The 56384-nt window shown below is 70.4% G+C and carries 55 protein-coding genes, 1 tRNA gene and 1 pseudogene (1 of these 57 running past the window's edge); 41 read left to right on the top strand and 16 right to left on the bottom strand.

What is annotated here, in order from left to right; genetic code table 11:
* On the top strand, window positions 1-167 hold the 3' portion of the coding sequence (locus SSP24_RS24930) for a hypothetical protein (protein ID WP_141311927.1). It extends 19 nt beyond the left edge of the window; 167 of the gene's 186 nt are visible here — the last part of the coding sequence; its start codon lies beyond the left edge, outside the window; the stop codon is at window positions 165-167.
* 4 nt (window positions 168-171) lie between these two features.
* Here SSP24_RS24930 and mscL read toward each other — a convergent pair whose 3' ends face one another.
* The 6 genes from mscL to SSP24_RS24900 all read right to left on the bottom strand — a co-directional run bounded on the left by mscL (window position 172) and on the right by SSP24_RS24900 (window position 5944).
* Window positions 172-630, bottom strand: coding sequence for a large conductance mechanosensitive channel protein MscL (gene mscL / locus SSP24_RS24925; protein WP_141311926.1), 459 nt, complete (start codon window positions 628-630; stop codon window positions 172-174).
* Window positions 631-759: 129 nt separating this feature from the next.
* Window positions 760-1326, bottom strand: a complete 567-nt coding sequence (locus tag SSP24_RS24920) for a hypothetical protein (RefSeq protein ID WP_141311925.1) — start codon at window positions 1324-1326, stop codon at window positions 760-762.
* A 174-nt stretch (window positions 1327-1500) separates the two neighbouring features.
* Window positions 1501-2334, bottom strand: a complete 834-nt coding sequence (locus SSP24_RS24915; RefSeq protein ID WP_141311924.1) for an S-methyl-5'-thioadenosine phosphorylase — start codon at window positions 2332-2334, stop codon at window positions 1501-1503.
* A 114-nt stretch (window positions 2335-2448) separates the two neighbouring features.
* Complete coding sequence (locus SSP24_RS24910; protein ID WP_141311923.1) at window positions 2449-2757, bottom strand: FmdB family zinc ribbon protein; 309 nt, start codon at window positions 2755-2757, stop codon at window positions 2449-2451.
* A gap of 67 nt (window positions 2758-2824) precedes the next feature.
* Entirely contained in the window at window positions 2825-4099 is a 1275-nt protein-coding gene (locus SSP24_RS24905) for an MFS transporter (protein WP_141311922.1), read from the bottom strand.
* Between the two features lie 303 nt (window positions 4100-4402).
* A complete protein-coding gene (locus SSP24_RS24900; protein ID WP_141311921.1) occupies window positions 4403-5944 on the bottom strand; it encodes a potassium/proton antiporter in 1542 nt (513 codons plus the stop codon).
* Between the two features lie 179 nt (window positions 5945-6123).
* Between SSP24_RS24900 and SSP24_RS24895 the strand changes: the two genes are divergently transcribed.
* The gene (locus SSP24_RS24895; protein ID WP_141311920.1) at window positions 6124-8925 is read left to right on the top strand and encodes a penicillin acylase family protein; all 2802 of its coding nucleotides are present in this window, start codon (window positions 6124-6126) and stop codon (window positions 8923-8925) included.
* Window positions 8926-8995: 70 nt separating this feature from the next.
* Here SSP24_RS24895 and SSP24_RS24890 read toward each other — a convergent pair whose 3' ends face one another.
* Window positions 8996-9622, bottom strand: a complete 627-nt coding sequence (locus SSP24_RS24890) for a 5-formyltetrahydrofolate cyclo-ligase (protein ID WP_141311919.1) — start codon at window positions 9620-9622, stop codon at window positions 8996-8998.
* 94 nt (window positions 9623-9716) lie between these two features.
* Between SSP24_RS24890 and galU the strand changes: the two genes are divergently transcribed.
* The 7 genes from galU to SSP24_RS24855 all read left to right on the top strand — a co-directional run bounded on the left by galU (window position 9717) and on the right by SSP24_RS24855 (window position 15291).
* Window positions 9717-10619: a UTP--glucose-1-phosphate uridylyltransferase GalU gene (gene galU, locus SSP24_RS24885; RefSeq protein WP_141311918.1), complete on the top strand. Its 903-nt coding sequence runs from the start codon at window positions 9717-9719 to the stop codon at window positions 10617-10619.
* A 4-nt stretch (window positions 10620-10623) separates the two neighbouring features.
* Entirely contained in the window at window positions 10624-11946 is a 1323-nt protein-coding gene (gene glp, locus SSP24_RS24880; protein WP_141311917.1) for a molybdotransferase-like divisome protein Glp, read from the top strand.
* Window positions 11947-12029: 83 nt separating this feature from the next.
* A complete protein-coding gene (gene moaC / locus SSP24_RS24875; protein ID WP_141311916.1) occupies window positions 12030-12542 on the top strand; it encodes a cyclic pyranopterin monophosphate synthase MoaC in 513 nt (170 codons plus the stop codon).
* Complete coding sequence (locus SSP24_RS24870) at window positions 12539-13075, top strand: MogA/MoaB family molybdenum cofactor biosynthesis protein (RefSeq protein WP_141311915.1); 537 nt, start codon at window positions 12539-12541, stop codon at window positions 13073-13075. The genes moaC and SSP24_RS24870 overlap by 4 nt, the downstream gene beginning before the upstream one ends.
* A 26-nt stretch (window positions 13076-13101) precedes the next feature.
* Complete coding sequence (locus SSP24_RS24865; RefSeq protein WP_229864929.1) at window positions 13102-13719, top strand: GNAT family N-acetyltransferase; 618 nt, start codon at window positions 13102-13104, stop codon at window positions 13717-13719.
* Window positions 13720-13902: 183 nt separating this feature from the next.
* The gene (gene sepX / locus SSP24_RS24860; RefSeq protein WP_141311913.1) at window positions 13903-15135 is read left to right on the top strand and encodes a divisome protein SepX/GlpR; all 1233 of its coding nucleotides are present in this window, start codon (window positions 13903-13905) and stop codon (window positions 15133-15135) included.
* An 82-nt stretch (window positions 15136-15217) separates the two neighbouring features.
* Window positions 15218-15291: transfer RNA gene (locus SSP24_RS24855), tRNA-Ala, on the top strand.
* Window positions 15292-15393: 102 nt separating this feature from the next.
* Here the strand turns inward: SSP24_RS24855 and SSP24_RS24850 are convergent.
* Window positions 15394-15870, bottom strand: coding sequence for a GNAT family N-acetyltransferase (locus tag SSP24_RS24850; protein ID WP_141311912.1), 477 nt, complete (start codon window positions 15868-15870; stop codon window positions 15394-15396).
* A 69-nt stretch (window positions 15871-15939) separates the two neighbouring features.
* On the opposite strand from SSP24_RS24850, the gene SSP24_RS24845 reads away from it, so the two are divergent.
* Complete coding sequence (locus SSP24_RS24845; RefSeq protein WP_141311911.1) at window positions 15940-16743, top strand: exodeoxyribonuclease III; 804 nt, start codon at window positions 15940-15942, stop codon at window positions 16741-16743.
* Between the two features lie 59 nt (window positions 16744-16802).
* Here SSP24_RS24845 and SSP24_RS24840 read toward each other — a convergent pair whose 3' ends face one another.
* Together SSP24_RS24840 and SSP24_RS24835 are read right to left on the bottom strand one after the other, a co-directional pair.
* The gene (locus SSP24_RS24840) at window positions 16803-18044 is read right to left on the bottom strand and encodes a recombinase family protein (RefSeq protein ID WP_167529691.1); all 1242 of its coding nucleotides are present in this window, start codon (window positions 18042-18044) and stop codon (window positions 16803-16805) included.
* Window positions 18045-18311: 267 nt separating this feature from the next.
* Window positions 18312-18956, bottom strand: coding sequence for a MerR family transcriptional regulator (locus SSP24_RS24835; protein ID WP_141311909.1), 645 nt, complete (start codon window positions 18954-18956; stop codon window positions 18312-18314).
* Between the two features lie 125 nt (window positions 18957-19081).
* On the opposite strand from SSP24_RS24835, the gene SSP24_RS24830 reads away from it, so the two are divergent.
* From SSP24_RS24830 to SSP24_RS24815, 4 genes are all read left to right on the top strand, one after another.
* On the top strand, window positions 19082-20608 hold the full coding sequence (locus SSP24_RS24830; protein WP_141311908.1) for a flavin-containing monooxygenase: 1527 nt from the start codon (window positions 19082-19084) through the stop codon (window positions 20606-20608).
* On the top strand, window positions 20605-21531 hold the full coding sequence (locus tag SSP24_RS24825; protein ID WP_141311907.1) for an alpha/beta fold hydrolase: 927 nt from the start codon (window positions 20605-20607) through the stop codon (window positions 21529-21531). The genes SSP24_RS24830 and SSP24_RS24825 overlap by 4 nt, the downstream gene beginning before the upstream one ends.
* A complete protein-coding gene (locus tag SSP24_RS24820; protein ID WP_141311906.1) occupies window positions 21528-22412 on the top strand; it encodes an SDR family oxidoreductase in 885 nt (294 codons plus the stop codon). The genes SSP24_RS24825 and SSP24_RS24820 overlap by 4 nt, the downstream gene beginning before the upstream one ends.
* Window positions 22413-22487: 75 nt before the next feature.
* Entirely contained in the window at window positions 22488-22667 is a 180-nt protein-coding gene (locus tag SSP24_RS24815; RefSeq protein ID WP_141311905.1) for a hypothetical protein, read from the top strand.
* Window positions 22668-22750: 83 nt separating this feature from the next.
* On the opposite strand, the gene SSP24_RS24810 is transcribed toward SSP24_RS24815, so the two are convergent.
* Complete coding sequence (locus SSP24_RS24810) at window positions 22751-25981, bottom strand: S41 family peptidase (protein ID WP_141311966.1); 3231 nt, start codon at window positions 25979-25981, stop codon at window positions 22751-22753.
* 206 nt (window positions 25982-26187) lie between these two features.
* Here SSP24_RS24810 and SSP24_RS24805 point away from each other — a divergent pair, with 206 nt between their 5' ends.
* Both SSP24_RS24805 and SSP24_RS24800 read left to right on the top strand, forming a co-directional pair.
* Window positions 26188-26787: a TetR/AcrR family transcriptional regulator gene (locus SSP24_RS24805; RefSeq protein ID WP_141311904.1), complete on the top strand. Its 600-nt coding sequence runs from the start codon at window positions 26188-26190 to the stop codon at window positions 26785-26787.
* Between the two features lie 102 nt (window positions 26788-26889).
* The gene (locus tag SSP24_RS24800; protein WP_141311903.1) at window positions 26890-29094 is read left to right on the top strand and encodes an MMPL family transporter; all 2205 of its coding nucleotides are present in this window, start codon (window positions 26890-26892) and stop codon (window positions 29092-29094) included.
* Between the two features lie 100 nt (window positions 29095-29194).
* On the opposite strand, the pseudogene SSP24_RS24795 reads toward SSP24_RS24800, so the two are convergent.
* Window positions 29195-29278: pseudogene (locus SSP24_RS24795) on the bottom strand (type II toxin-antitoxin system RelE family toxin); the annotation flags it as partial.
* 241 nt (window positions 29279-29519) lie between these two features.
* Here SSP24_RS24795 and SSP24_RS24790 point away from each other — a divergent pair.
* Genes SSP24_RS24790 through SSP24_RS24780 form a run of 3 tightly spaced genes read left to right on the top strand, consistent with a single transcriptional unit; the run spans window position 29520 to window position 33134 of the window.
* Window positions 29520-30935: a family 2B encapsulin nanocompartment shell protein gene (locus SSP24_RS24790; protein WP_141311902.1), complete on the top strand. Its 1416-nt coding sequence runs from the start codon at window positions 29520-29522 to the stop codon at window positions 30933-30935.
* A 5-nt stretch (window positions 30936-30940) separates the two neighbouring features.
* Window positions 30941-32227: a family 2 encapsulin nanocompartment cargo protein terpene cyclase gene (locus SSP24_RS24785; protein WP_141311901.1), complete on the top strand. Its 1287-nt coding sequence runs from the start codon at window positions 30941-30943 to the stop codon at window positions 32225-32227.
* 34 nt (window positions 32228-32261) lie between these two features.
* Window positions 32262-33134, top strand: coding sequence for a geranyl diphosphate 2-C-methyltransferase (locus tag SSP24_RS24780; RefSeq protein ID WP_229864931.1), 873 nt, complete (start codon window positions 32262-32264; stop codon window positions 33132-33134).
* Window positions 33135-33198: 64 nt separating this feature from the next.
* On the opposite strand, the gene SSP24_RS24775 is transcribed toward SSP24_RS24780, so the two are convergent.
* Complete coding sequence (locus SSP24_RS24775; RefSeq protein ID WP_141311900.1) at window positions 33199-33984, bottom strand: class I SAM-dependent methyltransferase; 786 nt, start codon at window positions 33982-33984, stop codon at window positions 33199-33201.
* Window positions 33985-34105: 121 nt separating this feature from the next.
* On the opposite strand from SSP24_RS24775, the gene SSP24_RS24770 reads away from it, so the two are divergent.
* Window positions 34106-34603 (top strand): YbaK/EbsC family protein, encoded by a 498-nt coding sequence (locus SSP24_RS24770; RefSeq protein ID WP_141311899.1) that lies wholly within the window; start codon window positions 34106-34108, stop codon window positions 34601-34603.
* Window positions 34600-35439, top strand: a complete 840-nt coding sequence (locus SSP24_RS24765; RefSeq protein ID WP_141311898.1) for an EamA family transporter — start codon at window positions 34600-34602, stop codon at window positions 35437-35439. Before SSP24_RS24770 ends, SSP24_RS24765 begins: the two co-directional genes overlap by 4 nt.
* 25 nt (window positions 35440-35464) lie before the next feature.
* On the opposite strand, the gene SSP24_RS24760 is transcribed toward SSP24_RS24765, so the two are convergent.
* Window positions 35465-36955 (bottom strand): purple acid phosphatase family protein, encoded by a 1491-nt coding sequence (locus tag SSP24_RS24760; protein WP_141311897.1) that lies wholly within the window; start codon window positions 36953-36955, stop codon window positions 35465-35467.
* Window positions 36956-37127: 172 nt separating this feature from the next.
* Here SSP24_RS24760 and SSP24_RS24755 point away from each other — a divergent pair, with 172 nt between their 5' ends.
* The 4 genes from SSP24_RS24755 (at window position 37128) to SSP24_RS24740 (ending at window position 40719) form a co-directional block, all read left to right on the top strand.
* On the top strand, window positions 37128-37403 hold the full coding sequence (locus SSP24_RS24755) for a DUF1876 domain-containing protein (protein ID WP_141311896.1): 276 nt from the start codon (window positions 37128-37130) through the stop codon (window positions 37401-37403).
* Window positions 37404-37695: 292 nt separating this feature from the next.
* A complete protein-coding gene (locus SSP24_RS24750) occupies window positions 37696-38850 on the top strand; it encodes an acyltransferase family protein (protein WP_229864932.1) in 1155 nt (384 codons plus the stop codon).
* 205 nt (window positions 38851-39055) lie between these two features.
* On the top strand, window positions 39056-39862 hold the full coding sequence (locus SSP24_RS24745; protein ID WP_141311895.1) for an SAM-dependent methyltransferase: 807 nt from the start codon (window positions 39056-39058) through the stop codon (window positions 39860-39862).
* 185 nt (window positions 39863-40047) lie between these two features.
* Window positions 40048-40719 carry a ScbR family autoregulator-binding transcription factor gene (locus SSP24_RS24740; protein ID WP_141311894.1) on the top strand — a complete coding sequence of 224 codons (672 nt, stop codon included), beginning with the start codon at window positions 40048-40050 and terminating at the stop codon, window positions 40717-40719.
* A gap of 90 nt (window positions 40720-40809) precedes the next feature.
* Here the strand turns inward: SSP24_RS24740 and SSP24_RS24735 are convergent, their stop codons facing one another.
* The gene (locus SSP24_RS24735) at window positions 40810-41490 is read right to left on the bottom strand and encodes a ScbR family autoregulator-binding transcription factor (RefSeq protein WP_167529689.1); all 681 of its coding nucleotides are present in this window, start codon (window positions 41488-41490) and stop codon (window positions 40810-40812) included.
* A 220-nt stretch (window positions 41491-41710) separates the two neighbouring features.
* Here SSP24_RS24735 and SSP24_RS24730 point away from each other — a divergent pair, with 220 nt between their 5' ends.
* Window positions 41711-42688: a ScbA/BarX family gamma-butyrolactone biosynthesis protein gene (locus SSP24_RS24730; RefSeq protein WP_141311892.1), complete on the top strand. Its 978-nt coding sequence runs from the start codon at window positions 41711-41713 to the stop codon at window positions 42686-42688.
* A 166-nt stretch (window positions 42689-42854) separates the two neighbouring features.
* Here the strand turns inward: SSP24_RS24730 and SSP24_RS24725 are convergent, their stop codons facing one another.
* Window positions 42855-43652 carry a response regulator transcription factor gene (locus SSP24_RS24725; protein ID WP_141311891.1) on the bottom strand — a complete coding sequence of 266 codons (798 nt, stop codon included), beginning with the start codon at window positions 43650-43652 and terminating at the stop codon, window positions 42855-42857.
* A gap of 355 nt (window positions 43653-44007) precedes the next feature.
* On the opposite strand from SSP24_RS24725, the gene SSP24_RS24720 reads away from it, so the two are divergent.
* The 15 genes from SSP24_RS24720 to SSP24_RS24645 all read left to right on the top strand — a co-directional run.
* Window positions 44008-44589 (top strand): hypothetical protein, encoded by a 582-nt coding sequence (locus SSP24_RS24720; RefSeq protein WP_229864933.1) that lies wholly within the window; start codon window positions 44008-44010, stop codon window positions 44587-44589.
* Window positions 44586-44777, top strand: coding sequence for a hypothetical protein (locus tag SSP24_RS24715; protein WP_141311890.1), 192 nt, complete (start codon window positions 44586-44588; stop codon window positions 44775-44777). The genes SSP24_RS24720 and SSP24_RS24715 overlap by 4 nt, the downstream gene beginning before the upstream one ends.
* A 376-nt stretch (window positions 44778-45153) precedes the next feature.
* Window positions 45154-45525 (top strand): dehydrogenase, encoded by a 372-nt coding sequence (locus SSP24_RS24705; protein WP_229864934.1) that lies wholly within the window; start codon window positions 45154-45156, stop codon window positions 45523-45525.
* Window positions 45522-46103, top strand: coding sequence for a nuclear transport factor 2 family protein (locus SSP24_RS24700; protein WP_141311888.1), 582 nt, complete (start codon window positions 45522-45524; stop codon window positions 46101-46103). Before SSP24_RS24705 ends, SSP24_RS24700 begins: the two co-directional genes overlap by 4 nt.
* A 3-nt stretch (window positions 46104-46106) precedes the next feature.
* The gene (locus SSP24_RS24695; protein WP_141311887.1) at window positions 46107-46598 is read left to right on the top strand and encodes an ester cyclase; all 492 of its coding nucleotides are present in this window, start codon (window positions 46107-46109) and stop codon (window positions 46596-46598) included.
* A gap of 99 nt (window positions 46599-46697) precedes the next feature.
* A complete protein-coding gene (locus SSP24_RS24690) occupies window positions 46698-47102 on the top strand; it encodes a nitroreductase family deazaflavin-dependent oxidoreductase (protein ID WP_141311886.1) in 405 nt (134 codons plus the stop codon).
* Window positions 47099-47689, top strand: a complete 591-nt coding sequence (locus SSP24_RS24685) for an NADPH-dependent FMN reductase (protein ID WP_141311885.1) — start codon at window positions 47099-47101, stop codon at window positions 47687-47689. Before SSP24_RS24690 ends, SSP24_RS24685 begins: the two co-directional genes overlap by 4 nt.
* A 66-nt stretch (window positions 47690-47755) precedes the next feature.
* Complete coding sequence (locus SSP24_RS24680; protein WP_141311884.1) at window positions 47756-49063, top strand: cation:proton antiporter; 1308 nt, start codon at window positions 47756-47758, stop codon at window positions 49061-49063.
* Window positions 49064-49205: 142 nt separating this feature from the next.
* The gene (locus SSP24_RS24675; protein ID WP_141311883.1) at window positions 49206-49865 is read left to right on the top strand and encodes a hemerythrin domain-containing protein; all 660 of its coding nucleotides are present in this window, start codon (window positions 49206-49208) and stop codon (window positions 49863-49865) included.
* A 58-nt stretch (window positions 49866-49923) separates the two neighbouring features.
* Window positions 49924-51396, top strand: coding sequence for an MFS transporter (locus SSP24_RS24670; RefSeq protein ID WP_141311882.1), 1473 nt, complete (start codon window positions 49924-49926; stop codon window positions 51394-51396).
* 86 nt (window positions 51397-51482) lie between these two features.
* Complete coding sequence (locus tag SSP24_RS24665) at window positions 51483-52568, top strand: methyltransferase (RefSeq protein WP_229864935.1); 1086 nt, start codon at window positions 51483-51485, stop codon at window positions 52566-52568.
* Between the two features lie 89 nt (window positions 52569-52657).
* Window positions 52658-53641 carry a MarR family winged helix-turn-helix transcriptional regulator gene (locus SSP24_RS24660; protein WP_141311881.1) on the top strand — a complete coding sequence of 328 codons (984 nt, stop codon included), beginning with the start codon at window positions 52658-52660 and terminating at the stop codon, window positions 53639-53641.
* A 126-nt stretch (window positions 53642-53767) separates the two neighbouring features.
* On the top strand, window positions 53768-55480 hold the full coding sequence (locus SSP24_RS24655; protein ID WP_229864936.1) for an NAD(P)/FAD-dependent oxidoreductase: 1713 nt from the start codon (window positions 53768-53770) through the stop codon (window positions 55478-55480).
* A 42-nt stretch (window positions 55481-55522) separates the two neighbouring features.
* Window positions 55523-56098, top strand: coding sequence for a flavin reductase family protein (locus SSP24_RS24650; protein ID WP_141311880.1), 576 nt, complete (start codon window positions 55523-55525; stop codon window positions 56096-56098).
* Window position 56099: 1 nt separating this feature from the next.
* The coding region (locus SSP24_RS24645) for a biotin carboxylase N-terminal domain-containing protein (RefSeq protein WP_280527088.1) at window positions 56100-56384 on the top strand (285 nt) is incomplete at its 3' end.

Genomic DNA, 56384 nt, shown 5'->3' with positions numbered 1-56384 from the left:
CCGAGCCGCGTGAGCGGCCCAAGGTCGCGTTGATCTTCGACGATCCGCTGGACGAGCAGTCCTCGGACGACACGGACCGCGGATGGGGCGAGCGGCCGGCCACCGACGGCGACAGCGCGGCCGACCTGAAGCGCTTCCTCGACGAGAAGCCGCCCCACCACATCTGAGCCGTTACGGCTGGTTGGGCCCCGAGCCGCGCTGTGCGACCAGGGCGTCGCGGATCTCCTTGAGCACCTCCAGCTCGGTCACCTCGATGACCTCGTGCGTCCCGTCCTTCGCCTTGCGGCGCGCCTCCGCGCGGGCCAGGTACTTCGACATCGGCAGGACCATGAGGAAGTAGACGACGGCCGCGGTGATGACGAAGCTGAGGGTCGCGCCGAGGACGGAGCCCCACAGGATCTGAATGCCCTGCTCGCCTTCGCACGTCGGGCTCAGGCACGAGCTGTAGTGATCGAGGTTCTTGGTGCCGATCGCTCCGACCAGCGGATTGATGACCCCCTTCACCACCGAGTTCACGATGTTGGTGAACGCGGCACCGATGACCACCGCCACAGCCAGATCGACCACGTTCCCGCGCATCAGGAAGACCTTGAAGCCCTCCCAGACGCTCGGTTCCTTCTTCTCGCTCACTTCGGAGCCACCCCTCGGACGCACACGTTGTGGAACAGACCGCTCCGCAACCTACGTCAGCGCTCGGCCGCCCTGTCCAATCGGGCCCTTCCTTCGAAGGACTTGACAGGAGGTCACGCACGATCCGGCTCAGCACAGCGTCACCGCCAGCCGAGCCGTCGCGCTCGCGCCCGCCAGCCGCGCCGCGGTGGCACGCGGGACCGAGAGCACGACCAGCGCCCCGCTGTCGACCTCGCCGTCCAGCGGCTCGGGCACCTTGGTCACCAGCGCACCGCGCGCGACCACATCGGCCGCACCGCCCGTCGCCGTCTCCTCGGCGGCGACGACGTCGACCCGGTCACCGGGGCGCAGCAGCCGCACCGTCGCCGCGTCGGCGATCCGCACGGGCGCGGACACCCGCTCCACGGCCCGGCGCTCCGGAGCGCGGTCCGCCACAGGATGCCCGCGGGCCCGGTCGCCCTGATGAGCGTCGGCCGGGGCACGCGGGCCGGCCGCCACCAGCGCGGCGGCGGTGATCGCGAGCCCGGCGGCCAGGGCCCGCCGCCGATGCCGTACGAACCGGCGTAGCTGATACCGCCCGCCGCGCACGCGAACGGGAGCGAAGTGCGGCACCTCGCAGGTCGGAGGCGCGTCGGTGCCGAGCGGGCGAGGAGGACGCGGAGCGGAGGACGGTACGGAGGACGCAGCGAAGGACACGAGGACCACCACCTGTGACGACGGATCGGTTGCAGCCCACGATGAGGCTTCGCGCCGCCGCCCGCTGAGGCCCGTGTACTACCGACGGGTTGTGGACAACTCCCTCACCCGAACGGGACGTTCCGCAGCTTCCGACCTTCCACAGACGTCGCTGTTACCGCCACTACGATTCCGCTACGGCAGCTCGAACCCCGGATCCATCCCACCCAGCGCGTTCACGCACAGACAGTCCCGCTCCTCGTTCGCGGGCAGCGCCGCCACCGCGTCGAACAGCACACCCCGCAGGCGGTCCACGTTCGCGGCGAACACCCGCAGCACCTCGTCGTGCGAGACGCCCTCCCCGGTCTCGGCGCCCGCGTCCAGGTCGGTGACGAGGTTCAGCGAGGTGTAGCAGAGCTCCAGCTCACGGGCGAGCGCCGCCTCGGGGTGGCCGGTCATGCCCACCACCGACCAGCCCTGCGCCTGGTGCCACAACGATTCGGCACGGGTGGAGAAGCGCGGCCCCTCGATCACGACGAGCGCGCCGCCGTCCACCGGCTCCCAGTTACGCCCGCGCGCGGCCTTCAGGACGGCCGACCGTCCGGTGGGGCAGTAGGGGTCCGCCAGGGACACGTGCACCACGTTCGGCACGGTGCCGTCGGGCAGCGGCAGTCCGTCGAAGTACGTCGAAACCCGCGCCTTCGTCCGATCGACCAGCTGGTCCGGGACGAGCAGCGTGCCCGGCCCGTACTCGGGGCGCAGCCCGCCCACCGCGCAGGGCCCGAGGACCTGGCGCACGCCGACCGACCGCAGCGCCCAGAGGTTGGCCCGGTAGTTGATCCGGTGCGGCGGCAGATGGTGGCCGCGCCCGTGCCGGGGCAGGAAGGCGACCCGCCGGCCGGCGATCTCGCCGAGGAAGAGGGAGTCGCTGGGCTGCCCGTACGGCGTGTCCACCTGGAGTTCGGTCACGTCGTCGAGGAACGAGTAGAAGCCTGAGCCGCCGATTACACCGATCTCTGCGTTCGCCATGCTCAGCACAGTAGCCGCCACCGGTGCGACCGCAGGAGCCGGTGCCGGAAAGCCGGAAAGACCGAGGACCCCACCAGTCGTACGACGGTGGGGTCCCGTGAGTGTGCGGGTGCCTCAGGCGGCGGTGCTGCTGGACGACGTCCCCGCGCTCGGCGCCTTCGAGTCCGAGGACGAAGACGAGGAGGACGAAGAGGAGGAAGACGACGAGGACGAGCTCGTGGACGCCGGCGAGCTGCTCGACGAGGAGCCGCGGCTGTCGTTGCGGTAGAAACCGGAGCCCTTGAAGACAATGCCGACCGCGGAGAACACCTTCTTCAGGCGGCCGTTGCAGCTGGGGCACTCGGTCAGGGCGTCGTCGGTGAACTTCTGCACCGCCTCGAGGCCCTCGCCGCACTCGGTGCACTGGTACTGGTAGGTCGGCACTGTCTTCCTCCTGGCACTCTCACTCGATGAGTGCTAACGACGGTCCATAGTGACGTATTCCTCGGGATCAGTCCACTGCGACCGCCGTGCGGTGACCGACGCCACGTGCGACGGTACGGCTCCGGGGCCGTACGGCAAGGCGCGACCTGAGCGCGACCAGGGTCGCCAGCGCGAGCGCCGTGCCCCCGAGCGGGACCAGGAACCCGGCGCCGTCCCAGAAGCGGTCCTCCAGCTGTCCGGCGACCGTGACGGCTCCCGCCTGTCCGAGCGCCACCGCGCCGGTCAGCCAGGTGAACGCCTCGGTGCGCGCCCCGGCCGGGACCAGGCTCTCGACCAGGGTGTAGCCGGTGATCAGGGCGGGCGCGATGCACATGCCGACCAGCAGGCCGAGCCCGGCGAGCAGCAGCACGGAGTGCGCGGCCCACAGGCCGGCGGCGGCCAGGGCGAGGGCGCCGTAGCCGACGACCAGGCGTCGCTGTGGGGCCGCCTTCCAGGCGATGGCGCCGCACGCGATGCCGGAGAGCATGTTGCCCGCGGCGAAGATCCCGTACAGGACGCCGTTCAGGCCGGGCTCGCCGATGGACTCGGTGAACGCGGCCAGCGAGACCTGCATGCCGCCGAAGACGGACCCGATGCCGAGGAATGCCACGGCCAGCACCCGCACTCCGGGGACGCGCAGCCCCGAGGCGTGCTCCACGCGCGCGTGCCCGCCGGTGGTGACCGTCGGCTGGGTGCTTTTCTGCGCGGCGAACAGCAGACCGCCGACCAGGGTCAGCGCGGCCTCGGTCACCAGGCCCGCCGCCGGGTCCACGGCGGTGCACAGGGCGGTGGCGAGCAGCGGGCCGACGACGAAGGTCAGCTCGTCCGTGACGGACTCGAAGGCCGCGGCGGTGGTCATCAGAGGGGAGCCCTGGAGTTTCACGCCCCAGCGGGCCCGAACCATGGGGCCGATCTGCGGCACCGAGGCACCCGTGGGGACGGCCGCCACGAACAGCGCCCACAGGGGGGCTTCCGCCAGCGCGAGTGCCGTCAGGGTGAGGCCCGCGAGGGAGTGCACCAGCACGCCGGGGATCAGTACGGCGCGCTGCCCGAAGCGGTCCGCCAGACGCCCGGTGTACGGCGCGAACAGCGCCATGGAGACGCCTGTGACGGCCGCGGCGGCGCCTGCCACGCCGTACGAGCCGGTGGTGTGCTGCACCAGCAGCACGATGGAGATCGTCAGCATCGCGAACGGCTGGCGTGCCGCGAAGCCGGGGAGCAGGAACGTCCAGGCGCCGCGGGTGCGCAGCAGATGCCCGTATCCCGGGCGAGAGGTCTTCGACGAGGTGACCGTGGACGCCACGGCCCTTGCCTTTCTGCCGCCTGGTAGCGCGGCCCGCTTGTGGTGGGCCGGGTGCCGAGAGCTGTCCTCTTGCGCGCACTGCGGTAGATACCGGCGCCCACTGCGTCGAAGGGCGTTTCCGGCCGCCATACGGTCGCGCCAGCTCTGCGTCAGGCAGAGTTGGTTCGATCTGGGTGACGCCTGCATCGTACAGGGGTGAAGGACTGGTGCGCCTGTGAAACCGAGCACCACACGGTGCACCACCTGCGATTTGCTCGATGCCTGCGATTTGATCGATACCTGCGATTACGCCGATACCTGCGACTAGGTCGATCCGTTCGTCCCCAGCCACCCGGCCAGCTTGCCCCCGCGCCCGACCGCCCGCAGCCGCCGCTCGGCGGCGTCCCGCACCGGGTCCGTGGCGACGACGAGCAGTTCGTCGCCCCGCTGCAGCACGGTCGTGGGCAGCGGCACGAACGAGGTGCCCTTGCGGACGACGAGGGTGACCGCGGCCCCGGCGGGCAGCCGCAGCTCGTTGATCTCGACGCCGTGCATCTTCGACTCGCGCGGGATGCTGACGGACAGCAGATGCCCGCGCAGCTGCTCCAGGGGTGCCGACTCGATGCCGAGGTCGGCGGCCTCGGTGCCGTCGCCCAGGCGCAGCAGGCGGGCGAGCCACGGCAGGGTCGGACCCTGGAGGAGGGTGTAGACGACAACCAGTACGAAGACGATGTTGAAGATGTGACGGCTGCCTTCCACCCCGCTCACCATGGGGATGGTCGCCAGGATGATGGGCACGGCGCCGCGCAGCCCGGCCCAGGACATCAGCGCCTGCTCCTGCCAGGGCACCCGGAACGGCAGCAGACACACCACGACGCTGAGCGGGCGCGCCACCATGGTCAGCACCAGCCCGATGACCAGCGCGGGCAGGATGTCGACGCCCAGCTCGTGCGGGGTGACCAGCAGGCCGAGCAGGACGAACATGCCGATCTGGGCGATCCAGCCGACTCCCTCGGCGAACCCGCGCGTGGCGGGCCAGTGCGGCAGGCGCGCGTTGCCCATCACCATCGAGGCGAGGTAGACGGCGAGGAAGCCGCTGCCGTGCGCCAGCGCGCCCGCCGCGTACGCGGTGACCGCGATCGCCATCACGGCGATCGGATAGAGGCCGGACGCGGGCAGGGCCACGTGCCGCAGCCCCCACGAGCCCAGCCAGCCCACGGCGATGCCGATGGCGGCACCAATGGCGAGCTCCAGCAGGATCTTGCCGACCAGCACGGACCAGTGCTCGAACGGTCCGGCCATGGAGAACGAGACGACCAGGATGACCACGGGTGCGTCGTTGAAGCCGGACTCGGCCTCCAGCGTGCCCGTCACGCGCGCGGGCAGGGGAATCTTCCGCAGCACGGAGAAGACCGCCGCCGCGTCCGTGGAGGAGACGACCGCACCGATGATGAGCGCCTGCCGCCACTCCAGCCCGACCAGGTGGTGCGCCGCCGTCGCGGTAACCCCGACGCTCACCGCGACCCCGGCCAGCGCCAGCGCCGTGGCGGCGGGCAGGGCGGGCTTGATCTCCTTCCACTTCGTGCCAAGACCACCCTCGGCCAGGATCACGACCAGGGCGGCGTACCCGATGACCTGGGTCAGCTCGGCGTTGTCGAAGCGGATGCCGCCGATCCCGTCCTGGCCCATGAGGACGCCGATGCCCAGGTAGACGAGCAGGCTGGGGAGCCCGCTGCGCGAGGAGATCCGGACCGCGGCCACGGCGACGAGCAGGACGAGCGAGCAGACGAGCAGAAGTTCATTGAGGTCGTGGATACTCAGCGGCCGTTCCCTTTCCTGGTGACCTTTCCTGGTGACCTTCCTGATGCAGTTACTTCGTTACCTTACCTAACTCTTGACGATTTCTTGACATTCGCCCGGGCAAGATCGAACGTCAGTCCGCGCTGGTTCACCACTCCGCGTCAAGTCGCACCGGGCCCTGCGCCTATGGTTGCTCCAGCACTCCAGTACCGCCTGCCGCTCGCGTTAGGACAGCAAGGACAGCGATGCCCCCCAATACCACCGCCTCAACGGGTCAGCAGCCCGGCAAGTCCGGCAGGAAGAAGGGGCGCAAAGCCCGACTTATCGTGCTCGTGCTGGTGCTGGCCATCGTCGGTGGCGCCGCCTGTGGGGCGTACTGGTCCATCAGTACGGTGCGTGCCTCCTTCCCGCAGACCAAGGGTTCGATCACGCTGCCCGGCCTGACCGCACCCGTCGACGTCAAGCGGGACGGCTACGGCATACCGCAGGTCTACGCCTCCTCCGACGAGGACCTGTTCATGGCTCAGGGCTACGTCCAGGCGCAGGACCGGTTCTACGAGATGGACGTCCGCCGGCACATGACCGCCGGGCGCCTGTCGGAGATGTTCGGCAAGGGCCAGGTCGACAACGACGAGTTCCTGCGCACGCTGGGCTGGCGGCGCATCGCGCAGGAGGAATACGACACCAAGCTGTCCGCCGCCTCCAAGAAGTACCTCCAGGCGTACACCAAGGGAGTCAACGCCTACCTGGACGGCAAGGGCGCCGAGGACATCTCCGTGGAGTACGCGGCGCTCGGCTTCAGCAACGACTACAAGCCCGAGAAGTGGACCCCGGTCGACTCGGTGGCGTGGCTGAAGGCGATGGCCTGGGACCTGCGCGGCAACATGCAGGACGAGATCGACCGCGCCCTGATGACCAGCCGCCTCGGCCCCAAGCAGATCGGCGACCTGTACCCGCGCTACCCGTACGACCGGAACCAGGTCATCGTCCAGCAGGGCCAGTTCGACGAACTCACCCAGACGTTCGACGGCGGCGCCTCATCGGACGGCGAGAGCGGCACGTCCACGGACGGCACGAGCGGCGGTTCCACAGGCGGCACAGGGACGTCCACAGGCACCTCTACGGGCACGTCCTCGTCCACCGGCTCCTCGGCGCTCCAGACCCAGCTCTCGGGCCTCTACGACGAGCTGGAGGACCTGCCCGAGGCCGTCGGCGTGAACGGCAACGGCATCGGCTCCAACTCGTGGGTGGTCGGCGGCGAACACACCATCACCGGCAAGCCGCTGCTGGCCAACGACCCGCACCTGTCGGCCTCGCTGCCGTCCGTCTGGTACCAGATGGGCCTGCACTGCCGCACGGTCTCCAGCAAGTGCCAGTACGACGTCTCCGGCTACACCTTTGCGGGCATGCCCGGTGTGATTATCGGTCACAACCAGGACATTTCCTGGGGCATGACCAACTCCGGCGTCGACGTCACCGACCTGTATCTGGAGAAGCTCACCGGCGACGGCTATCTCTACGACGGCAAGGTGAAGCCCTTCACGACGTACGAGGAGACCATCAAGGTCGCCGGCGGCGCGTCAAAGAAGATCGTGGTCCGGGAGACCAACAACGGGCCCCTGCTGTCCGACCGCAGCAGCGAGCTCGTGAAGGTCGGCAGGAAGGCCACCGTCGACACCGCCGCCCCCGACCGCGGCGACGGCTACGGCATCGCCCTGCGCTGGACCGCGCTGGAACCGGGCACCACCATGGAGGCCGTCTTCGCGATGAACAAGGCGGCCGACTGGGAGGACTTCCGCGCCGCGGCAGCCCTGTTCGACGTGCCCTCGCAGAACCTCGTCTACGCCGACACCGAGAACCACATCGGCTACACGCTGCCCGGAAAGATCCCCACGCGCGCGAAGGACCACGACGGCTCCGTCCCGGCGCCGGGCTGGGACTCCAAGTACCGCTGGACCGGCTACATCGAGCAGGACGAGCTGCCCTACGAGTACGACCCTCAGCGCGGCTACATCGTCACCGCCAACCAGGCCGTCGTCGGCACGGACTACCCGTACACGCTGACCACGGACTGGGGCTACGGCACCCGCAGTCAGCGGATCACCGACCTGATCGAGTCGAAGATCAAGGGCGGCGGCAAGATCTCCACCGAGGACATGCGGCAGATGCAGCTGGACAGCAGCAGCGAGATCGCCAAGCTGCTCGTCCCCCAGCTGCTGAAGATCGACGTCGGCGACAAGGACGTACGCGACGCGCAGAAGCTCCTGGAGGGCTGGGACTACACCCAGGACGCCGACTCGGCGGCCGCCGCCTACTTCAACTCGGTCTGGCGCAACATCCTCAAGCTGGCGTTCGGCAACAAGCTGCCCAAGGAGCTGCGCGTCAGGGGCCAGTGCCTGTGGGTCGAGCCGGTCAACACCACCGGCCCGGTGGACGAGGACCGGCGGGTGCGCGAGTGCGGCCAGCGCGACGCGGACCAGGCCCAGCCGGACGGCGGCGACCGCTGGTTCGAGGTGGTGCGCAGCCTCATGGACGACGAGAACAGCGACTGGTGGACGACCCCCAAGTCGGGCACCCGCCCCTCCGCCGACAACCGCGACGAGCTGTTCAAGCGCGCCATGATCGACGCCCGCTGGGAGCTGACCGCCAAGCTCGGCAAGGACATCGACACCTGGAGCTGGGGCCGGCTGCACCGCCTGTTCCTGAAGAACCAGACCCTCGGCACCGACGGCCCCGGCTTCCTGCAGTACGTCCTCAACCGCGGCCCCTGGGAGCTCAGCGGCGGCGAGGCGACGGTCAACGCGACCGGCTGGAACGCCGCCGGGGGCTACGGCGTCGTGTGGGTGCCGTCGATGCGAATGGTGGTCAACCTCGACGACTTCGACAAGTCGAGGTGGATCAACCTCACCGGCGCCTCCGGGCACGCCTACAGCTCCCACTACACCGACCAGACCAACAAGTGGGCCAAGGGCGAGCTGCTGGACTGGTCGTTCACCAAGCAGGCGGTCGACAAGGGCACGAGCGACACCCTGGTCCTGAAGCCCTGACCCGACTGACGGCGAACAACCCGAAAGGGCCCTCCACGCGCGCGTGGAGGGCCCTTTCGCCTGACGGGCCTCACATCCCGGAGCCCTGGAAGCGGCGCACTCCCGACGGCGTCACCACCGCGTGCACCGGCCGGTCGTGCGGCTCGGCCGGGACGCGCGCGACGACCTCCGTGTCGTACAGCAGCACCACCAGCGCGGGACGGGCGCCCGCGCGCTCCAGACGCGCCAGCACCCGGTCGTACGACCCTCCGCCGCGCCCCAGCCGCATCCCGCGCGCGTCGACCGCGAGCCCGGGCAGCAGCACGGCGTCGGCGCCGGTCACGGCGTCCGGGCCGAGCCGCTCGCCGACGGGCTCCAAAAGGGGCATCTTCCCGGCGTGTTGGACGCGCCCAAGGGAGTCCCTCCCGGAGTAGATGCCCCAGTCGAGGTCGTTGTCGGGCAGAAGCACCGGAAGCAGGACGCGTACCCCGCGCGCGTGCAGCGCGTCGAGCAGCGCGAGCGTGCCGGGCTCGCTGCCCACGGATACGTACGCCGCCACGGTGCGCGCGTGCGCCAGCTCGCGCAGTTCGAGCGCGTGCTCGGCGAATGCGGCCGCGGCTGCCTGCATGTCATCTGCGGGCAACCTGTTTCTCACCGCGAGGAGTTCTCGCCGCAATGTGCGCTTGTCAGGCTCGCCCGTGCGTCCGAGGTGACCCATCCGTCGCTCCCGTACTGTAATTCACATGCTCATATGAGCGTGTACTGACCGGAGCCGAGGAATCCCCACAAAGGCACCGGATATGGTTGCGGGCATGACTCAGGCGCAACCACGGATCAACAAGGCTGTCATTCCCGCAGCAGGCCTCGGCACCCGGTTCCTGCCGGCCACCAAAGCCACTCCCAAGGAGATGCTGCCGGTCGTGGACAAGCCCGCGATCCAGTACGTGGTCGAGGAGGCCGTCTCGGCCGGTCTCGACGACGTCCTCATGATCACAGGTCGCAACAAGCGCCCCCTTGAGGACCACTTCGACCGCAACTATGAGCTCGAGTCGGCTCTGGAGAAGAAGGGCGACGCCGAGCGGCTCGCCAAGGTCCAGGAGTCGAGCGACCTCGCGACCATGCACTACGTGCGCCAGGGCGACCCCAGGGGACTGGGTCACGCCGTCCTGTGCGCGGCTCCCCATGTCGGCGACGAGCCCTTCGCGGTGCTCCTCGGTGACGACCTGATCGACCCGCGCGACCCGCTCCTCAAGCGCATGATCGAGGTGCAGGAGCAGCACGGCGGCAGCGTGATCGCGCTCATGGAGGTGGCGCCCGAGCAGATCCACCTCTACGGCTGCGCGGCCGTCGAGACCACCGAGGACAGCGACGTCGTCAAGGTGAGCGACCTGGTCGAGAAGCCGGACGCGGCCGACGCCCCGTCCAACTACGCCATCATCGGCCGCTACGTCCTCGACCCGGGCATCTTCGACATACTGCGCAAGACGGAGCCCGGCCGCGGCGGCGAGATCCAGATCACCGACGCCCTCCAGCAGCTCGCCGCCGACGAGAAGGTCGGCGGCCCGGTGCACGGCGTCGTCTTCAAGGGCCGCCGCTATGACACCGGCGACCGCGGCGACTACCTGCGTGCCATTGTCAGACTCGCGTGCGAACGTGAAGACCTGGGCCCGGAGTTCCGGACCTGGCTTCGCAGTTACGTCACCGAGGAGATGTAGCCACGTGAGCACCGCCGCGCCCCGCGCCACCGGCCAGGACCACCTGTGGTCGGTGGACGAACACCTGGAGGACATCCTCGACACCGTCCGCCCCCTCGAACCCATCGAGCTGCAACTGCTCGACGCCCAGGGCTGCCTCCTGGTCGACGACGTCACGGTGCCGGTGTCCCTGCCGCCGTTCGACAACAGCTCCATGGACGGGTACGCGGTACGGGTCGCGGATGTCGCGGGCGCGAGCGAGGAGTTCCCGGCGGTCCTGGAGGTCGTCGGGGACGTCGCGGCGGGCCAGGCCGAGCTGCGGACCGTGGGCCCCGGCCAGGCCGCCCGCATCATGACCGGCGCCCCGCTGCCGCCCGGCGCCGAGACCGTGGTGCCCGTGGAGTGGACCGACGGCGGCCTCGGAGAGGGCCCCGTCACCGGCATGCGGGCCCGCAGCCTCGGCCCCGAGGGCGCCTCCGGGCAGGTGCGCGTGCACCGGCCGGCCGAGGCACGCGCGCACGTACGCGCGAAGGGCAGCGACGTCAAGGCCGGTGATCGCGCCCTGGAAGCGGGCACCGTCCTCGGCCCGCCGCAGATCGCGCTGCTCGCCGCGATCGGCCGCGGCACGGTACGCGTACGCCCCCGCCCGCGCGTGGTGGTGCTTTCCACCGGCAGCGAACTCGTCCAGCCCGGCGAGGAACTGGGCCGCGGCCAGATCTACGACTCCAACAGCTTCGCCCTCACCGCGGCCGCCCGCGACGCCGGCGCCATCGCCTACCGGGTGGGCGCCGTCGCCGACGACGCCGAGACCCTGCGCACCACCATCGAGGACCAGCTCGTGCGCGCCGACCTGATGGTCACCACGGGCGGCGTCAGCGTCGGGGCGTACGACGTCGTCAAGGAGGCCCTGTCGCACGTCGGCGACCAGGACGTGCCGGGCAGCGGCATCGAGTTCCGCAAGATCGCCATGCAGCCCGGCAAGCCCCAGGGCTTCGGCTCCATCGGCCCCGACCACACCCCCCTGCTGGCCCTCCCCGGCAACCCGGTGTCGTCGTACGTCTCCTTCGAGCTGTTCGTCCGCCCCGCGATCCGCACCCTCATGGGGCTGACGGACGTCCACCGTCCGCGCACCCGCGCCACCCTGACCGCCGACGAGCCGCTGACCTCGCCGAAGGGACGCAGGCAGTTCCTGCGCGGCAGCTACGCCGACGGCCGGGTGACGCCGGTCGGCGGGGCCGGATCCCATCTGGTCGCCGCCCTGGCGCACGCCGACGCGCTGATCGTCGTACCGGAGGACGTGGAGAGCGTCGAGCCCGGTGCCGAGGTCGAGGTGGTCCTGCTCGGCTGAGCGCCCCAGGTTGGCGGTACCGTGTCGCGCACAACAGGCCCGCGCGCCGCACCGCGACGGGCCCGGACCAGGAGCGCCACACCATGACCGTGCCTTCCCGGGGGGAGACCCCCGGATCCCCCGCACAGGACCGACTGACGCACCTCGACGACGCGGGCGCCGCCCGCATGGTCGACGTGTCCGGCAAGGACGTCACCGCCCGCACCGCACGCGCGAGCGGACGCGTCCTCGTCTCGCCCCGCGTGATCGAGCTGCTGCGCGGCGCAGGGGTCCCCAAGGGCGACGCCCTCGCCACCGCGCGGATCGCCGGGATCATGGGCGCCAAGCGCACCCCGGATCTGATCCCGCTGTGCCACCCGTTGTCGGTGTCGGGTGTGACACTGGATCTGTCGGTAGCGGACGACGCCGTGCAGATCCTGGCCACGGTGAAGACGACGGACCGCACGGGCGTCGAGATGGAGGCTCTCACCGCAGTCTCCGTCGCCGCGCTCACCGTGATCGACATGGTCAAGGCGGTCGACAAGGGAGCGGTCATCACGGACGTACGGGTGGAGGAGAAGACGGGCGGCAAGTCGGGCGACTGGAGCCGGGCATGACTCTCGACGCGGCGCTCGGCGGCGCGCTGGTCGCGCCGTACAGCGCGCTGGTGATCACCGCATCCAACCGGGCCGCCGCCGGGGTCTACGAGGACAAGGGCGGCCCGCTGATCGCCGACGGCCTCAAGGGCTTCGGCTTCACCGTCGACGGCCCGCAGGTCGTCCCGGACGGCGACCCCGTCCAGGCCGCGCTGCGGGCGGGGGTGGAGGCCGGGTACGACGTCATCGTCACCACGGGCGGCACCGGCATCTCACCCACCGACCGCACCCCCGAGGCCACGCGCGCGGTGCTCGACCGCGAGGTGCCGGGCATCGCGGAGGCGATCCGCGCTCACGGCCGGGACAAGGTGCCCACCGCGGTGCTCTCCCGGGGCCTGGCCGGAGTGGCGGACCGGACACTGATCGTCAACCTGCCGGGTTCCACCGGCGGCGTGCGGGACGGCCTGGCCGTTCTGGAGCCCCTGCTGATCCACGCCGTCGACCAGATCCGCGGCGGTGACCACCCCAGACCCAGCAGTGGGGGTGCGAGCTGAACAGCCCATCCTGGCCCGTCCAACTGGTGGAGGGCGATGTCGTCCTCCGGCCGATAAAGCTGCGCGACCAGCGGGCCTGGCGTGAGGTCAACCGGCGCAACCGGGACTGGCTGCGCCCCTGGGAGGCGACCATTCCGCCGCCCGCGCCCGGCGGGCCGATCGCGCACCGGCCGACGTACCGCCAGATGGTCCGTCATCTGCGGTCCGAGGCGAATGCGGGCCGGATGCTGCCGTTCGTCATCGAGTACCAGGGGCGGCTGGTCGGGCAGTTGACGGTCGCCGGGATCACCTGGGGCTCGATGTGCTCGGGGCACGTCGGTTACTGGGTGGACGAGGCGGTGGCCGGCCGGGGTGTGATGCCGACGGCCGTGGCACTGGCCGTCGACCACTGTTTCCGCACCGTCGGCCTGCACCGCATCGAGGTCTGCATTCGCCCCGAGAACGGGCCCAGCCGTCGCGTGGTGGAGAAACTCGGATTCCGCGAGGAGGGCCTCAGGCCCCGTTATCTCCACATCGACGGCGCCTGGCGCGACCATCTCGTGTTCGCGCTCACGGCGGAAGAAGTCCCCGAGGGACTGCTGGCCCGCTGGCGCCGGACCCGGACGCGGAACACCTCGCAGAACGCCCCCGGGAATCCCGCGTAACCCGAAATTGAATACGTGTTCGAAAATGATCGGTTCCTGACCGGTCCGGGCCATTGAATTCGCGGGCACGTCAGCCTGCTGATCGCATCGGTCCCAAAAAAAGCTCGAAATATCAGCCAGATCGTGCGACACACCGGCTCAATTGGCAGATGGCCTCACGCAAACCCCTCTACCGTGTGAGGCGTGAGCAGCAGCGGCCTCATCTACGCAGTCATTGTCGGGGCCTGGGCCGCCTACTTGGTGCCGATGTGGCTCCGTAGGCAGGACGAGCTGAACGAGGCCCGTCCGACGGAACGCTTCAGCACAGCCATCCGGTTGCTGTCCGGACGGGCGGGCATGGAGCGCCGGTACGCCAAGGACCTGCGGGCGCGCTCCGCCGACGAGGGGGAGCCCGAAATCGACGCCCCGGACGCCGTCACCGACTCGGTGGACGTCCGGGCCTTCGCCGTGCCTCCGACGCGCCCTCAGGTGAGCGGTGCCATGGAGGCGGCGTCGGGAACCGGGCAGGCGTCCGAGGCCCGCAGCACCGTCCCCGCCCCGGCACGGCCGGACGCGTCCGCGTCCCCGCGCAAGCCGATCCCCCCGGCCCGTCGCGCCCCCGGCGCGGAGGCGGCCGCAGCGCGCGCCCAGCGCTCGAAGGTGCTCGCGCGCCGTAGGCGCACCACCATCATGCTCTTCCTCGCCTTCACGCTCGGCGCGATCGTCGCGGCCGTCGGCGGGCTCGCGTTCCTCTGGGCGCCCGGCGTGCCCGCCGTGCTGCTCAGCGGGTACATCGCCTATCTGCGCACCCAGGAGCGCCGCCGGTTCGCCTACCAGATGGACCGGCGCCGGGCCGAGGCCGCGGCCCAGCGGCTCCGCGAGCGGGCGCGCCAGCCGCGCCGGCACCCGACGGCCGAGGCCGAGGCCGACGAACCGGAGGAAGGACCCGAGCCGGAGACCGACCCCGGGATGTCGGCGCTGGCCGCGGACCGGCGGGCGCTGGTGGAGCAGACCGATCACGCCGAGTGGGTCGATCAGCAGCGCGAGCGGCAGCGGCGGCCCGGGCACGGGGAGAGCTGGGAGCCCGTGCCGGTGCCGTTGCCGACGTATGTGACGGCGCCGGTCGCGCCGCGGGCGACGCCGGATGTGGATCTCGGGGCGCTGGACGCGTGGAGTTCGGCACGGTCGAGTCCGGTGACGCGGGACCAGGACGCGGTCGCGGGCTCGCGGGAGCAGGGCTCCGGGGCGCCCGCATCCGCGTCGTCCGCCTCCGATGCGAAGGCGGCGGACACGGGGGACACCCGAGAGGCGGACGGCGAGGGGCGCGGGGACGCGCGGCGCCGGGCGGCTTCGGCACGGCGGGCGCGGGAGCGGGGGCGTACGCCGCTGTTCGACCAGTACGAGGACGGGGAGCGGCCGCGGGCGGCCAACGAGTAGGCGGCCGGGCCCCGGCCCCGCGTCCAGCGGGAACGGATTTCCAAGCACACCGATCGGGATGCTAAAGTTTCACTCGTTGCAAGGGCCTGTGGCGCAGTCCGGTAGCGCACCTCGTTCGCATCGAGGGGGCCAGGGGTTCAAATCCCCTCAGGTCCACGCAGCATAGAGCCCCGCCGGGATTCCGGCGGGGCTCTAGTGCGTTGTGGGGCAGGCGACGTCGTGCTGCGGGCCAGGTGACCGCCCCTCAAGTGGCCCCCGTCACAGGGCCTTCGCGTAGCAGCGGCTGGACTCGTAGAAGCGGTAGTAGCCGAACTTGGTACACGGCTCATAGCCGCTGGAGGTGTAGAGGGCGATGGCCTCCGGCTGGCGGGTGCCGGTTTCCAGGACCATGCGGATACGGCCGGCGGCGCGGGCATCGTCCTCCAGGGCGGCGAGCATGCGCCGGGCGAGACCGCGGCCGCGCAGCTCCTTGATCACATACATCCGCTTCAGCTCGGCGTCGCCGTCCTCGTTGCCCTCGTCGTTCTCGTCCTGGCTGCGCCAGCCGCCGGTGGCCACAGGGCGGTCGGCCTCGTCGTAGGCGATCAGATACACGCCGTTCGGCGGCCGGAAGTCCGACGGGTCGAGGGGGGTGGCGTCGCCGCCGTCGCCGTAACGCTCGTGGTACTCGGCCTGGACCTCGTCGTTGAGCTTCACGGCGTCGGGGTGGTCGAAGGGGACGCGGCGTATATGCATGCTGGGGATCGTACACCTATGCAGAATGCGGAATCCGGACTTTGTCCAGTGTGCCGGTAGGGTGCCCCAGTGCTCACTGTGACCACTGTGAATGTGAACGGACTGCGGGCCGCCGCGAAGAAGGGCTTTGTGGAGTGGCTCGCCGGTACGCAAGCCGATGTGCTCTGCCTGCAGGAGGTGCGTGCCGAGCCGCAGCAGCTGCCCGAGCATGTGCGTGCGCCGGAGGGCTGGCATGTGGTGCACGCGCCGGCGGCCGCCAAGGGGCGTGCGGGCGTCTCCCTGTACACCCGGCGTGCGCCGGACGCCGTGCGGGTCGGGTTCGGGTCCGCCGAGTTCGACGGCAGTGGGCGCTACGTCGAGGCCGACCTGCCCGGTGTGACGGTCGCCTCCCTCTATCTCCCGTCCGGCGAGGTCGGCACCGAGCGGCAGGACGAGAAGGTCCGCTTCATGGACGAGTTCCTCGCCTACCTCAAGGGCCTGCGGGAGCGGGCCGCCGCCGACGGGCGTGAGGTGCTCGTCTGCGGCGACTGGAACATCGCCCACCAGCAGGCCGACCTGAAGAACTGGCGCGGCAACACCAAGAACTCCGGCTTCCTGCCGGAGGAACGGGAGTGGCTCACGCAGGTGTTCGATCCGGCCGGAGGCGGTTACGTCGATGTCGTACGGGCGCTACATCCGGACATCGATGGGCCGTATACGTGGTGGTCATATCGGGGGCGCGCTTTCGACAACGATTCAGGGTGGCGCATTGATCTTGCGGTGGCGACCGCTGGGCTCGCGGCACGGGCCGTCAAGGCAGTCGTGGAGCGAGCGGCAAGCCACCAGGAGCGGTGGTCGGACCATGCCCCGGTATCGGTGGTCTTCGAGATGTGACGCGGGCCGAGCGAGGTGATCGGGAAATCGCATGCCTCGCTCGGCCGGCCTGCCGGAACTCAGCTGTTCTGGCGCGCTCCGATGCGTTCATCGAGCGTGAAGGTCAAGCGTGAGGTGTCCGGCCCGGCAAGCCGGGCGGGGCCACCGCCGCAGCGACCCTTGGCGACGATGACACGGACACCGCTGTCGAGGAGAAGCTCTCGGGAAACGGCGGTGTCCGTCGCTGTGGCCGCGCGGTAACGGTCGACCGTATACGCCTCGAGCCAGTCGGACCGCATCCCGGCCGGGGCAGGGCACACTTCAGCCCGCGCGGTCGCGCGGCACATGTAGTCGCCGTACGGATAGCCCTTACGGGCTGCGAAGTACATGCGTCCATAGCAGCCCGAGCAATGTGCGACGCCGGTGAGCAGCGCAGTCGTCCGACTCCTCGGTTGACGAGTGCCGTTGGAACGTGCGTCAAGGGCGTGTTGCAGGGCCTGGAACTCCTCGTCGGACAGCAGCGGCTGTCCGATCAGTACCGGGGCACCGGTTGCGTCGCGAACCGTCTTTCCTCCATGAGTCCGGTGCCCCATCAGTGACGGGCTGCGCAGCACTTTGGACAGCGTGCCTGAGGTCCACTGGAATCGTTCGAAGTCACGTCCGTGGCGAAGGCCACCTGTCGGACGCCCCTGGCGTTGGGCATGACAGTCGCGGGGCACCAGGACATCTGAGTCGTTCAGTTCGCGGGCGATGGTGATCAGCGACTGTCCCGCGTGTACGTGCTCCACGATCATGCGGACGACTGCGGCGGTCTCGGGATCAGGAGTCAGGCACCACCCGCTGCCCGAGGGGTGGGGTGCCTTCTGGTAGCCGAAGGGAATCAGCCCACCGCCGTAGCGACCGGTTGCGCGCAGCGCTTCGTGACTGCTGCTGAGCCGGGCGGAGATGGTGCGGGCTTCCCGCTCGGCGTCGTGAGCGAGGTCCATACACCGCCGGATGGTCGAGCCGTCCGCCTGCGGTGTCACGACGAGCGGGTGATCGTCCTCCGGCATGCCGAACACGAGTGTCCGGGTGTGCTCTCGCCCCCATGCGATCAACTCGGCCATGTGCGCCACGGAGCGAACGGCGCGATCGACATGTGACCAAATGACGACTTCGTACTCATGCGGCTGACGCAGCCAAGAGGACAGGGAGGGCCTCTCGAACGGGGACGTCTGGCGGGCCGAGACCCCGAGGTCCGACGCCTCCGCGATCAGGGTGAAGCCGAGCTTCTCGGCTGAGAGTTGGATGACGGAACGCTGTCGGCTCGGTGAAGTGGTCACGCTGGTGACGCAACTGAGGCGCAAGGCGGCAAGGGCCCTCGGCCGTCGCTCGCCGGAAGTCCAGCGGGAGGGAGTGCACAGGGCTGGTCGGTGACTACGCTTGGGCACGTCGACGCTCCTAGTCAGAGTCGGCCATACCCCGGGGCTGCTGGAACAGCCGCCGGGGCCTTTTCGATCTCACTCTCGGAGCGCGAACGTCATTCCGGGCGTCGAAGTCGGGAAGGTACCTCGATCGTGTGAACCTTCAGGATTTGCAAAGCGCTTGAGCTACTGCTGCTTGCGCATCCTCCGGTCCAGTGCCAGTGACAGCTCCGCCTCCACCACGCTGCGGGCCAGGGGGCGCAGGCGGGGCAGGTCCTCCTCCGAGGCGTGGCGCAGGACCAGGTCGGCGAAGAGGTCGGCCAGGGCGTCGGCGTGGGAGCGGACCTCCTTGCCGGCCCGGAGTACCTCCGCGAGCGGGATGCCCTCCCGTACCAGTGCCGACGACACGTCCAGCAGGCGGCGGCTGATGTGGACGATCTCGTCGCCGTCCGTGCCGAGGTAGCCCAGCTCCAGCGCGGCGGCGAGGTTCTCGGGGGTCGCCTGGCCCGCGAACCGGTCGGCGAGTTCCTCGGGGGTGAGGCGGACCGGCTCCTCCTCGGTGGGGGCGCCGACGCCGAGCAGGTCGGCGACGTCCCGGCCGTGGTCGAAGGCCTCGGCGAGTTCCGCTATGCCGTTCAACGTGTGGCCGCGTTCCAGCAGCGCCGCGATCGTGCGCAGGCGGGCCAGGTGGTGGTCGTCGTACCAGGCGATACGGCCCTCGCGGCGGGGTGGCGGGATCAGCTTGCGTTCGCGGTAGAAGCGCAGGGTGCGCACCGTGATGCCGGCCAGCCGGGCCAGCTCCTCCATGCGGTACTCACGCTTTACTGCCACGTCCGAACCCTAAGTCGTACCGCCGGTAACTTTCCTCGTACCGCCCCCTACCCATCAGTACACAGCTCCTCTACTCTCCCGATTGCGCCAGTGTTCACTGGCGGAGTTGAAGGGAGGGCGTCGGTATGGCCGAGCACGAGCATGTACGGGTGGCGGTGGTCGGGTCGGGGTTCGGCGGGCTCGGGGCGGCCGTGCGGCTGCGCCGCGAGGGGATCACCGACTTCGTCGTCCTGGAACGGGCCGACAGCGTCGGCGGCACCTGGCGGGACAACAGCTACCCGGGGTGCGCGTGTGACGTGCCGTCGCATCTGTACTCCTTCTCCTTCGCACCCAACCCCGACTGGCCGCGCACCTTCTCCGGGCAGGAGCACATCCGCGCCTACCTGGAACGCGTCACGGACGTCTTCCGGCTGCGCCCCCACATCCGCTTCAACTCGGAGGTGAAGCGGATGACCTGGGACGCCGCCGAGCTGAGGTGGGAGATCGAGACCGCCTCCGGCACCCTCACCGCCGACCTCGTCGTCTCCGCCACCGGGCCGCTGTCCGACCCGAAGATCCCCGACATCCCGGGGCTCGACACCTTCCCCGGCGCGGTGTTCCACTCGGCCCGCTGGGACCACGACTACGACCTGCGCGGCAAGCGGGTCGCCATGGTCGGCACGGGCGCCTCCGCGATCCAGATCGTGCCCGCCATCCAGCCCTCCGTGTCGAAACTCGTCCTCTTCCAGCGCACCCCGCCCTGGGTCCTGCCCCGCGTCGACCGCGCCATAAGCGACGCCGAGCGCCGACTGCACCGCGCCCTTCCGCTGACGACCCGGCTGCGGCGCGGACTGCTGTGGGGCATCCGGGAGTTGCAGGTCCAGGCCTTCACCAAGCACCCGGGTGAGCTGGGCTTCGTCGAGCAGCTGGCCAAGCGCAACATGGCCCGCGCCATCAAGGACCCCGCCCTGCGCGCCAAGCTCACCCCCGACTACCGCATCGGCTGCAAGCGGATCCTGCTGTCCAGCGACTACTATCCGGCGCTCGCCCAGCCCAACGTGGACGTCGTCGCCGGCGGCCTCAGCGAGATCCGCGGCTCGACGGTCATCGCCGCCGACGGCACCGAGACCGAGGTCGACGCGATCGTCTTCGGCACCGGCTTCCACGTCACCGACATGCCGATCGCCGAGCGGGTGGTGGGCGCGGACGGGCGCACGCTCGCCGAGACCTGGAAGGACGGGATGGAGGCCCTGCGCGGGGCGTCCGCCGCCGGGTTCCCGAACTGGGTGACGATCATTGGGCCCAACACCGGCCTCGGCAACTCGTCCATGATCCTGATGATCGAGTCCCAGCTGAACTACATGGCCGACTACGTACGGCAGTTGGAGGTGCTCGGCGGGCGCGTGGCCCTCGACGCACGCCCCTCCGCCGTCCGCGCCTGGAACCACAGGGTGCAGGAGCGGATGAAGCGCACGGTGTGGAACACCGGTGGCTGCAACAGTTGGTATCTGGATGCCAACGGGCGCAACACGACCATCTGGCCCGGTACGACGGGCGAGTTCCGGCGCGCGACACGGCGGGTGGATCTGGGGGAGTACGAGGTGCTGCGCCCGTCCGCGGGAAGCCCGTCCGCGGCACGAGTCACCGACGAGGCTCAGGAGGCCACCGTATGAGCCGCGTCCTGCACGTCTCGTCCGGCCCTTACGCCCCACCCGTCCCCGCCCGCGAACTGACCGTCACCTCCGCCGACGGCGCACGCCTGCACGTCGAGGTGCACGGCCCCGAGCGCGCGCCCGCCGTGGTCCTGGTGCACGGCTGGACCTGCTCCACCGCCTTCTGGGCCGCGCAGATCCGTGCCCTCGCGCCCGATCACCGCGTCATCGCCTACGACCAGCGCGGCCACGGACGCAGCCCCGCGAGCCGCGTGTGCAGTACGGAGGCCCTCGCCGACGACCTGGAAGCCGTACTGGCCGCGACGCTCGCGCCCGGGGAGCGGGCGGTGATCGCCGGACACTCCATGGGCGGTATGACGGTGATGGCGGCGGCCGAACGGGAACGCTTCCGGGCGCACGCGGCGGCCGTCCTGCTGTGCAGCACGGGCAGTTCGCGGCTGGTCGCCGAGTCGACCGTCGTACCGATCAGGGCGGGCAGGCTGCGGACCTGGCTGACCCGGCACATCCTCGGCTCCCGCGCGCCCCTCGGCCCGGTCACGCCCCTGGCGCGCCGGATCCTCAAGTACGCCACCATGGGCGCCGGTTCCGCCCCGCACATGGTGGAGGCGTGCGCGCGGATCGTGCACGCCTGCCCGCGCACCGTGCGCCACACCTGGTCGCACGTGCTGAGTCTCCTCGATCTCGACCACGGCGTACGGCAGTTGCAGGCGCCCACGGAGGTCGTCGTCGGCGCGCAGGACCGGCTCACGCCCCCGATGCACGCCCGTGCGCTGGTCGCCGCGCTGCCGCACTGCGTCGGGCTCACCGAGCTGCCCGGGCTCGGCCACATGACACCGGTGGAGGCTCCCGAGCTGGTCACCGGGAAGATACGCGAACTCGTCACCACTTACGCGCCGGAGGAACCGGTCAAGGAGGGCGCATGAGCAGGGTCAGCCTGGAGGGACAGGTCGCGGTCGTCACCGGGGCCGCGCGGGGCGTCGGGGAGCTGCTCGCCCGCAAACTGTCGGCGCGCGGCGCCAAGGTGGCGCTGGTCGGGCTGGAGCCGGACGAGCTCAAGCAGGTCTCCGCGCGGCTGCACAGCGAGAGCGGCCACTGGTACGCCGACGTCACCGACCACGCCGCCATGGCGAAGGTGGCCCAGGAGGTCAAGGAGCGGTTCGGCAAGGTCGACATCGTCGTCGCCAACGCGGGCGTCGCGACCGGCGGGCCCTTCGTGGACTCGGACATCGAGGCCTGGCGGCGGGTCATCGAGGTCAATCTCATCGGCTCCGCGGTGACCGCCCGCGCCTTCCTGCCGGTGCTCACCGAGAGCCGGGGCTATCTGCTCCAGGTCGCCTCCCTCGCCGCGATCACACCGGCGCCGATGATGACCGCGTACTGCGCGTCCAAGTCGGGCGTGGAGGCGTACGCGCACAGTCTGCGCGCCGAGGTCGGCCACCAGGGCGTGAAGGTCGGCGTCGCGTATCTGTCGTGGACCGACACCGACATGGTGCGCGGGGCCGATCAGGATGACGTCATGCGGGAGTTGAGGCAGCGGCTGCCGTGGCCGGCCAACAAGACGTATCCGCTGGGCCCGGCGGTGGACCGGATCGTGGCCGGGATCGAGCGTCGGTCGAGCCATGTGTACGGGCAGTGGTGGCTGCGCGGAATGCAGGGCGTGCGCGGATACTTGCCCGGGCTCATCGGGACCGTGGGGCAGCGCGAGATGCGGCGATTCGCGCCCCGGCTGCGGGGGATGCGGGCGGGGCTTGTGGGCGCGGGTGGCGCGGCCGACGAGCAGCACCGCACTACGGTCCGTAACTGATCGACATGCGCAGGGTTATCGCCCGTGTGAATCTGGTCGTGCCAGATCCCCTCACCCCCACGGGAGTGAACCCACATGGGCATGAAGGACCAGTTCCAGGACAAGTCCGAGCGTCTGCAGGAGCAGGCCAAGCAGAAGGCCGGTGAGGCCAAGGAGCGTGGCCAGCAGCGTGGCCGCCAGCAGCGCGAGGACGAGGAGATGGAGCGTCAGCGGCGCGAGGAGCAGGACCGGTTCGAGCAGGACTACGACGCGTAACGCGTAGTCGGCTTCGCCCGTGACGCAGGGTGCCCTTCTCTTGGAGGGTGCCCTGCGTTCATGTTTCTCATGGTCAAAAATCCTCAAGCCCTCGGTGGGAGCTTCGGCCTCGACCTGTCCGGGACGTGGCTGTAGTCCGGCGGCGTTGCCGCGGGCTCTGTCTCCAGGAGTTTCAGGGCCAGTTGGACCGCGTCGTCGAGTTGGGCGTAGCGGCCCTCTGCCCAGTCGAGGGGGGTGCGCAGGGCCTCCACGTCGGGGGAGACGCCGTGGTTCTCGACGGACCAGCCGTACGCGTCGAACCAGGCCGCGTTCATCGGTACGGTGATGATCGTGCCGTCGCCCAGGCGGTGGCGGCCCGTCATGCCGACGACGCCGCCCCAGGTGCGCTGGCCGACCACGGGGCCCAGTTTGAGGAGTTTGAAGGCGGCCGTGATCATGTCGCCGTCGGAGGACGTGGCTTCGTCCGCCAGCGCCACCACCGGGCCGCGCGGCGCGTTCGAGGTGTACGACACCGGCTGGGCGTTGCGCGTGAGGTCCCAGCCCAGGATCGTGCGGGTCAGCTTCTCGATGACCAGTTCGCTGATGTGGCCGCCCGCGTTGCCGCGCACGTCCACGATCAGTGCGGGCCGGGACACCTCCATGCGCAGGTCGCGGTTGAACTGGGCCCAGCCGGAGCCGCCCATGTCGGGGATGTGCAGATAGCCGCAGCGGCCGCCGCTCAACTCCCGTACCACCGCCCTGCGTTTGGCCACCCAGTCCTGGTAGCGCAGCGGACGTTCGTCGACGAGCGGGACGACGGCGACCCGCCGGGAGCGGCCCTCCCCTTCGGCCGGGGTGAACGTCAGCTCCACCGTCGTACCGCCCGCGCCCGCGAGGAGTGGGTAGGGGCCGGTCACCGGGTCGACCGGGCGGCCGTCCACGTGGGTCAGGATCGCGCCCTCGCGGATGCCCGAACCGGCCAGCGGAGAGCGGGCCTTGGAGTCGGAGGACTCGCCGGGGAGGATGCGCTTGACCATCCACCCGCCCTCGCGGTGGACGAAGTTGGCGCCGAGCAGGCCCTGCCTGCGCTGGTAGTGGGCCGGGCCCTCGTTGCGGCGGGCGGCGGAGACGTAGGCGTGGGAGGTGCCCAGTTCGCCCAGCACCTCGCGCAGCAGGTCGGCGAACTCGTCCGGCGAGGCGACCCGGTCGACCAGCGGCCGGTACTGGTCGAGCACCGCGTCCCAGTCGATCCCGCACATCCCCGGCTCCCAGAAGTAGGCGCGGATGAGCCGCCCGGCCTCCTCGTACGCCTGCCGCCACTCGGCGCCCGGGTCGACCTCGTGCATGATGCGGCGTACGTCGATCCAGGTCGTCGTGTCGCTGTCGCCGGGCTCGGTGGCGGGCACCGCGCGCAGCTCACCTTCGTCGAGCAGGACCAGCCGCGTGCCGTCGCCGCTGACCGCGAACCAGTCGAGGCGGGCGACCAGTTCGGACTTCTTCGCCTTGGCGAGGTTGAAGTGCTCCAGGGTCGGCCGTTCGCTCGGGTCGTCCGGGTTGGCGAACGTCTCGCCCAGTGCGCCCGAGATCGGCCACCGCAGCCAGACCAGCCCACCGCCCGCGACCGGGAACAGCCCCGAGTACTTGGATGCCGGGACCGGGAAGGGCGTGACCCGGCTCTCCAGGCCCTCGACCTCGACGGTCACCGCAGCGCCCTCGCCCGACTCCTCCTCGTCCAGCGGGTCGAGGCCGCCGGCGGCCGGGCGGCCCTCCGGGTTCAGCGCGAAGGGGGAGGGGGTCGCCGACGACAACGGCACCAGGTGCGGGCGGCAGCCCAGCGGGAAGGACAGGTCGCCGGTGTGGACGTCGTAGACCGGGTCGAAGCCGCGCCAGGAGAGGAAGGCGAGATAGCGGCCGTCGCTGGTGAAGACCGGGTTCTCGTCCTCGAATCGGCCGTTGGTGACGTCGACGATGAAACGGTCCTTGATCCGGGCCAGTTTGATCTGCCGCAGCGACCGGCCGATGCCCGGGTGGGACCAGGCCAGCCAGGAACCGTCCGGCGAGAAGGCGAGGTCCCGCACCGGCCCGTTGATCGACCGGATCAGCTCGGTCACCTCGCCGTTCGACTCCTCCGTGGCGTCGATCAGCAGCAACCGCCCGTCGTGCGCGGCGATGGCGAGCCGCTCGCCCTCCGGGTCGGAGACCATCTCCAGCACCCGGCCCAGCTCCCCGCGGGCCAGCCGTCGCGGCTCGCGGTCGCCGGTGGCGCGCGGCAGATAGGCGAACTCGATGGCGTCCTCGCCCTCCGCGTCCGTCACATACGCGAGCCGACCGCCCGAGCCGAGCATCTCCGGCAGCCGGACCCGTACGCCCGGAGTGTCGGTGATGGTGCGGGCGGGACCGTCGCGATGCGTGAGCCAGTACAGACTCCCGCGGACGACGACCGCGCTCGCCCGCCCGGTCTCGTCGACCGAGATGCCGTTCACGTGGTGGGCGGCGGGCACCTGGTAGGTACGGCGTCCCGCGCGCGGACCGCTCAGGCGCACATCGAGACGGCGGGGCGCGGAGTCCGCGGCGAGGTCGTCGACGAGCCACAGGTCCCCGGCGCACTGGTACACCACCCGCGTGCCGTCGCTGGCGGCGTGCCGGGCGTAGAAGGCGTCGTGGTCGGTGTGCCGGCGCAGGTCGGAGCCGTCGTAGGCGCAGGAGTAGAGGTTGCCGACGCCCTCGTGGTCGGAGAGGAAGGCGATCCGCCCGCCGACGAACATCGGCGAGTCCAGATGGCCGTCGAGGTCGGCGAGCAGGCGCTTGCCGTGCAGCCAGAGGCGGCCCATGGCGCCGCCGCGGTACCGCTTCCAGGAGGCCGGTTCGTGGGGCGGGGTGCCGGTGAGGAGGAGGGTGCAGTGGCCGTCCTCGATGTCGGCGACCTGGATGTCCGCGACCGGGCCCCAGGGCAGTTTGCGGCCCGGGTCGCCGTCCGGGGAGATCTTGTAGGCCCACGTGTAGTGCGAGAACGGCTCGCCGTGCGAGGCGACGGCGAGGATGTCGCCGTCCGGGGTCCAGCCGCACACCTGGGTGTCCGAGCTGCCCCAGTACGTGAGGCGGCGGCCGGTGCCGCCCTCCACCGGCACCAGGTACACCTCCGGGTCGAGGCTGCGCCAGCTCGTGTACGCGATCCGGCGGCCGTCGGGGGAGAAGCGCGGGTGGCCGACCTTGGTGCGGTCGACAGTGAGCCGCCAGGCGCGGCCCGGGCCGTCGAGAGGAGCGAGCCAGAGGTCGTCCTCGGCGACGAAGCACAGCAGGTCACCGCTGAGGTGGGGCAGACGCAGATAGGTCACCATCCCATGCTTCGCCCGGGGGACGGACCGGAGCAAGTCGTGCAAAACGCTGCTTGGGAATGCCTGGTGGGCGGCACGTGACCCGGGACACGTACGAAACGGTTTCGTTTCGCGCGAGCCCTGCGCTACATTCGTCGTGTACGAGACCGTGTCGTACGGAGAGTCGTACGGAGACGGACGACGAGCGAGCAGGAAGGGTGAGTCGCGTGGCTGAGGTCGCAACGGCGCGTCGCAGTCGAATCACACCCGAGCGTGAGGCCGAGTTGTACGAGGCCGTGCTCGACCTGCTCCGGGAAGTCGGCTACGACGCCCTCACCATGGACGCCGTGGCCGCCCGTACCAAGTCCAGCAAGGCCACGCTCTACCGCCAGTGGGGCGGCAAGGCCGAGCTGGTGGCCAGGGCGATCCGGCACAACAAGCCGGGCAACATCGCCGACGTCGACACCGGGTCCCTGCGGGGCGACTTCCACGCCCTGATGGCCCACGAGGACGACTGCACCATGGAGCAGAACGCCGCGCTGATGCGGGCTCTGGCCATGGCGGCGCACACCAACCCGGACCTCATGAGGGCGTTCAAGGAACTTCTCGTGGAGCCGGAGACGCAGGAGCTGCGCAAGCTGATCCAGCGGGCGGTCGACCGGGGCGAGGTCCGGGCGGACAACCCGGCGCTGAACTACGTCGTGCACATGATGCTCGGCGCGTTCGCGACCCGTGCGCTGATCGACGATCTGCCGCCGACGAGGGCCTTCCTCACCTCGTACATCGACGCCGTGGTCCTCCCCGCCCTCGGCGTGCCCACCACCTGAGATCCCCACTCGCAGTCCCGAGTACCTGACGTCACCGCTCACGTCGTCGGGCTGATCACCCCTGCCCTGAATACCCCACGACCTGACCGGGAGTACGCCCTCGTGGCCACGTTCCTCTACAAACTCGGCCGGCTCGCCTTCCGGCGACGGCATTTCGTCGCCCTGATCTGGGTGGCGCTGCTGACCCTCGCCGGTGTCGGCGCGGCCAGCGCGCCCGCCCCCGGCACCACGTCCTTCTCGATCCCCGGCACCGAGGCCCAGAAGGCCTTCGATCTGCTGGAGGAACGATTCCCCGGTATGAGCGCCGACGGAGCGACCGCCCGTGTCGTCTTCAAGGCGCCGGCCGGCGAGAAGATGACCGACGGCGACAACAAGTCGACCGTCGAGAAGACCGTCCAGGAGCTGTCCGACGGTTCCGAGGTCGCCTCCGTCGCCGACCCGTACGCCGCGAAGGCCGTCAGCAGGGACGGCACGGTCGCGTACGCGCAGGTCAAGTACGAGGTCTCCGGCATGGAGCTGGCGGACTCGTCCCGGGAGGCACTGGAGGAGGCCGCGCAGGAGGCGCGGGACTCCGGGCTGACCGTGGAGGTCGGCGGTGACGCGCTCCAGGCGACGCCGGAGACCGGCACCACGGAGATCATCGGCATCGCGGTGGCCGCGGTCGTCCTCGTCATCACCTTCGGCTCGCTGCTCGCGGCGGGACTTCCGCTGCTGACGGCCATCATCGGCGTCGGCATCGGCGTCGCGTCGATCACGGCCCTGGCCAGCACCCTGGACCTGGGCTCGACGACCTCCACCCTGGCCACGATGATCGGCCTCGCGGTCGGCATCGACTACGCGCTGTTCATCGTCTCCCGCTACCGGGCGGAACTGGCCGAGGGCCGGGAGCGCGAGGACGCGGCAGGCCGGGCGGTCGGCACGGCGGGCTCGGCGGTGGTCTTCGCGGGCCTGACGGTCGTGATCGCGCTGGTCGGCCTGTCGGTCGTGAACATCCCGATGCTGACGAAGATGGGCATCGCGGCGGCGGGCACGGTGGCCATCGCGGTCCTGATCGCGCTGACGATGATTCCGGCGCTGCTCGGTTACGCGGGCCGGAAGGTGCGCCCGGCGGGCGAGAAGAGCAAGCTGCTCGGCGGCAACCGGTCCAAGGCTGCGGACAAGCCGAACATGGGCACGCGCTGGGCGAGCTTTGTGGTACGCCGTCCGGTCGCCGTCCTCCTGCTGGGCGTGCTCGGCCTCGGCGCGGCGGCCGTCCCGGCGGCGTCGCTCGAACTGGGGCTGCCCGACGACGGCTCCCAGCCGACGTCGACGACGCAGCGACAGGCGTACGACCTGCTCTCGGAGGGCTTCGGCCCCGGCTTCAACGGCCCGCTGATGGTCGTGGTCGACGCCAAGTCGAGCGACGACGCCCAGGCCGCCTTCGGTGAGGTCGCCGACGAGATCAAGGGCCTCGACAACGTCGTGACGGTGACGCCGCCGGTGCCCAACAAGGCCGGCGACACGGCGACGATCACCGTGATCCCCGACTCCAAGCCGTCGTCGGTGACGACCGAGGACCTGGTGCACTCCATCCGGGACACCGGAGCACAGGTCAAGGCCGACACGGACGCGGAGGTGCTGGTCACCGGCGCGACGGCGATGAACATCGACGTGTCGGAGAAGCTGAACGACGCGCTGATCCCGTATCTGATCCTGGTGGTCGGCCTGGCGTTCCTGCTCCTGATCGTGGTCTTCCGCTCCATCCTGGTCCCGCTGAAGGCGGCCCTCGGCTTCCTGCTGAGCGTGATGGCGGCGCTGGGCGCGGTGGTCGCGGTCTTCCAGTGGGGCTGGCTCGCAGGCCTCATGGGCGTCGAGGAGACCGGCCCGGTGATGTCCATGATGCCGATCTTCATGGTCGGCGTGGTCTTCGGCCTGGCGATGGACTACGAGGTGTTCCTCGTGACGCGGATGCGGGAGGCGTACGTCCATGGGGAGCGGCCCAGCCAGGCGGTGGTGACGGGCTTCCGGCACGGCGCGCGGGTCGTCACGGCCGCGGCGGTCATCATGATGGCGGTCTTCGCGGGCTTCATCGGCTCCAGCGAGTCGATGGTCAAGATGATCGGCTTCGGCCTCGCGATCGCGGTCTTCTTCGACGCGTTCGTCGTCCGCATGGCCATCGTCCCCGCGGTCCTGGCGCTGCTCGGCAAGAAGGCCTGGTGGCTCCCGAAGTGGCTGGACCGCGCGCTGCCCAACGTCGATGTGGAGGGCGAGGGCCTGCGCACGGAGACGGACCGCGGCCAGGAGGACCGGGAGCTGGTACGCGTCTGACGCGACGGCTCCCTTGAGACAGCCGGTGAGGGCACCGTGGGGACGGGGCTTGCCCTCACCGGCTTCTTCCGGTGAATCCAGTGGGTTCCGCAGACTGGCGTCAGGTGCCGTAGACCACCAGTTCTCCGTTGTCGATCGTGTAGATGATGCGGTGATCGCCGACGCGGAGTCGGCGCCGGTCCGGTGTCACCCGTTCGATCACTTTCTGTGACTGTCAGGAGTTACCCGATCTGGCCGTTGGTGTCATCTCTTCGTTGACCTGGCGCATCGCCGAACAGCAGCTTTCCTTCGCGGGGGAGCGTGAGGGGCGCATTCGGTCGATACCCGAACACCTCTGTGCGCCCACCGAATCAATTACTCACAGTGATTGATGTCCTGGTAGGCCTGTGCACGCAACGTAACCGTCCCACAGGAAGAGGTGTGAGATGTCGGTCGAGACGAGTGCGCCCCCGGCGCAGACCGAGGAGGAGCGGCAGAGCCTCGGTACCGAGGCGGCCAGGAATCTGGCGACCACGACGAAGTCCGAGCCGCAGATGCAGGGCATCAGCTCGCGCTGGCTGACCCGGATGCTGCCGTGGGTGAACGTGCCGGGCGCGACCTACCGGGTCAACCGCCGCCTCGCCTACACGCTCGGCGACGGACGGGTGTCGTTCGTGAAGACCGGCGCGAAGGTCCAGGTCGTGCCGGAGGAGTTGGGCGAGCTGCCGCCACTGCGCGGCTTCACGGACGGCGACGCGCTCGGCGCGCTCGCGGAGAAGTTCGTGCAGAAGGAGTTCGAGCCCGGCCAGGTCATCGTGGCGGAGGGCCGGAAGGCGGACCACGTCTACCTGGTCGCGCACGGCAAGGTGGAGCGGATCGGCGAGGGCCCGTACGGCGACGAGGTGGTCCTCGGTCTGATGGCCGACGGCGACGCCTTCGGCGGCCATGTCCTCGCCGACCCGGGCAAGAAGTGGGAGTTCACGGCGCGTGCGGCCACGCCCACCACGGTGCTCGCGCTGCCGCTGACGGCGTACAAGGCGGTCGCCGACCGGCACGAGAAGCTGCGGGAGCATGTGCGGCTGATCAGCTCCAACGGTCACAAGAAGCTGAACAAATCCGGCGAGGCGGAGATCAGTCTGAGCTCGGGTCACGTCGGCGAGGCGCCCCTGCCGCAGACCTTCGCCGACTACGAACTCCACCCCCGTGAGTACGAGTTGAGCGTGGCGCAGACCGTGCTGCGGGTGCACAGCCGGGTCGCCGACCTCTACAACGAGCCGATGAACCAGACGCAGCAGCAGTTGCGCCTGACGATCGAGGCGCTGCGCGAGCGGCAGGAGCACGAGCTGGTCAACAACAGGGACTTCGGCATGCTCCACAACGCCGACTTCGACCAGCGGATCTCCACGTTCTCCGGGCCGCCGTCCCCGGACGACCTCGACGAGCTGCTGAGCATGCGCCGCAAGACCCGCTGCATGTTCGCCCATCCCAAGGCGATCGCCGCGTTCGGCCGCGAGTGCAACAAGCGGGGCATCTACTTCGGCGGCGTGGAAGTGCACGGCAACATGCTGCCCGCGTGGCGCGGGGTGCCGCTGCTGCCGTGCAGCAAGATCCCGGTCAGCAAGCAGGGCACCTCGTCGATCATCGCGATGCGTACCGGCGAGGACGACCAGGGCGTGATCGGCCTCTACCAGACGGGGATCCCGGACGAGGTCGAGCCCGGGCTGAACGTACGGTTCATGGGCATCAGCGAGAAGGCGATCATCTCCTACCTGGTCAGCACCTACTACTCGGCGGCGGTGCTGGTGCCGGACGCGCTCGGCATCCTGGAGAACGTCCAGGTCACCCGCACGAACGGGAGCTGACGCGCGTGTCGTTGATCTCCCGGGCCGTCGCGCCCGAGGCGGACCACGACGTGGCGGGGCTGGTGCGGGCGCTGCTGACGGCGCGGGCGTCGGCGTCACCGCGGCTGCCGGACGCCCCGAAGGCGACGGGCGGGCCACGCCTGCCGTCCGCGCCGACGGGGCTGGGCACCGCGGCGGCGCGGATCACCGTACCCTCACCGTCGTCACCGCAGCCCAGCGCACCACCCGCGGCAGTTCGCCCCCCGGCCGTGCGGCTGCCCACCGGCCCCACCGGGCCGGGCACTTCGGCCGCCCACCTGCGCACCGCTCCGCCACCCCGCCAGGAGCCCGCCCCGGCGGACCCGGTGCGGGGGCTGCACTGCCCGCCCGCCGTCCGCGACGACCCCGCCCTGGGCGAGACCGTCAACGAGCGGCTGGTCGAGTGGGCCGAGGAGGTCGGGATCTATCCCGGCCAGCTCGACCGGGTCCGCAACGCCGGCTTCGGACGGCTCATCATGCTCGCCCACCCCGAGTCGGACGACCCCGACCGGCTGCTCGCGGCCGCCCGGTGCGCGCTCGCCGAGTGGTCCGTCGACGACCACTACGTCGACGGCGAGGCCGAGGAGGCCCGGCACGACCTGCTGGGCCAACGTCTGGCGATCGCGCACTCCGTGATCGACCAGGCGCACCTCCCGCTCGCCTACGCACCCCAGCTGGAGGAAGTGGTGCGGGCGGATCCGGTGATGCGGGCGCTGCGCTCCAGCCTCGCCGGTCTCATCCCGTACGCCACCACCACCCAGGTGCGGCGGCTCCGCCACGAACTGGCCATCATGTTCGTCGCCTACGGCCAGGAAGGCGTCTGGCACACCGCGCAACAGCGGCCGCCCGTCTGGGAGTTCCTGATGCACCGGCACGAGAACAGCTTCGTGCCGTGCATGGTGCTCGTCGACGCCGTCGCGGGCTACGAGGTCCCGATGGCCGAGTTCTCCGATCCCCGGGTGCGCAGGGCGTTCACCATGGCCGGCTCGGCGAGCGTGATCGTCAACGACCTCTACTCCATGGGCAAGGAGGACCCGACGGACTTCAGCCTGCCCCGGCTGATCGCCGCCGAGGACGACTGCTCGCTGGAAGAGGCCGTCGACCGCACCGTCGAGATCCACAACGAACTGATGCACACCTTCGAGAGCGAGGCCGCGGCCCTCGCCGCCACCGGCTCCCCCGAGCTGCGCCGCTTCCTGGCCGGTACCTGGGCCTGGCTGGGCGGCAGCCGCGAGTGGCACGCCGGCAGCGCCCGCTACCACGGCGCCGCCTGAACCCCCCTACCTCCCCTACCTGAGAAGGATCCCCATGGCCAAGTCCTCCCAGATGGAAGACCTCGCGATGCGCGACGTGCTGCGCACGGACTACCAGAAGTCCGTCGCCGCCTACTGGAACAGCGAGAAGGACCCCGTCAACCTGCGCCTCGGCGAGGTCGACGGCCTCTTCCACCACCACTACGGCCTCGGCGACTACGACCCGTCCGTCCTGGCAGGCCCCGCCGCGACCCGCGACCAGAGCATCATCGAGGAACTGCACCGCCTGGAGACCGCCCAGGCCGACGTCCTCCTCGACCACCTCGGCGAGATCGGTCCCGAGGACCGTCTGCTCGACGCCGGTTCGGGCCGCGGCGGCACCAGCATCATGGCCAACGCCCGCTTCGGCTGCCATGTGGACGGCGTGACCATCTCCGAGCAGCAGGTCGCCTTCGCCAACGACCAGGCCGCGAAGCGGGGCGTGGCCGACAAGGTCCGCTTCCACTTCCGGAACATGCTCGACACCCGTCTCGACACCGGCTCCCGCCGCGCGATCTGGACCAACGAGACGACCATGTACGTCGACCTGCGCGAACTGTACGCCGAGTTCGCGCGCCTGCTGGAGTACGGCGGCCGCTACGTCTGCATCACCGGCTGCTCCAACGACGTCACCGGCCTGCGCTCCAAGGCCGTCAGCCGCATCGACGAGCACTACACCTGCAACATCCACCCGCGCAGCGAGTACTTCAAGGCGCTCGCCGCCAACAACCTCGTCCCCATCAAGGTGGTCGACCTGACCGCGGACACCATTCCGTACTGGGAACTGCGTGCCAAGTCCTCCGTGGCCACCGGCATCGAGGAGCCCTTCCTCACGGCCTACAAGGAAGGCAGCTTCCACTACCTCATGATCGTCGCCGACCGCATCTGAACCCCGCCTCCCGGCCCGGCGCACTCCCGCGACCGGGCCGGGCGCGGTCGCGGGGCGGGGTTGCTCACTTGCAGCCCTGCGTGCTGATCAGGGGGTAAGAGTTGACGACGAACGCCGGGTTGTCCAACAGGGCGTAGAAGCGGGTCAGCTCCTCGTCCGTGATGCCGTCCGCCAGCAGGCCCTCCCTTGCCTGCTGCATGTTCACGCGGTGCAGTCCGATGCCCTTGCCGCCGCCCGGCCAGGACTCGGCGTAGGTCGTGGACGTGACCTCGGTCAGGCCCGCGTTCGTCAGGGCGGCCAGGGTGCGGCGGCCCCAGAGCGGGTCCGCGCCCGCCTTTTCCAGCTGGGTGAGCAGCGCGGAGTGGACGTGCTGGAAGAGGGAGACAGCCGCCTCGTCCGGGGCGGCGAGAGGGGGCGTCCAGGTGCAGTCGAACTCGTCCAGGACCAGCCGGCCGCCGGGCCGTAGGGCCGCCACCAGGCGGTCCAGGACGTCCAGGCGCTCCGGCAGGTGCAGCAGGACCAGGCGGGCGTGGATCACGTCATAACCGTCGCCCGGCAGCGGGTCGTTGACGATGTCGTGGCGGAGGAGGCGGACCTGGGGCGGGTGCGGGCGTGACTGCGCCCAGCGCGGATCCAGGTCGGTGACCGTCACCTCGCCGTCGGGACCGACCTGTTGGGCCAGCCAGTCGCCCAGCGAACCGCCTCCGCCGCCGACCTCCAGACACCGCCAGCCGGGGGCGAGACCGGTGAGCAGGAGCTGGCGGCGCGAGAAGTGGTCGTAGCAGGACTCCAGGACCGAGAAGCGGTCCGGCGTGCGCGCGTCCGTGTTGTCGAACAGGTAGCGGGACATATCGGCCATGATCGGGGAGCGCCACGGCGCAGCAGCAGGGGCGCGCGGGGGAGGCCCACGGCGTGCGCAGCGGTCGTAACCCGGTCGCATGTGTTGTACACGGGCCGCTAGCGTGCCGTTCATGACCACTTCGGACGCAGGAGCTCATCCACGGTTCGCCGAGGCTCTGGACGCGCTCGGGCTCAGCGAGCTGCGCGGACGGATCCGCCGGTTCCCCGACGCCACCCGTACCGCCGCCGAGGCCGCCGCCGCCATCGGGTGCGAGCTCAGTCAGATCTGCAAGTCGCTCGTCTTCGCCGCCGACGGGGTGCCCGTGCTGGTGCTGATGGACGGGGCGTCCCGCGTCGACGTGGAGCTGGTGCGGCAGGAGCTCGGTGCCGAGAAGGTCACCCGGGCCCGCGCCGACGTCGTACGGGAGACCACCGGGTATGCCATTGGCGGGGTGCCGCCGTTCGGGCATCGGAGCAGGACGCGGGTGCTCGCGGACCGGTCGCTGCTCGACCACGACGTGGTGTGGGCGGCGGCCGGGACGCCGTACACCGTCTTCCCGATGGCACCCAAGGAACTGATCGCCCACGCCGGCGGCACCCTGGTGGACGTCCGCGAGCGCGCTGCGTGACGCCGCTGGTCACATCGGCCGTCCTGCTCGCCGCCGTCACGCACGCCGGCTGGAACGCCATCGCCCACCGCATCACCGACAAGCTCGTCGGGTTCGCGCTGATCTCGGGCGGCGGGCTCGTCATCGGGCTCGCGCTGCTGCCGTTCGTGGCGGTGCCGGCGGCGCGGGCCTGGCCGTATCTGCTGCTGTCCGCCGCGGTGCACATCGCTTACTACGCGCTGCTGATGAAGTCCTTCCGGCTCGGTGACTTCGGGCTGGCCTATCCGATCGCGCGCGGCAGTGCGCCGCTCGTCGTCACCGTGCTGGCCGCGATCTTCGCGCACGAGGTGCCCGACGGGTGGGTGGTGGCCGGGATCGCGCTGAGCTGCGCGGGGCTGACCGGCGCCGCGTTGTGGGGGCTGCGCGGGCGGCAGCCCGACTGGCCCGCGATCGGCGCGGCGCTGGCGACCGGGCTGTCCATCGCCGTGTACACGGTCGTCGACGGGCTGGGCGTGCGGGCGTCGGGGTCGGCGCTCGGCTATGTGGCGTGGCTGATGGCGGTGCAGGGGGTCGTGATACCGGCGTACGCGGTGTACGCCTGGCGCACGGAAACCGTCGCGCGCCTGCGGCCGTTCCTCGGGCTGGGGCTGCTGGGCGCCGCGCTGTCCGTCGGCGCGTACGCCCTGATCCTCTGGGCACAGACCCGCGCCGACCTCGCGCCCATCGCCGCCCTCCGCGAGTCCTCGGTCATCGTCGGCGCGGCCATCGGCGCCGTGGTGTTCAAGGAGCGTTTCGGGGCGGCGCGGATCGTCGCCGCGGGGTTGTTGGTGGTGGGGATCGGGCTCATGTTGGGGTGAGGGTGCGGCCGTACGTTGGTGTGCGTCACGCCGCCGTCAGTCGCCCCGGCAGCGGGTCCCGTGGGGTCGGGCGGGTGATGCCCGACAGGTCGTGGGCCGCGACGCTGTTGCGGTCCGTCACCGAGTGGCCCAGTGCGTAGTGCGGCCACAGGCCGGCCGCGACCCGGCGGCTGCGTTCCAGCCAGGCGCGGGCCGAGGTGTCGCGGGGCGTGTAGTGGTTGAGGGCGTAACCGGCCGAGTGGACGCGCAGCAGGGTGAAGCCGCCCGGGTAGTCCTTCACCGCGCTGACCTCCTGGAACGTGACGTGCGGTGCCTCGTCCAGGACCGTGCGCTTGTTGCGGTGGGTGTGGCCGGCGTGATGCAGGAAGACGCCCCGGGCCGCGGCATAGGCCGCGAGGAGCGCGCGGGCCTGGCGGCGGGCCAGGCGCTGGCCCGCGCCCACGGGGAACAGGGAGTGCCGCACCGTCAGCGGATGGTGGCCGAAGACGAGCGTTGGTTGGTCTCTCGCTTCGCGTAGACGTGCCCGTAGCCACGCCAGTTGCTCCGCTCCCATCCCGCCCGCGTCGGCGCCGGTGCCCGCCTTCTCGTAGGTGTCGAGGCCGATGATCCGCAGGCCGCCCACTTCATGGGCGAAGTATCCGGGCGCGGTGAGGAACGCCCGGTGGAAGGCGTCGCCCTCGGGGGTCGCCCGGTCGTGGTTGCCCCGTACGACGAAATAGTCCCGTCCGTGGACACCGAAGCCGTCCAGGATGCGCCGCGCCGTCGCCAGGTCGCGGGGCGCGCCGCCCGCCGAGATGTCCCCGGCGGCCAGCAGCAGGTCCGCCCCGCGCCGCCGGGCCTCCGCGACCACGGCACGGCTCATGATCTCCGGGTACGGGGCCCGGCCCGGCGTCTGCGAGACGCCGCGCAGGAGGGGGAGTCCGGCCACCAGGCCTGCCGTGGTCTCGCCCAGGTGCAGGTCGTTGCAGAGGGCGATCGAGAGGAGGTGGCGGCCGGGTGGGGGCTGGGGGGTGGTGAAGGAGTACGGCCCGGCCGGGGTGCCGAGGCCGTGCGGTGAGGTGCCGACCGCATTGCCGCCCACCAGGTGGAGCGGGGTGGGCGTGGCGGGGACGCCTCGGGAACGGGCCTGGTAGTAGTACGTCTGGCCGGGCTCCAGGCCGGTCAGCTCGACCTGGTGGTGAGCGGTCGGGCGGTCCTCGCCGGCGACCCGGTTCAGGCGGGCCGGGTGGGTGCCGTACACCACCTCGCCCTCGGTGATCGCCGGGAGCATCTGGCCGAGCCCGTCGTCGGTGCCGGGGACGCCGGTGAACCAGGTGAGCACGGCGTGGTCCTCGGCCAGCGTGACCAGTTCCAGCTGGACGGCGGCGACGGGGCCGGAGTGCCGGGTGCGCAGGCCGTGCAGGACGACGGGGGCGATGAGGGCGGCGGAGCGCAGGACGTGGTGGGGAGCGGGGAGCGCGGAGAGGGATGCGAGGGCTGAGCGGGCGGCTTGGGGAGCGGTCAGGCAACAGCGCATGGCGTCTTCGTGCCCCACGGCAGTGAACGGCGGCCGTGGTCGCGGCGGCGTACCCAGGTCCGGAACAAGACAACAGCGACGGGAACGCGACAAGTCGGGCACTGAAGGAGCACTCTGGAAGCAATCCTGGTGACAGGTGACCCTGGACGCAGATGATCCGGAGGTGATCATCATGATGCACACCACTGTGGGATGGCATGTCGAGCTGGAGTTCCAGGAGGACGACAGCCACACCAAGGCAGCGGCGCTGGTGCGCTTGCCCGACGGGACCGAGGTGAGGGCCCACGGACACGCGAGCCGGCACCACACCGACGCGAATCAGCCGAGGGTCGGCGAGGAGATCGCCGGGGCAAGGGCGTTGAACGAACTCGCCATGCGCCTGCTGACCAAGGCGCACGACGAGATCGACTCGGCCTCGGGACGCACGTCCCACCCGATTCACGTCTGACCGGCGGCGTTCCGCGCAGCCCAGCCGCCAGGGGCGTGGCGGCATCCGGAGCGGGTTGACTTCCGCGAAGCCGGGGTGTCACGCTCTTGGCGGCGGTTGATGTGTGCCTCCGAGCGCCCCCTGGGCAGGCCGGGGTAGTCCCGCCGACCGATCCTTCTCTTCCTGTTCTGTTCCACCATCTCTGTTCCACCATCTCCGTTCCAGCAATCTCCGTTCCAGCTGTCGACACCGCGCGGCAGGCCCCCTCCGGCCTGCCGCGCGGTGTTTTTCGTGCCGTGTGAAGGAGAGATCCGTGACCATCCCCACCCACCGACCCAAGGAGACGGTGCCCGCCCGGTCCGGGCGGGCACCGTCGTCAGCCGGGCTGCCATCGCTGACGGGGCTCCGGTTCTACGCGGCGATGGCCGTGTTCCTGTACCACGTCACGAGCCCCCAGCTCAGCCCCTTCAGCGGGCAGACCGCGCACGACGCGGCCCGGCTGTTCGGGATCGCGGGCGGGCTCGGGGTGTCGTTCTTCTTCATCCTCAGCGGGTTCATCCTGACCTGGTCCGCCCGCCCCACGGACACCCCCGGCCTGTTCATGCGCCGCCGCCTGGTCAAGCTGTACCCCAACCACCTGGTCACGTTCGTGATCTCGCTGCTGGTGTTCGCCGGCGCGACCACCACCGCCTGGCAGCACTGGCTGCCCAACCTGCTCCTGGTGCAGACCTGGTCCTGGGACCCCGCGGTGTCGTTCAGCGTCAACGCCCCGAGCTGGTCGCTCGGTTGTGAGCTGCTGTTCTACCTGTGCTTCCCGCTGCTGTACCGCGCGGTGAGGGGGATCTCCCCGGCGCGGCTGTGGGCGTGGACGGTGGGCTTCGCGGCCGCCGTCGTCGCCGTACCGGCGTTCGCGTACGCGGTCCTGCCCGGTGAGGTGCGCATCCCCGGCTGGCAGGTCAGCGAGGTGCAGAACTGGTTCGTGTACCAGCTGCCGCCGGTGCGGATGCTGGAGTTCGTGCTCGGCATGCTGCTCGCCCGGATCGTGCTGACCGACCGGTGGGTGGGCGTCCGGCTGTGGCAGGCGGTGCTGCTGTGCGTCGCCGCGTACGCCCTCGCGCTCAACGTGCCCTACCTGTACGCCCTTTCCGCGGTCTGGGTGCTCCCGCTCGGCCTGCTCATCCCGGCCGCCGCGGTCGCCGACGTGCGCGGGCGGCGCTCACCGTTCCGGGGACGAGTGATGACGTGGCTCGGCGAGGTGTCGTTCGCGTTCTACCTGCTCCAGGCCGCCGTGCTGATCGGCGGCACCAAGTACCTTGCCGGGCACGCCCCTTACAGCCTCGCCGAGGCGGTCGGGCTGTGCCTGCTCGCCTGGGCCGTCACCACCGTCCTCGCGTATCTGCTGTACACACTGGTCGAGCGGCCGGCGATGAGGCGCTTCAGCAGGCCGCGGACGATCAGCGTCCGTTGACACTATGGGCGTGTACATGTCACGCTCCTTGCGCGGAGTCCTTTTGCCCTGAAACAGCCTGACAAAGGCGACATTCACCGGTAGTGGCCGGTTCGGATGTCGCCTTTTCTGTGTGCCCGTCTTCGTGCTCGTCTTCGTGCCCGTCTTCGTGCCCGTCTTCGTGCCCCGTCTTCGAAAACCAACCCCTCACCAAGGATGTGTGGACATGCCCGAGACCAAGACCCCCGACCAGATCCCGCACGCCGCGCGCATCATGGACTACTTCCTGGGAGGCTCCGAGAACCTCCCGGTGGACCGCGCCGCGGCGGACGGCATCGTGAAGCTGCTGCCCGGCGGCCCGCTGGGGGCGCGCGCCAACCGGCGCTTCCTCAACCGGGCGGTGCGCACCGCCACCCGGCGTGGCATCAGTCAGTTCCTGGACATCGGCAGCGGCATTCCGGCCGCCGCCGCCACGCACGAGGTCGCGCCCGAGGCCAAGGTCGTCTACGTCGACAACGACCCGGTCGTCGGCGACATCGCCCGCCGCATCCTGGGCGAGACCTCGGACGGCCGCACGGCGTACGTCGACGCGGACTTCCGGGACCCCCAGGCCGTGCTGTCGGCGCCCGCGACCAAGGAACTGCTGGACCTCTCCCAGCCGGTGGCCGTGCTGTTCGGCGCGCTGCTGCACTTCGTCCTCGACGCCGACGACCCGTACGGCACCGTCGAGCGCTACAAGGAGGCGCTGGCCCCCGGCAGCCTCGTCATCCTCACCCACTCCAGCCCCGACTACGTCTCCGCGCCGGTGCGGGCCGCGGTCGACGAGTTGTACACGAACCTGCGGGTCGACCTCGCCTCCCGCTCCCGCGCGGAGATCACACGGTTCGTCGACACCGAGGGCTGGACGGTGCTGGAACCCGGAGTGGTGTCCGTCAACGAGTGGGAGACGGACCAGGAGCGCGCCTCCGACGCGGACTACCAGACCAACCGTGAGGACACGGCCGGGTTCGCAGCCGTCGCCGTGAAGAACTGACCCACCCGGGCGTGGCCGGCCCGGCCCCCGTGGGCCGGCCCGTCGGGGGCCATCGGCTTGCGCAAGTGTGAGGATTTGGAATTTTTTTGTTTATCTGACACTGGGCTTGCGTTCCCCTGCGGTGACGGGGCGTATGAAGGAACCCATACAGGAGGTGTAACGGGGTTGCTTCGAGGAGCGGTTGGATGGCAGGCAAACAGAAACGCTCGGAGCGGACCATGGAACGGCTGGTGGTCGCCGCCGCCGAGCAGTTCGCGCAACACGGGTACGTGCGGGCCACACTCGCCGACATCAGCCGCCATGCCGGGGTGACCAAGGGAGCGCTGTTCTTCCACTTCTCCACCAAGGACGAGGTCGCCATGGCCGTGCAGGAACGCGGCCGGGAGGTCATGGAGCGCACGGTGCTCCAGCTGGAGGCGGCCGGGGGGACGTATCTGCAACTCGTCGTCGACCTGACCTATGTGCTGGGGCGGCTGCTGCGCGAGGACGTGTTCGTGCGCGCGTCGGTGCGGATCGCGCGCGAGCGCGAGCCGGGGGACGCCGACGGCCTCGTGTCCGGGCGGGGCGTACCCGGGGACGACGGCCCCCCCGACTTCTACGGGCAGTGGCTGGGCCGGCTGGGCGGTCTGCTCGACGAGGCCCGCCGCGCCGGTGAACTCGGCCGCTCCGTACCGGAGTCGTCGGCACGGACGCCGGTGGCGGCGGCCGTCTCCGGCCTGGAGACGCTGACCTGGCTGGGCGTACCGGCGGACGAGTGCGAGATGTGGCTGGCCGACCTGTGGGAACTGACCCTGCCCGCGCTGGCGTCGGAGGACGGTCTGCGGACGGTACGGACTACGGCCCCGTCCGTGCAGTGAGGCGCCGGAACATCCGCAGCTGACGCCCAGTCAGCGCGCAGGCCGTCCCGCGGGTCGTAGCTCGCCGCGACAGCGTTGTCGGCCTACCGGTCATTCGGCCCGTTCCACGGGATTCTCCTCGTCGAGTGCCGGAAGTCCCAGCTCGGCACGGCACTTGGCGGAGCCTGCCGGTTGGAACTCGGCGCGGCGGTCCGGCGGGACGATGCCGGGGAGCAGATAGCGGAACATGTCCGTGACCCGCTCGTGCAGGTCGTCGCGGCCGGTGCGGACGTACGACGTGAGCTGCAGGCCGGTGAACGAGCCGCACACGAACGTCGCCAGATCGCTGACGTTGATCTCCGGGAACAGATCGCCGCGGCCCTGGGCGGGTGCCAGGCAGTCCCGCACGATGCTGATCCACGAGTTGTACGGTGCGGGGTCGGGGTCGACGAAGGAACCGAACTCCACCACCAGCCTTATCCCGGCACGCAGTCGGACGTCGCTGCGCAGTCCGTGCGCCAGCCGGTGCCCCATGTCGATCACCGTCTGCACGCCCGGCATCAACTCCCCGGCGATCAGGTCGGTGGACTGGAACTGCTCGTCGACCAGCGCCCGAGCGAGGGCTTCCTTGGACGCGAAGTGAAAGTAGAGCGCGCCCTTGGTGACGCCCGCCTGTTGTGCGACATCGCTCAGGCTCGTGCCGCCGAAGCCGGTCGCGTCGAAGGCTGCCGCTGCCCCGTCAAGGATCGCCTGACGGGTGATCTCGGCCCGTTCCTGCCTCGCCCTGGCCACTGTGCCTACCTCCTGTCCATCGCTGGGCCGTTCATGGTCGCCCAGCCCGCCGGTGCCCCCGAAGTCCCTGGCAAGAGACTGCCATGTCTGAGAGAAAAAAAACCAGTCAGCTAGTACGCTAACGCCAGCGGTGTTGCCATGCACGACGGCGGCCCATGTAAGCCCTGTCCTGTTCCGCTCGCGGAAGGCCGCGTTCCTTCCGCGCCTCAGGAGGCACACGATGAGTCCACTTGTGCAAGCCGACCGGCTGGAATTTTTAACTCTCGATAACGGGGAGGTCGACCTCTTTGAACGCACGGTGCCGCGCTGGCTGGTGCACCGTGCGGCGGTCTCGGAGGTCCTCATCACGGGGGTGAGGCCCCACAGAAGGGACGTGTACCGCGTGGGTGCCCAGTGGGCCCGCGGTCACAGCTACTACGGCCCGGTCGCGGGGCGCTGGCACGACCCCATGCTGCTCGGTGAATCGATACGTCAGGCCGGGCTGCTTCTCGCCCACCAGGCGCTCGGTATCCCGCAGGGCCAGCGGTTCCTCACCAAGAGCACGTCGTTCGAGATCACCGAGGAGGGGGCCCGCCTGGGCGGGGCACCGGCCAACGTGGTGCTGGAAGTGACGCTCAAGGACATCCGCTGCCGACGCGAGCACGTCGTGTCCTTCGCCTGTGACGTCCTCGCCCACCGGGACGGCACCCTCATCGGCCACGGGTACGCCGCCACCGACTGCGTGGCCCCGGCGGTGTACCGCAGACTGCGCGGGGAGCGGGCCGAGGTCCGTCCGGCGTGCACGCTCGTCCCGGCGGTACAGCCCGAACTGGTGGGCCGCACCAGGGAGTTCGACGTCGTACTGGGCGTGCCGGGCGGGGAGGCCGGCAACGACCGGGGCGTGCACCTGCTGCGCGTCGACGCCACCCACCCGGTGCTGTTCGACCACCCGGTGGACCATGTGCCGGGCATGCTCGTCATGGAGGCCGCCCGGCAGGCGGCGCTCGCCCGTCTCGGACTGCCGCACGGCCTGCTGGTCGGCTGCGACGCCGCGTTCCATCGGTACGTCGAACTGGACCTGCCCTGCGTGGTGTCGGCCTCCGAGCCGACGGTGGGCGAACTGGGCCGGCGCAGCCTGACCGTGGAGTTCCACCAGGGGGGTTCCGTGGTCGGCCGCTGCACGGTCACGGTCCTGGACACCGAGGTACCCGACGCCTGAGCGACACGGGCCGTGCCCCCTCCCCGCCGAAGAAGAAAAGGCGGGGAGGGGGCACGGTCGTGACGCCGGGGGCGGCGGGGGCGAGGGCGGGGATACGCCGGGAGGATGCGCCGGGGGCGGGGACGAGGGCGGGGTTACGCCGGGAGGATGCGCCGGGGGCGGGGGCTCAGCCGCGCGTCCGGTCCGCTGTCGGCTGTCGCGTCGGTGCCGGTGCCTCGGGGGGCACCACCAGGCGGTAGCCGATGCCGCGTACCGTCTCGATCCACTCGCGGTTGCCCAGCTTGCCGCGCAGGGAGCCGACATGGACGTCGAGGGTGCGGGTGGAGCCGAACCAGTTCTCGTCCCAGACCTGGGCCATGATGTCCTGCCGCCGGTGCACCGTGCCGGGCTCCTGCATGAGCAGCGCCAGCAGGTCGAACTCCCGCCGGGTGACCGGGATCTCCTCGCCGTGCAGGGCGACCGTGCGGGTGCGCAGGTCGAGTTGGAGGGGACCGGCGCCGAGGGTGTCCCGGGAGGCCGTCACGGCGGACGCGGGGGGCGTGGTGGTGCCGGGCCCGCCCCGGTCCGGGGTCTGCGGCCGACTGCGGTGCTCCTCGTGCCAGGGGCAGGTGCCGCTGCGCCGGAACAGCGCCTGGACGCGGGCGATCAACTCGTAGGAGCCCACGGGCTTGTAGGCGAACGCGTCCGCGCCCATGTGGAACGCCATCACCCGGTCCAGCTCCTCGGCCCGGTCGCTCATCGCGAGGATCGGCACACAGGAGCGCTCCCGGATGCGCCGGCACACCTCGTGCCCGGCCAGGTCCGGCAGGGCGAGTTCGAGCACGACGAGCGAGACGTCGTCCAGCAGGTCCAGCGCGTCGGCCCCGGTCGCGGCCCGCTGCGGGACGAACCCGTGCACGGTCAGGGCCTGCGCGAGCGATTCGGCCACGCCGTCATCGTCATCGACGATCAGAACGGTCCTCATCGGTGTCTCCCAGCGCCGTGGCCCGCCCACGTCGGAGCAGTCCGACACGGGTCTGAAGGGGGTACTAAAAAAACTGGTCGAACGGTATCTTCTTCATGTCTATCAAACCGCTCGGCCAGTCTTCAAGCCTTGCCGAGGACCGCCCCCGGCAAATGGTGAGTTCAGGCCATCTCACACTGCCCTGACGGTCCGTTCACACAACTGCAGATGCTTGCCGAAACCCTGAACGGACCTGCGTTGAAGCGCGTAGGGGCGGCCGCGAGCATGGAGGAAGTCTCAGGAGAACCCAGAGATGCGGGGGGATCGGATGCACGAGGTTCGGCAACTCGCCGACGATCACAGGAGCAGGGACTGCGTGCCCCTGTGCGGTCGGATCTGCGCCAGGTGCGTGGGCCGGCTGCACCGGGAGTTGCGCGCTCTGCTCGAACTCTACGAAGAGAGCGATCAGGCCCTCACCCAGACCCCGACCCGGCTGCGCGAGCGGGTCAGTGGCAGCCGGAGCACCGTGGGCATCGTGCTGGACGACAGCGCGGTGACCCTGCGGGCCCAGGTCACCGACGTACTCGCGCAGTGGGCACGGCTCGTGGTGGACGAGCGGCGCGACCGGACGCCGCGGCCCCGGGAGCCCCGGGTGGGCAGCCTGGTGCGGTTTCTGCAGGAGCAGTTGCCGTGGCTGGCCCGCCATCCCGCGGCCATCGACTTCGACGAGGAGGTCACCGAACTGCTCGCCGCCTTCGGCAAGTTGTTCGGTCCCGGCCAGGTGCGCAGGTTCCCGCTCGGCTCGTGTCTGGAGCCGGGGTGCGACGGCACGCTGTTCGGGGTGATGTCCGCGGGTGGCGGCCGGGTACCCAGCCATGTCACCTGCGACGCCGGGCACGCGCTGCCGCCGCACCAGTGGATGCGGGTGGCCGACCGGCTGAAGGGTGAGGTCGCGTGACGGAGCAGGAGAACCGCAGGCGACGGAGGGTCTCGACGGAACTGGCCGCCCTCGCGATGGGGGTGTCCGAGGCCACCATCCGCAAGTGGGCGAGCCGCCGGAAGATCACCCGGTACGGCGGTCCGCAGCGGGCGGAGTACGACCTGGACGAACTGTTCCGGCTGACTCGCCGCGACGATTCCAGGTAATTCCCGATCTTCGGCAACGGCGCCGTTGAATAAGGGCATCGCATTTATCAACCGGACCATCAACTGGGCCATCAACTGGGCCATCAACTGGGCCATCAACTGGGCCATCAACTGGGCCATCACGAAGAAAACGCGGATCCGTGCGGGGATCCCGTTGAGCAGCTCCCACGGCCGTCCCCCAGGCCGTGGGAGCTGCTTCTTTCCCGTTGAAAAAGCCGGAGTTGACGAAGCTCGGGCCAAGGTGTCACACTTTTTCCGGCGGCTTCATGCCCTGACTCGAAATCCGTATCCACGTCGGTGTTCCCGACCTGGATGCGGATTTTTTGTTTCCCCGGTGTTTCCCCGGGTGTTTCCCCGACTAGAGGAAGTGTGGTCGATGCCTGTTTCTACCTGGACGCCCGTCGGTCGCTGGACGGGTACGGTCACGCACGACGGCGAGGTGGACGACTACACGGTCACCTTCGAGCACGACGGTTCGCTCTCGGTCACGACGAAGAAGAGCACCGGCACCGGCTCCTGGACCGTGACCAGCGACACCGAGCTGCAGTTCTCGCTGCGCGAGGACTTCAACCTCGACGTCACCCAGATCAGCCCCAACGGCCACCGCGCCGCCTACATCCAGATCGACATCGCCGCCCGCCGTGACGGTGACACGCTCACCGGCGAGGGCAAGGCCGTCGTGCACGGTCCGGACGGCGTCGTGATCTACGCGACGGACGCCACGACCCAAGCGCGCCGGGTGTCATGACCCGGCCCCAGGCGGCGGATCCGGCCGCCCTGGCCGCCGGGATCGCCCGGCTGACCGACCTCGCCGAGCTGCAGAAGCTCGCCGGCCGCTATCTGGCCAGCCTCGACGAGGGCGAATTCGGCGAGGCCTGGGCCAAGTCCCTGTTCACCGAGGACATCGAGATGACCTTCCCGGTGGGCAGCCACCGGGGCGTCACCGGTGTCGGCGGCTTCACCACCGAGATCATGGCGCGCTGGGGCCGTACCCACCACCACGGCTCCGACTGCTCGGTCGACCTCGACGGCGACCGGGCCGGGCTCAGCTGGAGCCTGATCGCGTCCCATGTGCACCACGGCTCGCCCGTGCCGCCGGACCCCTCCGAGTACTTCCAGCTCGGCGGCCGGTTCACCGGCACGGCCCGGCGCACTCCGGACGGCTGGCGCTTCGACCGGCTGCGGCTGCGCATCGTGTGGACCACGGGAGCCGTGCCCAGGGGCGTGACCCAGGTCGACGCCACGACGCTCGACACCCGCGGCAACGCATCCGCGAACACACCGGCCACCACACCCGCGAACAACGCGGCAACGAAGGAGAACTGACGCATGCCCACCACGCTCACCGCCGAGCAGCAGCGGGAAGTCATCGAGAAGGTCTTCCACGAGGGCCTGGACCTCGGCGACCTCTCGGCCGCCGACCGCTATCTGACCGCGGACTTCCGCAACAACGGCAGCCACGACGACTCCATGCGGGGCCCGGAGGCGTTCAAGCACACCATCAAGATCCAGCAGTCCGCGTTCAGCGACATCCGCTACGAGATCCTCGACTTCATCTCGATGGGCGACAAGGCCGCGATCCGCTGGGTGATGCACGGCAAGCACACCGGCCCGTTCATCGGCATCCCGGCGACCGGTCTGCAGGTGCAGCACCAGGCGATCATCTGGTTCCGCTTCGAGGGCGACCGGATCGCCGAGCGCTGGGGCATCGTCGACAACTTCACCCTGGAGCGCTTCCTGAAGTCCGGCGGCAAGCCGGTCGGCCCGCTGACCCCGGCCGGCGCGAACGGCGGCCCCGGCGCGGGCAAGCCCGCCGCCTGACCGCACGCCCCGATCCGGACGGGCGCCGGCCGCCGAGACACGGCCCGGCGCCCGCCCGGTGCTCAGCGGCGAGAGACGAATCAGAGGGAGGGAAGATCCGTGCCGATCGACAGGAAAGTGGCCCGCTTCAACCGGAAGTTCGCCAACCACCTGGTGGGCCCGCTGTTCAGCCGGCTGCCCGGGTTCGGGAAGGTGCACCACCGCGGCCGTAAGTCGGGGCGCGAGTTCGCCACACCGGTGAAGCTGTTCCGGCGCGGCGAGGACATCGTCATCACACTGCCGTACGGGCCCGGCTCCGACTGGGTCAAGAACGTGCTGGCGGCGGGCGGTTGCGAGATCACCACCCGGGGCCGGCGCGTCCGGGTCACCAACCCGGTCGTCTTCACCGACGACGGCACCACGAAGATGCCGGCCCTGACCCGCCGTATCCTCTCCCGCGTCGACGCCAAGGAGTTCCTGGCGCTGACGCCGGTGGCCACGCCGAGTCCGGCGGTACGGCGATGAGCACGGCCGGTCCGGTGACCCGCCCGGTGCGGGTCACGCTGCTCGTCGGCTCCGCCCGGGACGGACGGCTCGCGCCGGACGTCGCGGGCTGGTTCGCGCGGGTGGCCGCGCGCCACGACGACCTGGTGCTGGACGTCGTCGACGTGGCCGACCACCTGCTGCCCGCGAGCCTCGACGCGGACGACCCGGCAGCGGCGGCGCTGCGACCACGGCTGACTGGGGCCGAGGCGTACGTCGTGGTCGTACCGGAGTACAACCGCAGCGTCCCCGGCCCGCTGAAGACCCTCATCGACAGCTTCCAGTCGGAGTGGCAGGCCAAGCCGGTCGGTTTCGTCGGCTACGGGCTCGGCACGGCCGGCGGGGTGCGCGCGATCGAACATCTGCGGCAGATCTTCGCCGAGTTCCACTGCGTGGGGATGAAGGACATCGTCACCTTCCCCAGGATCCTCGAACACTACGACGCCGAGGGCCGCTTCCCCGCCGACCCCGAGGGCGCGGAATCCGCGGCCAAGCTCATGCTCGACCAGCTGCTGTGGTGGGCCCGCGCGCTGCGCGAGGCGAAGGCGACACGCCCGTACGCCTCCTGACGGCGGTCGGCAACACCGGACACCCGCGCGCTTTTCCTTCCCAGAACCCTCCACCGGAGACGTGTGATGGCCGCTGTTCCCCCCGATCCACTTCCCGATCTGCTGATCGCCGTGCCCGCGGTGATCCTCGCCTGCAGAGCCGGTGCCCAGCTCGTGCGGCGGCTCGGACAGCCGCCCGTGGTGGGCGAGATCGTCGTCGGCATCCTGTTCGGTCCCTCGCTGCTGGGCTGGCTGTGGCCCGCCGCGCAGGCCTGGCTCTTCCCGCCGTCCGCGTTGTCGTACATCGGCGTCCTGGGCAACATCGGGCTGCTCGCCTTCATGTTCCTCGTCGGGCTGGAACTGGACCTCAAAGCGCTGCGCGGACACAGCCGTACGGCCGTGGCCGTGTCGCAGGCAAGCATCGCCGTGCCGTTGCTGCTGGGCACCCTGCTGGCCTTAGGCATGTACGGGACCTTCGCCCCCGAGGGCACCGACAAGCTCGCGTTCGTGCTGTTCATCGCGGTGTCGATGAGCATCACCGCCTTCCCCGTCCTGGCCCGCATCCTCACCGACCGGGGCCTGTACCGCACCCGGGTGGGGGCGCTGGCGATGGCGTGCGCGGCGGTGGACGACGTGACCGCCTGGTGCCTGCTGGCGGCCGTGGTCGCGGTGACGAAGAGCAGCTCACCGATGGAGGCGGTCACCACCGCCGCGTACGCGGCCGCTTTCACGCTGGCCATGTTCTATGTCGTACGTCCGCTGCTGAACCGGTGGGTGGGGCGTGCCGAGCGCAAGTACGCCGACGGCGTGGTGCTGGTCGTGCTGTTCAGCGGGTTGTGCCTGGGCGCGTTCGCCACCGAGGAGATCGGTGTGCACGCGCTGTTCGGCGCGTTCCTGTTCGGCGTGATCACTCCGCGTGGCCGACGGAAGATCGAGGCCACCGCGGCTCGTCTGCGGGCGTTCACCCTGCCCGTGCTGCTGCCGCTGTTCTTCGTCAGCACCGGCCTGAAGACCGATGTGTCGCTGCTGGGCGGCGACTTGGCGCAGTGGCTGTGGGCGGGCGCCGTGCTCGCCGTCGCCGTGCTCGGCAAGTGGGGCGGCGGTTCGGTCGCGGCCCGGCTCGCGGGCCAGCGGTGGCGGGACGCGATGTCGATCGGCGCGCTGATGAACTGCCGAGGCCTGACCGAACTGGTCGTGCTGAACATCGGCCTCGGTCTCGGGGTCATCGGACCCGACCTGTTCACGATCCTCGTGCTGATGGCGCTGCTGACCACGGCGGCCACCTCGCCGGCGCTGAGCTGGATCCGCCGGGGTGCGGGGGATCCGTATCCGGCCGACGACCCATCCGGAATCGGCCAAGAAGAGCCGGTCCTGGAGTCCGCCGGGACCCGTTGAAAGCGGCCCTGACCTGCTCTTTCCCTTACCCCTTGGGTCTTTGATAGTTGGCGGGTTGCTAGTTGGGTCATTGATAGATAAGTAAGTTGACGATACTGTCGCAGTACGGCAACGCAGCAGTGAGGCACTGAGGGAGACAGTGATGAGCCAGGAGTTCAAGAACCTCGACATGACGATGATGTTCGCGATCCACGACGCCCTGCGGCGTGAGCTGGAGCGGATAGCGCGAATCACGGCCCGGGTCGACGAGGACCCCCGTCATGTGCTGAGCACGGCGGTCGGCTGGGAGCTGTTCAAGAAGTTCCTGACGATCCACCACACGTCCGAGGACGTCACCGTGTGGCCGGTGATGCAGCAGGCGCTGGCCGGCAAGCCCGCCGAACTGGCCCTGCTGGACGACATGGAGGCCGAGCACGCGGTCATCGACCCGCTGCTCGCCGACATCGACGCGGCCCTCGCCGACCGGGACTCCGGCCTGGAGCGCCTCGGCGGCCTGACCGACACCCTCCACACCAAGCTCAACGGCCACCTCGACCACGAGGAGCGCGACGCGCTGCAGCTGATGGACATCACCATGACCGCGGAGCAGTGGGCCGCGTTCAGCGCCGAGCAGCGCACCCGAGTCGGCGACGACTCCCGCTCCTACCTGCCCTGGCTGCTCGACGACATGGACGTCGCCAAGGTCGCCGGAATCCTCGGCAAGATGCCCGAGCAGCTGAAGAACGCCTACGAGACCGAGTGGCGCGCAGCCTACGAGGCGCTGGACATCTGGGGCACCAAGGCCGGCACCGCCGCCCGCTGACACAAGGCCCTCACGTCTGTCCCACCCCCCCGCAATCCAGAGACATCGGAGAAAGCTCATGTCGCTGCAAGACCGCACCCAGGCCGTCCCCAGGGCCGCGGCGCCGCCGCAGAAGGACGGCAAGCTCGGCCTTGCGCTGCTGGTCATCGCCGCAGCGCAGCTGATGCTCGTCCTGGACAACACGATCGTGGCGGTGGCGCTGCCGAGCATGCAGAGCGCCCTCGGTCTCAGCGAGGCCGGCCTCGGCTGGGTCGTCACCGCCTACGCCCTGGCCTTCGGCGGACTGCTGCTGGCCGGTGGCCGCGCCGGTGACCTGTTCGGCCGTCGGCTGGTCTTCCGGACCGGCCTGGTCATCTTCACCGCCGCCTCCCTGCTCGGCGGTCTGGCCACCACCGGCGGACTGCTGATCACCGCCCGGCTGCTGCAGGGCCTCGGCGCCGCCATCGCCGCGCCGACCGCGCTGTCCCTGCTGGCCACCACTTTCCCGGCGGGCCCGGCCCGCAACAAGGCGCTCGGTGTGTACGGCGCGATGGGCGGCCTCGGCTCGGTCGTCGGCCTGCTGCTCGGTGGCGCGCTGACCGAGTACCTGAACTGGCGCTGGGTCATGTTCGTCAACATCCCGATCGCCCTGGCCGTCCTGGTCGGCACCGGTGTCCTCGTCGAGGGCGGCCGTGAGCGCGGCAAGGTCGACGTGCCGGGTGCCCTCACCGCGACCTTCGGCTTCGGCGCCCTGGTCTACGGCATCACGCGCGCCGGTGAGGAGGGTCTCGACGACACCACCACGCTGATCTCCCTGGGTGTCGCGCTGGTCCTGCTGGTCGCCTTCGTGGTCATCCAGCGCACCGCGCGGGCGCCGATGATCCCCGGCGGCGTGCTGGCCGACAAGGGCCGCGTGGGCGCGAACCTGGTGATGTTCCTGGTCGGCGCGGGCATGCTCGCCACCTTCTACTTCCTGACCCTCTACATGCAGGTGGTCAAGGGCTACGACCCGATGGTCACCGGCGTCGCCTACCTGCCGTACGCGGTGGGCATGCTGCTCGCGGCCGGCGCCCTCGGCCCGCAGCTGCTGGCCCGGCTGTCCGAGCGCACGGTGATCTCCGTCGGCCTGACCGTCGGCGTCCTCGGCATGGTCTGGTTCAGCCTGCTGGCCCCGGGCCAGAACCCCTGGGTCGCGCTGCTGCCCGCCCAACTGGTCTCCGGTCTCGGCCTCGGCATGGTCTTCGTGGCCGTCACCATCATCAGCGTCCGCGGGGTCGCGCCGCAGGAGACCGGTGCCGCGTCCGGCCTGGTCAACACCGCGCAGCAGATCGGTGGGGCGATCGGCCTCGCCGCACTGGCCGCGGCGGCGACCGTGATCACGCAGAACGAGTCCGAGCCCACCTCGTCCGACGCACTGACCACCGGCTACTCGTACGGCTTCCTGCTCGGTGGCGGTCTCTACCTGCTGGCCCTGGTGACGGCGCTGATCACCGCGCCGAAGTCGGCACCCCAGCCGCAGCAGGACGGGGCACAGTCCCCCGCCGCGCTGTGACACACCCCGGCGGCCCCGCCTCTTCCCCCGCGGCGAGGCCGCCGGCCCCCTCCCCCCACCCACGCAAGCCGGAAAGAGGCGCCGAGATGCCCCAGCTCTCGCGGAACGCACAGCCCGAGCAGACCGACGAGGGAACAGAGATCCGCATGTCGAACAGTGGTCCGGAGAACCGTTCCCTCGCGCTGTGGGAGCTCGCCGACCTCGTGACACCCATGGCCGTGCGCGTCGCCGCCACCTACCGGGTCGCCGACCACATCGCCGTCGGCCGCGTCACCGCCGAGGACATCGCCCGGGCCGAGCAGCTGCACGCCGGGGCGCTGGAGCGGGTCCTGCGGCATCTCGTCACCGTCGGCGTCCTCACCGTCGGCGGCGAGGTGTACGGGCTGACCGGCCTCGGGGAGCAGTTGCGTACCGACCACCCCAGTGGCCAGCACCGGCTCGTCGACCTCGACGGAGCGCTCGGCCGCGGTGACCTCAGCATCGTGGAACTGGCCCATGTGGTGCGCACCGGCGACCCCGCCTACCCCGTCCGCTACGGCGTGCCGTACTGGGAGGACCTGGCCGCCGACCGGGCGCTGGCCGAGTCCTTCGACGCGATCATGGCCGACAACCTGGCCCGGGACGTGCCCTCGATCGCCGCCGCGTACGACTGGTCCGCGCTGGGTCACGTCTACGACCTCGGCGGCGGCAGCGGCGTCCTGCTCGGCGGGCTGCTCGCGGCCCACCCGGCACTGCGCGGCACGGTCATCGACCTCAAGGCCACCGCCGCCCGCGCGGCCGACCACTTCCGGGAGCTCGGTCTGGCCGACCGGGCCGACGTCGTCGACGGCAGCTTCTTCGACGAGCTGCCCGCCGGTGGCGGGGGCTACATCCTCTCCTCCGTCCTGCACAACTGGTCCGATGACGACGCCCTGCGCATCCTGGGCCGCTGCGCCGACGCCGTCGCGGACGGCGGCCGGATCCTCGTCGTCGAGGAGACCGGCAAGAACCCCGAGACGGCCATGGACCTGAGGATGCTCGCCTACTTCGCCGGAGTGGAACGCGGCGTCGACGACCTCGCCCGCCTCGCCACCCGGGCAGGTCTGAAGCTGACCGGCGTCTTCGAGGCCGGCAGTCAGGCGGCCGGTGTCCGGTCCGTGCTGGAACTGGTCCTGGCGGATCAATACACCTAGGACCCAACGCCCACTGAATATTCCAGGCCGCGGTGCACCCGAGGGGACGGCGGGTGCACCGCACTTATACTCGGGCAGGAGGTGCTGTTTTGCGGCGTGCACGCGACGAGGTCCAAGAACCGGCGAACGACGGGGATCCGGCGGTTCCCGTGACGCGGACCGAGGAGACCGCCGAGGTCCCGGGCGCGCTCCCGGAGTCGCTCACCGGCTATGTCAGCTACCTCCTGCGCCGGGTCCACGCGCAGTTCTCCGCCACCGGCGACGGCACGGACACGGACTCCCGGGACTTCCTCGTCCTCGACGCCCTCACCGGCCAGGACTGGGCGTCCCAGCTCGACCTCGCCGAGCGCCTCGGCATCAACCGCACCATCATGGTCCAGGTCATCGACCGCCTGGAGGCCCGCGGCGAGGTCCAGCGCACCCGCAACCCCGACAACCGGCGCCAGTACGTGCTCTCCCTGACCGACCGGGGCCGCACCGCCCTCGGGGCCATGCGCCGGGCCGTGGCCGAGCGGGACGCGCGCCTGACCGCCGTCCTCACCCCCCGGGAGACCGCCCGGCTCGACGAGTTGCTCACCCGGCTGCTGCCCGAGTCGGCGCAGCCGCTGGTGCAGGGCACCGAGTACCTGGTGGCGCAGGTCCACTTCCGGCTGCGCCGGCACGGCGACGACAAGCTCACCGGCACCGGACTGCGTGTCCGTCACTACGGTCCCCTGTCCGCGCTCGTCGCCTCCGGTCCGTGTTCCCAGCAGCAGCTCGCGGAGTTCCTCGCCATCACCGGGCCGGCCGCGTCCCAGCTCGTGGACGAACTCGTCAAGCAGGGGCTCGTACGCCGCGGCCGGGACCCGCACGACCGGCGCCGGTACGCACTCGAGGTGACCGACGAAGGCCGGGAGAAACTCACCGTCATCACCGCGGCCGTACAGGAACTCGCGGACGACGTGGCCGCCATGCTCGGTCCCGGCGGCGAGAACGAACTGCGGGCGCTGCTGCTGAAACTTCTGGAACCCACGACGAATTCCGGCGAGCATTCCGGCGAGCATTACAAGTCCACTGTTCCGGCCAGGGGTTGACCCTTTGGCCAATACCTGTCACGCTTGATTCAGCGGTTACCTCACGCCTTTTTCCACGGCTCTTCATTCTCCGAATGAAGGGCCTTTTTTCATGCGGTATTCCGCCCCCGGAGAAGGAGACAGCCCATGGTCGCGAAGATGACCGAAGGCGCGACGGAATCGGCACACATACCCGAGGAGATGACCTTCGACGTCATCATCCTGGGCTCGGGCCTGGCCGGCTCCGTGACCGGCACGATCCTGGCCAAGCACGGCGCTCGGGTCCTGCTGGTCGACGCGGCCGCCCACCCGCGCTTCGCCGTCGGCGAGTCCATGACCCCGCAGCTCGTGGAGTGGATCCACATCCTCTCCGAGCGGCACGACATCCCCGAGCTGAAGAGCCTGTCCAGCGTCCAGGCGTCCACCCGCGACATCGGCCCGACCTTCGGCACCAAGGCGCACTTCGGCTTCATCAAGCACGAGGTGGGCCAGGAGCCCGACCCGCGGGCGGCCACCCAGCTGGCGCTGCCCAAGATCTTCCACCAGAACAGCCATATGCACCGCCAGGACAGCGACTCGTTCATGTTCCACGTGGCGATCAAGTACGGCTGTGTGCCCCGGCAGAACTGGCGCGCGAGCGAGGTCGACTTCGACGACGACGGCGTGACCGTCACCGGCCGGAGCGCCGCGCCGAACGCCCAGCCCGAGCAGTACCGGGCGAAGTACCTGGTGGACGCCTCCGGTTTCCGCTCCCCGCTCGCCGAGAAGTTCGACCTGCGGGAGAAGCCGGCCCGCTTCAAGCACCACAGCCGCTCGATGTTCACGCACTACGTGGGCATCAAGCGGTTCGACGACGTCAGCGGCCACCCCAAGGACCTGCGCCCGCCGGCCGACTGGCACACCGGCACCCTGCACCACCTGATCGAGCGCGGCTGGTTCTGGATCATCCCGTTCGACAACCACGACAAGTCCCGCAACCCGCTGTGCAGCGTCGGCCTGACCATCGACGAGCGCACCTACCCCAAGCCCAAGGACCTCACCCCGGAGCAGGAGTTCCAGCTCTTCCTCGACAAGTACCCGGCCGTCAAGCGGCAGTTCGTCGGCGCCCAGCGGGTGCGCGAGTGGGTGTCCACGGACCGGCTGCAGTACTCCTCCAAGCAGACCATCGGCGACCGCTGGTGCCTGATGTCGCACGCGGCCGGTTTCATCGACGCGCTGTTCTCCCGCGGTCTGTCCAACACCTTCGAGGTGGTCGACGCGCTGACCTCCCGGCTGATCGAGGCGCTGAAGGACGGGGACTTCTCCGCCGAGCGGTTCGAGTACGTCGAGCGGCTGGAGCAGGGCCTGCTCCAGTACAACGACGAGCTGGTCAACAGCTCCTTCATCGCCTTCTCGCACTTCCGCCTGTGGAACGCGGTGTTCCGGGTGTGGGGCTCCTTCATCACCCCCGGCACCATGCGGCTGACCCGGGCCCGGCTGGCCTACGCCCGCGACGGCCGCCGGGAGCACTTCGACGAGCTGGAACAGGTCCCGTACCCGGGTCTGTGGTGGCCGCAGTCCGACTCCTTCAAGCGGATCCTGGAGACCACCGCGGAGACCTGCGAGAAGTACGAGGCGGGCGCGCTCACCGGTGACGAGGCCGCCGACATCATCTTCAAGGTCCTGGACGACTCGCCCATCGTGAACCCGGTGTTCGGCTGGAAGGACGAGAAGCAGCGCTTCATCTACCCGTCGGTGCAGACGATGGCCCGCTTCCTGTTCTGGGCGTCGGTGCAGGCCCCGTCGGAGATGAACAGCGTCGGCCGGGAGTTCCTGCTCGGCATCGTCAAGGCCGGCTCCAAGGTCCGCAAGCTCCTCTGATCCGCGCGGCACACCCACGACACCCCCATGAAAGGGATGAGCATGTCCGCAGCAGCGCGGTCGCTGACCCGCACCCCTGAGCGACAGCCCATCGAGCCGCCGAGTCTGCGCCGCGTGTGCGGTTTGTTCACGACCGGCGTCACGGTGGTCACCACCGGGCCGAGCGGCCGGGCCGAGGGCACCACCGTCAACTCCTTCACCTCGGTCTCGCTGGAACCCCCGCTCGTGCTGTTCTGCCTGCACAAGCGGTCCCGGCTGCACGACCTGCTCCAGGAGAGCGGCGGTTTCGCCGTCAACTTCCTGTCCGGGCGTCAGCAGCCGCTCGCCCGCCACTTCGCCGGCAAGCGGCCCGACGCGTTCGCGGGCGTCCCGCACCACTTCACCGCGGACGGACTGCCGGCGCTCAGCGAGGCCCTGGCCTACATCGCCTGCACCACCGTCGACGTGCACGCGGCCGGCGACCACGACATCGTCATCGGCGAAGTGGTGGAGCTGGGTGTCCCCCAGCACGGCCAGGACCCGTTGATCTTCTTCGACGGATCGCTGGGTCCGCTGGAGACCGGAGCCGGCCGGTTCAGCCAGGCCGGTGAGCCGCCGGCACCGGCCCGGGTGTCCTGACATGCGCCGGGTGCTCATCGCCAACCGTGGCGAGATCGCCGTCCGGGTGGCCCGCGCCTGCCGGGACGCCGGGATCGCGAGCGTGGCCGTCTACGCCGACCCGGACCGCGACGCCCTCCATGTCCGTGCCGCGGACCAGGCGTTCGCCCTGGGCGGTGACACCCCGGCCACCAGCTACCTCGACATGGACAAGGTCCTGAAGGCCGCCCGTGAGTCCGGGGCGGACGCCGTCCACCCCGGCTACGGGTTCCTGTCGGAGAACGCCGAGTTCGCCCAGGCCGTGCTC

The sequence above is a fragment of the Streptomyces spinoverrucosus genome, from assembly GCF_006539505.1.
Lineage (GTDB): Bacteria > Actinomycetota > Actinomycetes > Streptomycetales > Streptomycetaceae > Streptomyces > Streptomyces spinoverrucosus.
Note: the sequence above shows the minus strand (reverse complement) of the source record. Positions and strands in the feature narration are given on the sequence as shown.

Coding starts and splice junctions, on each gene's coding strand:
- SSP24_RS24915 (WP_141311924.1), bottom strand. CDS start 2,334: ATGGCGAACGCAGAGATCGGTGTAATCGGCGGCTCAGGCTTCTACTCG.
- SSP24_RS24895 (WP_141311920.1), top strand. CDS start 6,124: ATGCCCCCCAATACCACCGCCTCAACGGGTCAGCAGCCCGGCAAGTCC.
- SSP24_RS24890 (WP_141311919.1), bottom strand. CDS start 9,622: ATGGGTCACCTCGGACGCACGGGCGAGCCTGACAAGCGCACATTGCGG.
- galU (WP_141311918.1), top strand. CDS start 9,717: ATGACTCAGGCGCAACCACGGATCAACAAGGCTGTCATTCCCGCAGCA.
- moaC (WP_141311916.1), top strand. CDS start 12,030: ATGACCGTGCCTTCCCGGGGGGAGACCCCCGGATCCCCCGCACAGGAC.
- SSP24_RS24870 (WP_141311915.1), top strand. CDS start 12,539: ATGACTCTCGACGCGGCGCTCGGCGGCGCGCTGGTCGCGCCGTACAGC.
- SSP24_RS24850 (WP_141311912.1), bottom strand. CDS start 15,870: ATGCATATACGCCGCGTCCCCTTCGACCACCCCGACGCCGTGAAGCTC.
- SSP24_RS24830 (WP_141311908.1), top strand. CDS start 19,082: ATGGCCGAGCACGAGCATGTACGGGTGGCGGTGGTCGGGTCGGGGTTC.
- SSP24_RS24825 (WP_141311907.1), top strand. CDS start 20,605: ATGAGCCGCGTCCTGCACGTCTCGTCCGGCCCTTACGCCCCACCCGTC.
- SSP24_RS24820 (WP_141311906.1), top strand. CDS start 21,528: ATGAGCAGGGTCAGCCTGGAGGGACAGGTCGCGGTCGTCACCGGGGCC.
- SSP24_RS24815 (WP_141311905.1), top strand. CDS start 22,488: ATGGGCATGAAGGACCAGTTCCAGGACAAGTCCGAGCGTCTGCAGGAG.
- SSP24_RS24790 (WP_141311902.1), top strand. CDS start 29,520: ATGTCGGTCGAGACGAGTGCGCCCCCGGCGCAGACCGAGGAGGAGCGG.
- SSP24_RS24780 (WP_229864931.1), top strand. CDS start 32,262: ATGGCCAAGTCCTCCCAGATGGAAGACCTCGCGATGCGCGACGTGCTG.
- SSP24_RS24775 (WP_141311900.1), bottom strand. CDS start 33,984: ATGTCCCGCTACCTGTTCGACAACACGGACGCGCGCACGCCGGACCGC.
- SSP24_RS24770 (WP_141311899.1), top strand. CDS start 34,106: ATGACCACTTCGGACGCAGGAGCTCATCCACGGTTCGCCGAGGCTCTG.
- SSP24_RS24760 (WP_141311897.1), bottom strand. CDS start 36,955: ATGCGCTGTTGCCTGACCGCTCCCCAAGCCGCCCGCTCAGCCCTCGCA.
- SSP24_RS24755 (WP_141311896.1), top strand. CDS start 37,128: ATGATGCACACCACTGTGGGATGGCATGTCGAGCTGGAGTTCCAGGAG.
- SSP24_RS24745 (WP_141311895.1), top strand. CDS start 39,056: ATGCCCGAGACCAAGACCCCCGACCAGATCCCGCACGCCGCGCGCATC.
- SSP24_RS24740 (WP_141311894.1), top strand. CDS start 40,048: ATGGCAGGCAAACAGAAACGCTCGGAGCGGACCATGGAACGGCTGGTG.
- SSP24_RS24730 (WP_141311892.1), top strand. CDS start 41,711: ATGAGTCCACTTGTGCAAGCCGACCGGCTGGAATTTTTAACTCTCGAT.
- SSP24_RS24725 (WP_141311891.1), bottom strand. CDS start 43,652: ATGAGGACCGTTCTGATCGTCGATGACGATGACGGCGTGGCCGAATCG.
- SSP24_RS24705 (WP_229864934.1), top strand. CDS start 45,154: ATGCCTGTTTCTACCTGGACGCCCGTCGGTCGCTGGACGGGTACGGTC.
- SSP24_RS24700 (WP_141311888.1), top strand. CDS start 45,522: ATGACCCGGCCCCAGGCGGCGGATCCGGCCGCCCTGGCCGCCGGGATC.
- SSP24_RS24695 (WP_141311887.1), top strand. CDS start 46,107: ATGCCCACCACGCTCACCGCCGAGCAGCAGCGGGAAGTCATCGAGAAG.
- SSP24_RS24685 (WP_141311885.1), top strand. CDS start 47,099: ATGAGCACGGCCGGTCCGGTGACCCGCCCGGTGCGGGTCACGCTGCTC.
- SSP24_RS24680 (WP_141311884.1), top strand. CDS start 47,756: ATGGCCGCTGTTCCCCCCGATCCACTTCCCGATCTGCTGATCGCCGTG.
- SSP24_RS24675 (WP_141311883.1), top strand. CDS start 49,206: ATGAGCCAGGAGTTCAAGAACCTCGACATGACGATGATGTTCGCGATC.
- SSP24_RS24670 (WP_141311882.1), top strand. CDS start 49,924: ATGTCGCTGCAAGACCGCACCCAGGCCGTCCCCAGGGCCGCGGCGCCG.
- SSP24_RS24665 (WP_229864935.1), top strand. CDS start 51,483: ATGCCCCAGCTCTCGCGGAACGCACAGCCCGAGCAGACCGACGAGGGA.
- SSP24_RS24655 (WP_229864936.1), top strand. CDS start 53,768: ATGGTCGCGAAGATGACCGAAGGCGCGACGGAATCGGCACACATACCC.
- SSP24_RS24650 (WP_141311880.1), top strand. CDS start 55,523: ATGTCCGCAGCAGCGCGGTCGCTGACCCGCACCCCTGAGCGACAGCCC.